Consider the following 40797-nt stretch of genomic DNA (forward strand, 5'->3'; position numbering starts at 1 on the left):
AACGTCTGCCCTTCCGATCGCGGCGCGGCGGACGGCGCCCGTGCCGAGCAGGGCGGCCGCCGTGAGCGCAGCGATGCCGGCGCAGGCTGCGCCGGCCGTGCCGTACGCCGGCACGAGGGCGGCGTTGAACGCCGCCTTCAGCGCGGCCGCGGTCAGCATGTACAGCGCGGGGGCACGGACGGCCCCCAGCCCCTGCAGCGTTGCAGCCGCGATTGCGCTAACGGTGCCCGCGAGCGCCGTGCACCCGACAAGGGCAAACGTGCGCGATCCGGCATCGTCCGCGTACAGCATGACATTGACGGGCTCGGCCAGCAGCGCGAGCCCTAAAGCCGCGGCGGCGCCGATGCCCCACGCAGCCCGCAGCACGAGAGCCGCTTGCTGACGCACGGCGGCTTCGTCACCGCGTACGCGTGCGGCCGCTAGCGCGGGAACCAGCGCGGCGCCCATCGCGCCCGCAACCATGACGACCAGCTGCACAAGCGGCTGGCCCCGGCTGTACAGGCCGAAGAGCGACATCGCTTCGGCCTGCGAAACGCCCGTTCCGCGAAGCAGCCGCGGAACCGTGAACGCATCCACAACGCCAAGCGCCGGCACAGCAAGCGCCCCGAGCGTGACGGGAACCGCGAGCAGCGCCAGCTTGCGCATAAGCGCCGCCATACTTTCCCTGCCGGTGGCCGCCGATGCATGGCGAAGCTTTGCTGCGCCGCCCCGCTCCCGCAGCCAGAATGCCGCGATGACCGCAAGGCCCGCCGCGCCGCCAATGGCCGAACCGGCGGTTGCACCGGCAGCAAGCTTCGCATCAGACCAGTCAGAATGCCAGCCGATGGCAAGCAGAATCAACATCCCCGCCACGCGGACGGTCTGTTCGGACAGCTGGGACACAGCCGATGGCAGCATCCGTCCCCGTCCTTGATAGTAGCCGCGCAGCGCCGCCATCACGGGCGCGAACCATAGCGCCAGCGAAACGGTCCGCACCGCGGATGCCGTTGCTTCATCGCCCAGCCAGAAGGCGATTCGGTCAGCCCCCAGCCACAGCAGCACGAACCCCACCGCGCCGCTCGCAAGCAATAACCCGGCGCTTGCGCCAAGCACACGCCTTGCGCCTCCCGTATCCCCTTGAGCTTCTCGCTCGGCTACGAGCAGCGAAACCGCGACGGGAAACCCCGCCGTTACCATCACAAGCAGCAATTGATACAGCGGATAAACCGCGTTGTAGATCCCAAATACGCGATCGCCGGCAATATTTTGCAGCGGAATTTTCTGCAGCGTGCCAAGCGTTTTGCTGATAAGCATGGCAACGCCCATGAGAGCCGCGCCGCGAAGCAGCAAAGGTCTATTCCCTAAGACTTTATCATCACTATTCCCCAAGCCATCGCCTTTTCCCGAGCGATTGCCCTCACTCGTCTTTCCTTCAATCCCCACACCGAGCTCCGCACGCTGCTCATCCGCATCCGTAGTCCCAGCATGCTCCTCTTGCCCTCTTTTCAAAACCTGTGCACCTGCCCTACTCTCTTCTCCTGCTCCCATTATACCCCAAACCGCGGCCCGGAATGGACCTCTACAGAAAAAAGCTCCCATGAAGACATGCTCTTCAAGGAAGCTTCTACGCTGCTATTGCTCCATTTGCTTGGCGAGAAACCCTGCTGCGGTTTCGGCCATTTTGGTTTCCATTTGCGCCATTTTGGCGTTCTCGTCTTTACTGAGCAGCACAACGGTACCGATTGGATCGCCGCCGGCTACGATTGGAGCGGCCACGAAAGCACTGAAGGTCTCTCCGATATCTTTGACGATCTCGTAAGAGCCGCCGGATTCGATGATCGCTTTGCGGTTCTCCATACAACTCTCCAGCATGGAGCCGATCTGCTTCTCCAAATAATCTTTCTTGGATGCTCCCGCGACCGCAATAATATTATCCCGATCCGTGATTAATGCAATATGGCCTGTGCTTTCGGATAAAGACTCCGCATATTCTTTGGCAAAATCGCCAAGCTCTCCAATAGGGGAATACTTCTTCAAAATAACCTCGCCATCGCGATCAACGAATATTTCCAGCGGGTCGCCCTCGCGTATGCGCAGTGTTCGGCGGATTTCCTTAGGGATGACGACCCGGCCGAGATCATCGATACGACGGACAATTCCAGTTGCTTTCATGTTCTAGTTGCCCCACTTTCCTTGAAGGTTTTGAATTGGACTGGACGCAAACTGCAAAATGCTAAATTTCTATCGTTCAAGAGGAGAGGATCCTTGAATAAGGTGATTTTCGATCTGACCATAGTATTCATCCGCTCCCATTTTCTTATTCACGTGGAAAAGGGACAAAAGCCTTGAATCACCGCTGTTGGAGGTATCTTCCACTTAACGCTTTCCAACAGAAAAAAAAGCACCCCGCAGCTCTAACGAAGAGCTTCAGGATGCCGAAAGAACATCATTCTCACGATAAAACCAAGTGCGGCCAGCAGTCTCCTGCTGAAGCGATTCGGGTCGCCGCCGCTTGCACCTTCCACCTTGCCGCGTTTCGCGGTAGGTTCTTTCGAATCGCGCGTCACCATGCCGGATCACTCCTCGCCTCATGATTGCCTTGCTTCTAGTGCTTCAGCAGCTGTCCAAGCTCCCGCTTGAGTGCCAGAAATTCGGGCAGCTCGCGTATTTCGGATGTCCGTTTGTCGGGCAGCTCCACATCGAAGGTTTTCAGGATGCGTCCCGGACCGGCGCCCATCACAACAATGCGCTGCGACAGGAAAATCGCTTCATCGATATCATGCGTGATGAAGAGAACGGTCGTTTTCTCCTTCTCCCACACCTCGAGCAGCATCTCCTGCATCTCCAGTTTGGTCTGCGCATCGAGAGCGCCGAACGGTTCATCCATAAGCAGCACCTTCGGCCGGTTCGCAAGTGCCCTTGCAATCGCCACCCGCTGCTTCATCCCGCCGGAGAGCTGCTTCGGATAGGCGCTTGCGAAGGCTTCGAGCTTGATGACTTTCAGAAAATGATTGCTGATCGCGCGGCGCTCTAACGTCGAAATCCCTTTCAGCTTCGGGCCGTATTCAATATTCTCACGTACTGTGAGCCACGGAAACAGCGTATATCCTTGGAAGACCATACCCCGCTCCGCGCCGGGCCCGATAACCTCGTCGCCATCCAGCGTGACTGATCCGTCTGTCAGCTCATCAAGTCCCGCAACGATGCGGAGCAGCGTTGATTTCCCGCAGCCGGACGGACCGACGATGGTGACGAACTCATTGGTACCGATGCTCAGATCGATATTCTTCAGCGCTTCGAATTGGCTTTTCTTCGTTTCATACACCTTGTGCAAGCCGCGAATCACGATTTCACCGCGCGGCACTACCGCCAGCTCCTTGGCACGAGTACTCCCTTTCGCGTTTGCCGATTGCTCATCATAGTTAGCTTCACGTTTAACGGCTTCCATCCGCGATCAACTCCCTGTACTGATTTCATTGCACCTGCCTGCCTCAGGAGGCTCCTCGAGCCGATTTCATTAAGCCCAAGGGAACAACCTGCGGTTTAAGAAAGCGAAAATCCGGTCGCTAATGAGTCCAAGAAGACCGATGACGATAATTCCGACAAATATTTGATCCGTATTCAGGAACCGCTGCGCCTTCATAATCGCGTAACCGAGACCGCTGTTGACCGCTACGAGTTCGGCAACAACGAGATAGGTCCACGCCCATCCCAGAATGAGGCGAAGCGTATGCATCAACTGCGGCTGAATGGCCGGGATCAGCACCGTCTCAATCGCCTTCCAGCGGCCTGCCCCGAGCGTGAAGGACGCTTGAAGCAGGTCTTGGGAGACGCGGCGCGTATTGTCAGCCACCATTAAGACGAGCTGGAAGAAGCAGCCGATGAAGATGAGCAGAATTTTCGCCCATTCCCCGATACCGGCCCACACCATAATGAGTGGAATGAAAGCTACAGCCGGCATGTAGCGGATAAACTCCATCGGCGGTTCTACGAAAGCCTCGCCGTACTTGAATGTACCTGCGAAGATACCGATCGGAATACCGATGATGCATGCAAGGAGGAAACCTGCCGATACGCGGAACACGCTAATTCCGATATGATGCCAGTACTCGCCGGTACCCAGCATCTTGAACATCTCGACAAATACTTTATCCGGCGTCGGCAGGAAGACCGGGTTAACCGATTCCGTATAACTCAGCGCCGACCACACGATGAACAAGAGCGCGAACGAGAATCCTGCGGTGAAGGCAAACGGCCTCCCGCCGATATCCTTGAAGATTTGAAACCGATTCGGCCGACGCTTATGCCCGGGTTTAAGCTCATTTGCCTTCATCGCGATCACTCCTTAGCTGCTTTTTCTACAAACCGTGAGTCGAAGAGGACATCGAAGTCTTTGATCTCATCCACCATATCCAGCTTCTTCAAGAAATCCGCTGTCTTCTGAGCCGTATAAGGCAATGACGTGTAATCATCGCGCTTGCCGAATGCTTCTACGTTATCCGATGGCGAGAACAGTTTAATGCTGTCGAGACCAAGCTTAAAGTCCTCCGGCGTCGTTTCCGCTTTCTCCGCCATAAGCTTGATGGCTTCATCCTGATGGGATTTGAAATAATTCAGTGCTTCGAACCAAGCGTCTACGATCTTCTGAATATCATCCGGACGGTTCTTTACGACCTCATCGCGGAAGACGAGCAGATCGGGAATGAGACCCGGTGTATCTTTGGAGGAGAAGAGCACCTTGCCCTTGCCTTCTTTAACGGCTTTCGTTTGGAACGGCTCCCAAAGCACGGAAGCATCTGTTTTGCCGGATATAAATGCAGGACCTGCATCGTTGACCGTCATGTTGACGTAATTGACATCATTCTCGGACATTCCGTTCTGATCAAGCGCGGTCAGCAGCAGCAGGTGATCGACGGTGCCTAGCTCGGTTGCTACGGTTTTGCCTTTCAACTCGGCAATGGAGCCGATGTTCGACTTGCTGACGATTGCATCGCCGCCGTAGGAGTTGTCGTTCACAAGCACGGCCTTCAGGCCAATTCCTTTGGATGCGGGAGCGAGTGTATCGCTGAGCGTTTGGCTGTTGGCATCCACTTTGCCCGTAGAGAGTGCTTGAAGGGAATCGCTGTAAACCGGGAACCATTTCAGATCGACTTTCACGTCATGTTTCTCGAAGAAACCCTTCTCGTCGACGAGGTACCAGAAGAACCAACCCGGCCAAGGACTAAGCGCAATCGTAATCGGTGAGTCATCCGCACCGGATGAAGCTTCCTTGGAACCTCCGCAGCCGGTCAGTGCCGTGAGCATTGCAGCAAGTAAAAGCAGTGTAACCGTCGTCCGTTTCGTTCTCTTCATTTCTCCCCACTCCCATCAAGTTCTCTATAAATTAGAAAAAGCCTCAGGAGAGATCTCCCAGGCTTTTGTCCTTCCGTGTTATACGGAGATCGCGGCCCAAAAGTGATGTGAGCCATTCTCCATACGCCCCCTCTTGGACCAGCCTGGTTATGACACCACGGAACCCTAGACAGCTTTGTCGTTCCCGAGAAACGCCGAGAACTGATATTCAATTGTTAGCCAACCTTACATTTATTTGTATTGTAAGAGCGAAATAGCCTATGTGTCAATGTTTATGTTAGGTTTTATTACATGAATGCTAAACGGTTAGATAATGGCGGATGACTTCATCGTTCAAATCGGACAAGCCGCCCTCCCATGCAATCGAGCCTTTCTCGAGGATGTAGAAGTAGTCCCCGACACTCTTCACAAACTCCAGACTCTGCTCCGCCAGCAGAATAGCCGTCTCGCCTCCAGCCTTGATCGACCGGATAACATCGCGGATATCATCGACAATGGACGGCTGAATGCCTTCACACGGTTCGTCGAGCAGCAGCAGCTCCGGCTCGGAGGCAAGCGCTCTGGCGAATGCCAACTGCTGCTGCTGTCCGCCGCTCAAGTCGCCGCCTCTGCGATCATACATCGAGGGCAACACGGGAAACTTGGCAATGGCCGACTCCGGAATGGCGCGTTTTTTCTCTTTGCACGCTTCCAATCCAAGCAGCACATTCTCGAATACGGTAAGCTGCGGGAAGATTTCGCGCCCTTGCGGCACGTATCCGATCCCCTTCTTCGCACGCTCGCCGGGTGCCCGCTTCGTCAGATCGGCTCCTTTGTAGGTCACCGTCCCCTTTCGCGCCTTCAGCACTCCCATAATGCTCTTCATCAGCGTTGTCTTGCCGACTCCGTTACGCCCAAGCAAGCATACGACCTGCCCCGGCCGCACTTGAAGCGTAACCTGCCGCAATATAACGCTCTCTCCATACCCTGCTTCAAGCTGTTGAACGGCTAGCATCGACATCCCGCCTTTTCCCCAGATACACTTCCGCTACGCGGTCATCGCGCTGCACCTCTTCCATGGATCCTTCCTTGAGCAGTTTCCCCTCATGCATAACCGTCACCTTGCTCGCGAAGCTGCGCACAAACTCCATATCATGCTCTACAACCACAATCGACTGCGTCTTGCGAATATGCTGCAGCAGTTCTCCGGTTTTCTCGGTCTCGCCATCGGTCATCCCGGCAACAGGCTCATCCAGCAGCAAAATCTCCGGCTCCTGCAGCAGCATCATTCCGATTTCGAGCCATTGTTTCTCCCCGTGCGAGAGATCGCCTGCTCGCCACCCCGCTTTTCCCGATAGCCCCACCAGCTCCAGCTGAGCCTGGATCCGCTCCCGATCTTCGGCTCGCATCTTCGCCCTCATCGCTGCAAACACGCCTCGATTCTGCTTCATCGCAATCTCAAAGTTCTCCATCACCGTAAGGGAGGGGAAGATGGACGGCGTTTGAAATTTGCGCCCGATGCCGAGTTCCGCGATCTGGTGCTCCTTCTTCCGCGTAATATCCACACTTCCGCTGAAGAGCACCTTTCCGTCGGCCGGCTTTACCTTGCCGCAGATGACATCAAGCATCGTCGTTTTACCCGCTCCGTTGGGCCCGATCAGAAATCGCAGCTCCCCGCGGGTAAGGGAGAAATTCATCCCCTGTACCGCTTTAAACCCGTCGAAGTCGACGGTCACCTCGTCACACTGCAGGACTACTGGGGATTCCTTTTGCTCCTTCATCGGCTGTCTTCCTCCTTCTAAACCACTTGAGTTGACCAAACAGGCCCGCCGCTCCCTTCGGTAAGAAGACCACGACCACGACGAACAAGGCACCCATGAACAGAATCCATATATCCGGATAGGACTCGCTGAAAGCACTCTTGGCGGAATTGAGCAGAATCGCGCCAAGCACCGCGCCTGCCAGCGTTCCCCGGCCTCCGATGGCCACCCAAAGCACCATCTCAATGGACGGCACGATGCCCATCATAGAAGGCGATATGATGCCGACATGCAGCACGAACAGCATACCTGCGAGTCCGGCAAGCCCAGCCGAGATGCTAAAAGCGACCATCTGATAGACAGCCGGATTATAACCGATGAACCGTACCCGATTCTCGCCATCCCTTATCGCTCGCAATACCTTGCCGAAGCGGCTCTTGACGATGAACCGGCAGAGCAGATAGGCCCCGATAAGCAGCGCCACCGTCACCCAGTACAGGTACCGCTTCGTGTCCGGCGATGCCAGCGCTAAGCCGAACAGCTTACTGTAACCGGTCACGCCGTTCGTGCCGCCCGTATATGCCTGCTGTCCAATGAACAGCGTAACGGTAATGATGACGAGCGCTTGCGTCAGAATCGTAAAATACACGCCGCGAATCCGGTTGCGGAACGTAAAGTAACCGAGTATCAACGCCAGCAGAGCCGGAATTAATATCCCCGCCAGCAAGGCAAAGGTCAGCGATCCGAACGGTTTCCAGAACCATGGCAGCGCCGTAAGGCCGCTCCAATCCATAAAATCGGGGAGCTTGCCGCCACCAGCATCCAGCTTCAGGTACATCGCCATCGCATAACCGCCTAAGCCGAAGAACACACCGTGCCCAAGGCTGAGAATGCCGGTATAGCCCCATATTAGATCAAGCCCCAGCGCCACAATGGCATAGGCCAGAAACTTCGCCAGCAAATTTAACCGAAAATCGCTTAATACAAGCGGTGCACAAAATAACGCAGCAGCGGCAACCGCATATCCCGCCAACAGCCATATTCGCTCAGGCGTCATCGTTCGAAGCTGCATCATGGTTCCACCTTTCAAGGGCGACTTTTTTCCCATCTAGTTATCAAGCGAACGCGAGCGCATCGCCACAAGGCCCATCGGCTTCCATTGAAGGAAAGCAACGATACACAGGAACACCAGCACTTTGCCGAGCGAAGCCGTCGTCCAATATTCGAAGATCGTATTCGACAGCCCGATGCCAAGGGCACCGAACACCGTGCCTACGAGCTTCCCTACACCACCGAGCACAACAACCATAAACGCATCCACGATGTAGTACGTCCCAATCGAAGGACCGATCGGTCCGATAAGCGTTAGCGCACAGCCAGCGATGCCTGCAATACCGGATCCAATCGCGAAGGTCATGGCATCTACTCGGCGCGTTGAAATGCCAAGGCAAGCAGCCATTTCACGATTTTGCATAACCGCCCGCATTCTGCGTCCGGAATGACTTCGATAGATATACAGGTACATCACGAACAGACAGACCAGCACCAGACCGATGATGAATAATCGCTTGTACGGGAATACAACACCGCCAAGTGCCGTCACGCCGCCATTGAGCCATTCGGGACTCGTTACGCCGACATTCGGCGCACCGAAGATGCTCCGAGCGATCTGCTGCAGCATAAGTCCGACACCCCAGGTGGCAAGCAAGCTGTCGAGCGGACGTCCATAGAGAAAACGGATGAGCGTCATTTCCAGTACCATGCCAAATGCAAAAGCAACGCAGAAACTTACCGGTATGGCAAGCGCAAAGTACCAGCCGAATGCCGATTCAGGCATATAGGAGGTAAAAAGATTTTGCACGACGTATGCGGTGTAGGCGCCGATCATAATGAGCTCGCCATGCGCCATATTTATGACTTTCATCAGGCCGAATGTAATTGCCAGCCCAAGCGCGATAAGCAGCAGAATCGAGCTTACGCTGATCCCATTAAACAACTGCAGTATGATGACATCCATCGATTGCGTTCACCCCTTATGCAAACTGCGCCGTCCTAAACACACCAAGCTCTTCCCGATTGCCGGGCCTTGTTGTGTCTGGCGGCGGCGCAGTTCGCGTTAAATACCGGACTATTGAATTGTTATTTGCTTTCGCTCAAGCTGGCAGCCCATGAGTAGCCTTTGAGATAAGGGTCTGGCTTAACCGGCTCGCCGGAGTTCCACACTTCCTTGAACTGTCCGTCCGTTTGAACTTCACCGATCCGCACCGTTTTGTACAGATGCTGTGTTTCGCCGTCGATTTTCACTTTGCCCTCCGGCGCATCCCACTCCAGCTCTTTGGCAGCTTCTTTCACTTTCTCTACATCCGTGGAGCCTGCTTTCTCAACAGCTGCCGCCCAGAGGTAAACCGCATCATAGCCTGCTTCGATTGGATCGGCCGTAACTCGGTCTTCGCCGTATTTTTTCTTATAGTTTTCAACGAAGGTTTTGTTCGCCGGGGTGTCTGTTGTTTGATAGTAGTTCCAAGCGGCATATGTACCGGCCAGTACATCGACGCCAATACCGCGAATTTCTTCTTCAGCTACGGATACCGATAAGGTCGTCAGGTCTTTCGAGGAGATGCCTGCATCCTTCAATTGTTTGAAGAACGCTACGTTACTGTCGCCGTTAAGTGTATTGAACACCACATCCGGCTTCGCTTCTTTGATTTTCGCAATTACGGTTGCATAGTCGGTATGTCCAAGAGGGGTGTATTCTTCGCCGGCGAGCTCGCCGCCTTCAACTTTCAGCTGTTCTTTGATGATTTTGTTAGCGGTGCGCGGGAATACGTAGTCAGAGCCAAGGAGGAAGAATTTCTTGCCGTGGTTTTCAAGCAGCCAAGTAACGGCCGGAACGATTTGTTGGTTTGTCGTTGCGCCGGTGTACATGATGTTCGGGGATTGTTCCAAGCCTTCATATTGAACCGGATACCAGAGTAAGCCTTTCAGCTCTTCGAACACCGGAAGCATCGCTTTACGGCTGGAAGACGTCCATCCGCCAAATACAGTCGCAACCTCATCCTCCGAAATCAGCTTCCGCGCTTTCTCCGCGAATGTCGGCCAGTCGGACGCGCCGTCTTCGACGACCGGAACGATTTTCTTCCCTAATACACCGCCTTTAGCGTTGATTTCGTCAATCGCCATCATTTCCGAATCTTTAACCGATACTTCGCTGATGGCCATGGTGCCGCTAAGAGAATGAAGAATGCCGACTTTGATTTCGCTTGCACTGTCGCCAGACCCGGCTGCAATCGTCGATGCGGCCTTATTGTCGTTCTTACTGCAGCCTGCCAGCACCAAGCAACAGGCAAACAGGATGAAAACCCCACTTTTCCATACGTTCTTCCTCATTCTCCCACTCCCTATCCAATTTTTATCTCTATTCCGAACGTTCTACTGGATTAAGTTACCATCGTTCGTGGTTTCATTATAAGATTAGCCCAAGTTTGATGTCAACAAAGATTACATAAATGATGGAAATATTAATATGGTACCGTATACATAATGGAAACGATCGACTTTATGTTATATTTACTCACTTATATGATTGAAAAATTCAAAATAGGTAGTTTATATCGCCAAATACGTTACATATAGGTAACATATTGATGCCGACTTGTCCACAATCAAAAACGGCACAGGGTTTGCCCTGCTATTACCGATCACCTCTCACGCAGCTAACCGTTCGCATATCGTATGTCGCATCCTCATGCCTAGTTTTCGAGTGATACTCCCACGTGCATCGAATTCACGCCCGCTCCCCGCCCCTTCAACCTTCTGCGAATTCACGCGACGCTCCCGCCCTGATTCAATCTACTAACCATCTACGGCGATTTAGCACCTCGTTCCTCCCCTTCCACCTGGCTTGCCACTTGGGACGAGCACGCCCGTTGCTCCCGCTCCTTGTCAACCTACCATTCCACCTGCTGCGATATAGCGCTCCGCCCACCTCTTCAACCCACTTGCCACATGCAGCTAACACGCACCGCTCCTGCTCGCTCCCGCGCCTTCAACCTTCTACGATCTCACGCTCTCTACCCTTCAATCCGCATGCCACGTTTGGCGATTTCACGCCCCACTCCCTTCAACACGCTTACCACCACCTTCCGCGAAATTCTAACGAATCGTAGGAGTCTTATTTGGGCCAATTTCGCGGCTTAGTAATTCTAACGAATCGTAGGAGTCTTATTTGAGCGAAATGAGCTCTCTACTCCCTCAAAACCATCAAATAAGACCTCCACGATTCGTTAGAATTTTTCAGGTGCTATTTTCGCACAAATAAGCCCTGTACGATTCGTTAGCGCATTTCGCAACTCGCATCCCGCGTGTACGGTTCGTTTGCGCGCCTTCTGCTACCCGCATCCCGCGTGCGGATTCAGTCATACCCGATGTCCGCAACATCGGCTGGTTAGCAAAGGTTACAGTAGCAACCCGTGCCCGCCCGCGTTTCCCGTCCTCCCTACTCCCGAGTCATCCGCAAACAAAAAAAGCCGGACGGGCACCATGTGCCCATCCGACTTTACGCCGCCACTATCTATGCAAAAGAAATACAAACCGGCTTGCTCGTCGCAATGACGTTACCCGTAGGCGTCAGCCCGCCCGTCGCTTCATCGATTCGGAAGGTCACGATGTTATCCGAATCTTGGTTAGCCGCCAGCAGGTACTGTCCGTCCGGCGAAATCGCAAAGTTTCGCGGTGTTCTGCCGCCGCTCGGCGTAATCTCGACAAGTTCCAGCTTCCCATCGGCAACGATGCGATATACGGCAATACTATCATGCCCTCTGTTGGAGGCATACAGGAAACGGCCATCAGCCGTTACATGAATGTCGGCACATGTCGTCGCTCCGTCGTATCCTTCCGGCAGCGTGGATATGATTTGCTTCAACGTCAATTGAGACTGCTCCGCCTCATAGTTGTACACGCCTACTGTACTGTCCAGTTCATTGATAACATACAGTACCGGTGACTGCGGGTGGAATGCCATATGACGAGGACCCGCGCCGGCCGGCATCGCCGTTTCGTTTCGTATAATCAGCTTCTGCGCCGCATGGTCGATTTCATAATGGACGATTTGATCAATACCGAGGTCGGCAATCAGCACATAACGGTTGGCCGGATCAATAATGGAGGAATGCGGATGCGGCGCCTCTTGGCGATCCTTCCGCGGCCCGCTTCCCTCATGAGCAGCGAAATCCGCCTGAACGAGAGCCCCGTCCTCACTTTCGATGCCGTAGACAGCCAAATTGCCTCCCGTATAGTTCGTCACCACAAGCAGCTTTCCCGTGGCATCGAATTCAATATGGCAAGGTGAACCGCCTTGCGTGGTTACTTCATTAATAGCTTTCAGTTCCCCGTTATCGGCATGGATTGCAAAGCTGTGAATGCTGCCCGGCTCTGCCCCCGTCTCACTGACCACATAAAGTCTTGTGCCTGCTTCATTGCTTCTAAGAAAAGATGGATTATAAATGCCCGCTTGACCGGAAAGCCGAGTAATTGCGCCGTCCTCCGTATGCAAGACCATGCCCGTGATGCCTTCTTGCTCTTTCGCTGAATAAGATCCCACAAAAAATAGCTGCTGTCCCATTGAAACGCCTCCCATTTTTCGCTGATATGTTCAAAACAAGCCCAGCCATGGGGCTGAGCTTGTTGTGTTGCTTCTTACTTCTTATCGTTAGTTGCTTTATCGTCAGTCGCTTTATCGTTATTTGCTTTATCCGCGTTGTCCGTTTTGGAATCATCCGCTTTGGAATCATCTGCAGCAGGCGTTTCCGCTTTAGGCAGGTCGATCTTCGTAATCATCTTCGGAAGCTCGTCCGTCATGAATTTATTCAGGTTTGCCGAGGCAACCGCTTGCTTCAGCAGTGTTTTGTCTTCCGCGGTTAATTTATCGAATGCCGTAGGCGTGCGTTTCTCAACCTTCATGACGTGGTAACCGAATTGGGATTTAACCGGTTCGCCGACTTTGCCGATTTCTTGCTTGTTGGCAGCGTCTTTAAATTCCGCAACCCAACCTTTTGCTTGCTGATCTTCGTACAGACCGCCGTTATCCTTGGAGCCCGTATCGTCGGAGTATTGTTTCGCAAGTGCTTTCCAGTCGCCGCCTGCATCCAACTTCGCTTTTACTTCTTTAGCGATTTTTAGCGCTTCTTCGTCTTTACGCTTCTCGGCACCTGTTGTAGGATCTACCGTGCCGATCAGAATGTGGCGAACGCTGATCATATTGTAATCGTCTTTTGTCGTATCGTATTCTTTCTTCACTTGATCGTCAGTCACTTTCTTCTCTTGATCCTTCATGATGGAAGAGATCATGGAGTAGAAGTATTTAATATCGTTCTCAGTCAAACCGGCGTCATCGGCTTTCTTCTTGATTTCCGGCGTGCCGTCGATTTGCTGCTTCATTTGCGTATAGAAATTGTCGACTTCTTTCTTCGTTGCATCATCTTGCTTAACGTCGCCTAAACGCTTGTACAACACTTTGTAGCCGATATATTCACGCAGAAATTGTTCCTGCAGCTGTGGAATGCTGAGATACATCTCCGTTTGAGGCTGTACGATGCCAAAGAATGTCGAGTACTTCTTGAATTCCTTATCGGTTACCGTGCCGTCTGTGTACGTAGCGATCGTCTTGCCTTCGCCCGTCCCCGGAGCCGCGCCCTCCTCTTTCTTCTTGCCGCAGCCTGCTGCCAATACAACAACCAGCACAGCAGCCAGCGCGAGCAGAGTCGCTTTTCTCCAATAGTTAGTGCGTAACATTCTGTAGTTCCCCTTTCGATTGAATGGTGTCTTTATAGTGCATCAAAAAACGTTCCAGCAGCTCAAGCTTCTGCTCCACCGACAACCCTTTGCCCCTTAATTGCATAAGCGGATAAGGCTCTTGTCCGGTCGAACGCTTGAACCGGTTTTCCAGCTGCAGGCATAACATGTCAACCTTCTTCGTGTCGAACCGCTGCTTCTCACGTTCCGCGAAACGCAAGGCGATATCCTCGCCTTTTCCGCCGATTTGCTCAATGCCGCAGACCGCGCCGTACACCTTCAAACGAGCTACAGAAAGCAGGTTGTCGACCGCTTGAGGCAGATCGCCAAACCGGTCAATCAGCTCCTCGCGCAAATCTTCCACTTCCTCGAAGGCACGAACCGAGGCCACTTTCTTATAAATCTCTATCTTCTGTATGCTATCGTAAATATAGGAAGACGGCAAGTAGGCATCGATGCTCATATCAATGATCGTGCTGACTTCTTTGACAGGCTCTTCGACTTCGCCTCCGCCCATGTCCGCTTTGCGCTTCTTAATCTCATCGGCCAGCATTTGCGAATACAGATCAAACCCAACAGAGGCAATGAATCCGTGCTGCTCCGCGCCAAGCAGGTTCCCCGCTCCGCGTATCGACAAGTCGCGCATCGCAATCTTGAATCCGGAGCCGAGCTCCGTAAATTCTTTGATCGACTGCAGACGCTTCTCAGCCACCTCTGTCAGTACCTTATCACGCTGGTAAGTGAAGTATGCATACGCAATCCGGTTGGAACGACCAACCCTGCCGCGCAGCTGATAAAGCTGGGACAGCCCCATCTTGTCCGCGTCGTGGACGATGAGTGTATTCACGTTCGGAATGTCAACGCCTGTCTCGATGATGCTGGTACTGACAAGCACGTCGGATTCCCCATCCAGGAAGTCCAGAATCGTCTTCTCCAGCTCCTGCTCCGACATTTGGCCATGACCGACCGCCACCCGCGCATCCGGCACAAGCGCATGGATCTGCTCGGCCATCTGGTGGATCCCTTGTACGCGATTATATAAGTAATACACTTGGCCGCCGCGCGCAAGCTCCCTCTCGATGGACTCCCGTACCAGCGACGGACTGTATTCCACCACGTAGGTTTGAACCGGGAAACGGTTCTCCGGCGGCGTCTCAATGACGGACAAGTCCCGCACACCGAGCATCGACATATGAAGCGTGCGCGGAATCGGCGTTGCCGTCAGCGTCAACACGTCGACGTTTGTTTTCAGCCGCTTCAGCTTTTCTTTATGCGATACACCGAAACGCTGCTCCTCATCCACGATAAGCAGTCCCAGGTCTTTGAAAATAATATCTTGCGAAAGCAGACGGTGCGTGCCGATAACCACATCGACCGTGCCCGCCTTCAACCCTTTCATCGTCGCCGTCTGGTCCTTCTTCGAACGGAATCGGCTCAGCACCTGCACATTGAATGGGAATCCCGAGAAACGCTCGCGGAAGGTCTCATAATGCTGCTGGGCCAGAATCGTTGTAGGGACGAGAATTGCAACCTGCTTGCCCTCAATGGCAGCCTTGAAGGCCGCCCTTACCGCTACCTCGGTTTTGCCGTAGCCGACATCACCGCAAAGCAGGCGATCCATCGGACGAGCGGTTTGCATATCCTTCTTGATTTCGGAAATGGCGCGCAGCTGGTCAACCGTCTCATCATACGGGAACATGGCCTCGAAATCCTGTTGATACGAGGTGTCCGTACCGAATGCGAAACCGGTCGTAGCCTGGCGCTCGGCGTACAGCTTAATGAGCTCGTCGGCAATGTCTTTGACCGACGATTGCGCTTTGCTCTTCACCCGCGTCCACTCGCTGCCGCCAAGTTTATAGACCTTCGGCTCTTTCTCTTCGGAGCCGACATATTTCTGAATCAAGTCAATCTGTTCAATCGGAACAGACAGCTTGTCGCCGCCTGCATACAAAATATGCATGTAGTCCTTATGGATACCGGCAATTTCAAGCGTACCGATCCCCATGTACTTGCCAATACCATGATTCTGATGGACGACGTAATCGCCGACCTTCAGCTCCGTATAGCTCTTAATCCGCTCCGCATTGTCCATCTTCTTATCGAGGCGGCGCGCCTTACGCTGTTTCTGCGAGAACATCTCGCCTTCGGTGATCACAATCAAATGAATCGAAGGCAGCTCGAAGCCCGTTTGCAGATTGCCTTCCATGATGACAGGCGGTTCGATGCCATAGTCATGCAGCACCCGGCGCATGCGGTCCATCCGCTCCGCGTTCCCGGCCAGCATCATAACCGTGGCGCCTGTTTTGCGCCAACGCTCCATCTCGGCCTTCAGCACGTTCATTTGACCGTGGAAGTTCTGCATGGAGCGGCATACCACGTTCAAAATATTTTGCGGCTGCGTATGAGGAATTTGCCTTAAGAAGAGCGAGAGAAACAGCGTTGGAAACGGACGATGGAACAGCACATCGTCCGAAGGACGCGCAAGGGCAAGCGAAGGCAGCGCTTTGCCATTCGTCAAGAGATGCAGCGCCCACTCCGATTCATCCCGCTCCAGCTGGCGACCGGTTTCGATCAGCCTTGTCGGCTCGTCATAAATAAGCAGCGTATCCTTAGGTACATAGTCAAATAGCGTATGCCGCTCCGGATAGAGCAGCGAAATATATTTATAAATTTCCGGAAAATATACATGCTCCCGCAGCTTCTCAAGCTCGGAACCGATCTCCGAACGCAGACGATCCTTCGCTGTGCGGTCGGTCATCTTCTGCAGCTGCTGCTCCAGCAGCTCCGCGGCATGCTGAGCCGCGTTCTCAAACCTTCTCGCATCGGCCAGAATTTCCTGACATGGCGGTACGGTATACGTCTCCAGCTTCTCAATAGAGCGTTGGTCGGTCGGATCAAAGGAACGGATCGAATCGATTTCGTCGTCGAACCACTCCACCCGGTAGGGATGCGCAGATGTAAGCGGGAAGAAGTCGACAATTCCGCCCCTCACGCTCATTTCGCCTTTGCCCTCTACCTTATCGACGCGCACATAGCCAAGCTCTACCATTTGGCGTAAAAACGCTTCCAACGATAGTGTCTCACCAACACGCAGCTCGATCCGAGCACCGGCCATCACACTGCTTATCGGCAGGAAACGACGAACGCCGGAGAACGGCACGACAACAATCCCGCGAAACCCTTGCGACAGTCGGATAAGCACATCCATCCGTTGCGCCAGCGTTTCCGGGCTCGATATCGCCGCTTCTGCAGCGACTAATTCATTGGCGGGATACAGCAGGACTTCGTTCTCGGACAGGCACTCCACCAGATCCTCCGCGATCTTCTGCGCGGCGAACATGTTGTGAGTGACCACGAGCATCGGCCTGTCAAACTCCTGCTTCAGTGCAGCGATCATGACCTGCCTCGATGAACCGGCGAGCCCTGATACCAGCTGCTCCTGCATCCCTTTCTTGATTCCGGATACGATAGATTGAAAATCCGTATCCGCAGCGTAAGCTTCCAGTAATGCTTTCAACGTTAGCGGCACCTCGTTTCTTTCCACACCAGACAACACTCTAATCTATAAGAAACGGCACCTGCCGTCCTCTAGCAAAGGAGCTTTTCCCATTTTCCATTCGTAATCACTACAAAAAGAAGCCTCAGCCGTACGCCAAGGCTCTTCATTCATTTCCTGCTGCCGACTTACTGCAGCGGGTTCGATACAAGCAGCAGCTCCGGGTTGCTGTCGATCGCCTCGCGGCAATAGTCGCAAACCACGTTAACCGTTACGTCGCCGTTCGGATTATACGCTATTATATCGCTGCGCTCTTCGGGGGTCAAGAAATGGAAACCAAGCTGTGTTTCTGAAATTTGGGCGTTGTCGATCGACCCAATCTGCGATTTGCAATGCCGGCAAATATAATTTACAGCCATATGTATGCCTCCTGAGTAGTCGTTATACCCTCAGTATGCCCGCATCGACTGAAATTTAACGGTTATATTTGGCCATCGTGCGTTCAAATGGATTCGTCAACGCGAATTCGACCGCATCGCAGCTCTCTTCCACCATCACCTTCAGCAGGTCCTGCTCGCTCTTCGGAAAATTCGAAAGCACGTAGTCCGAAATGCTCATGCCCGGCTGCGGCCGAGAGATGCCGATTCGGATCCGATCGAACGTTTGGGTACCCGTATGCTGGATGATGGATTTAATCCCGTTGTGGCCGCCGGCGCTGCCTTGATAACGCAGACGGATTTTGCCCGTTTCCGTATCCAAATCATCATAGACGATGATGGCATCTTCCAAGTTGGCTTTAAAATAATCCATGAAGCCTCTTACCGTTTCACCGGATAAGTTCATAAAGGTCATCGGTTTAATGAGTGCAACTTTCGTTCCCGCCACATTGCCTTCGCCAATAAGCCCTTTGCATTTGCTCTGCGTTACGCTAATTCCCCAACGCTTAGCCAGCGCATCCACGACCATGAATCCTACATTATGCCGCGTCCCTTGATACGCGGTGCCGGGGTTGCCTAATCCGACTATCCATTTCATGCTGAATCCTCAACTCCTGCTACAACAAAATTTCTTTTTTCTTTATGCAACGAATCTTCGCCCTCAATTGTCATACATATAGATTCGGCAGAAAAGCCGAACTTCGTACATAAAGGAGCGTATTTTTCGATGTATGTAAATGGTCAGCATATCTTCGACGATTATCATTTCCAGGATCACCATGAGCATCAAGTTCCTGTCCAAATCTATTGGGGCAAAGAACATCATGATATTGGCTACGTCGAATATTTCAGCCCTTCGTACATCAAGATGAATAATATTTTCTACAGCCGCAAGCAGTTTACCTTTGTTTCCAGACCCGGTTATTGAAAAAAAGTAAAGGGCTGCCTCTTACGCGCAGCCCTGATCGTACGTTTATTCAAACTTCACCGCATGCATCTCCGCTTCATGTGCACGCTGCTCCGCTTCCTTCGTTTCTACCGCCGCATCCTCTGCTTCTTCCGCCGTCAGATCTTTCTGAGGCGCCAAAATGGTCACGATGACTTGGTCTGCATCCACTTTAGTCGTTACACCGGATGGCAGCTGCAGATCGCTGACCAGCAGATTCTCTCCAATACCGAGTGAGGATACGTTAACCTCAATGACCTCCGGTATACGATCCGGTAAACAATGCACTTCAAGCTCATGCAGCATCGCCTGCAGAATTCCGCCTTCGCGTACGCCGGCAGAATCGCCGACCATCTCCAGCCGAACCGGCGTTTTGATGGATTCGTTCATGTTCACCTGGTGGAAATCAATATGGAGCAGCTCGCGCGTCAGCGGCTCGCGCTGCACTTGGGTCAGCATAACCGGCTGCTTGCCTTCTCCCGGAATATCAAGTTCAAGCAAGGCATGGGGGTGGGAGCGCAGCAGATGCGCCAGCTCCTTCTCATTGACCGAGATCGAAATCGATTTGCTTAGCTTCGTGCCGTATACGACGCCGGGGATGTTGCCCTGCTGTCTCATTTGTCTCAATTGGCCTTGCGTGGCTGTCGTCCGTGCTTCTGCTCGAAATGGTATCGCCATAGTCGGAAACCTCCTGAGAGTGTAGTGATTTCCATATATTCATACCCATTCCGGCCCGGAAATAAACGAACAACTTCTCACACTCAGCCTTTCGCCTTGCTATCCTTCTTCGCTTTCGCACGTCCGCGCAGCTTCTCCGCATACCCCGGTTTGTTAACCTGACGCTCGCGGGCAATGGCTACATCATTGTCCGGTACATCCTGCGTAATCGTGGAACCCGCTACCACATAAGCGCCTTCGCCGATCTTAACCGGCGCGACCAAATTGACGTTACTGCCTACAAATGCACGGTCGCCAATTTCGGTCAACGACTTGTTATAACCATCGTAATTGACGGTAATCGCGCCGCAGCCGATATTCACGTCTTTGCCGACTTTCGCGTCGCCCACATAGCTAAGATGGGAAACCTTCGTACCTTCGCCGAGCTCGGCGTTCTTAATCTCAACGAAATCACCGATTTTGCAGCCTGCACCAAGCTTAGCGCCCGGACGCAAATAGGCATATGGACCCACTGCGCATTCGTCGCCAATAACCGACTCCACCGCGTTGGAATGCTTCACCGTTACCCCATTGCCGATCTCCGTGTCCGTAATATCCGCATGAGGACCAATCACGCAATCTTCTCCGATTACAGTGCGCCCCCGCAATACTGTGCCTGGGTAAACAATCGTGTCCGAACCGATAACTACGTCCGCTTCAATGTAGGTAGCAGTAGGATCAATAATCGTTACGCCGTTAATTTGATGCTTGCGGTTAATCCGAGCACGCATAAGCGCCTCCGCTTCGCCAAGGCCGACACGGTCGTTTACGCCAATGCCTTCCGCATAATCCGGTGTGCAATACGCGCCAACGGTCTCGCCCGCATTTTTCAAAATTTCCATCACGTCGGTGAGGTAGAACTCCCCTTGTGCATTGTTGTTCGTAACCTTCTTAAGCGCCTGGAACAGCTTCTTATTGTCGAAGCAATACATGCCGGTATTGATCTCCGTAATTGCCGCTTGTTCAGGGGTGCAGTCCTTCTGCTCCACGATCCGCAGAACATGGCCGGCCTCATCGCGGATGATGCGTCCGAGTCCTTGCGGATTAGGCACAATCGCCGTCAATACGGTTGCTGCCGATTCGGTCTTCGTATGAAGCGCAAGCAGCGCTGCAATCGTTTCTGAAGTCACGAGCGGCGTATCGCCGTATAGAATAACCGTCGTGCCCGCTTCTTCGCCGAGCAACGGTTCTGCTTGCTGGACGGCATGGCCCGTACCAAGCTGCTGCTCCTGCAGCACAAATTCCACGCCATCTCCAAGATACGTGCGAACCGTCTCCGCGCCATGGCCAAGAACGACGACCGTGCGCTCGCAAGCCGCATCCTGTACCGTCTGCAGCACATGCGCCACCATTGGCTTCCCGCAGACCGGATGCAACACTTTATATAGTTTGGACTTCATTCGTTTCCCTTGTCCCGCTGCCAATACGATTGCCATTACTTTCTTCAAAGGATGTCCCTCCCCAGCTTCTATACCCTATGTTATTCAAAATATAAACCTTAACCACGGCTCATATTTCTCCGAAATGAACCTCGCCGGCGACACCATATCGGATAGCCTCGGCCGATTCACCTTGCTTGAATGCTCTACTGAATATAGCGTATCTGTAGGCAAAAGAAAAGAGAGCCCGCTGGGGCTCTCTTCACTAGACGTCTTAATACCTTGATTTAGGCGCCTTCTTCGATTACTACATCTTCTTCCGTCGCTGCACGTTCGTATTCTGCTAGGACGGCAGCTTGGATTTTCTCCCGTGTCGTCGAAGAAATAGGGTGTGCGATATCGCGGAATTCTCCATCAGGAGTACGCTTGCTTGGCATTGCCACAAACATTCCATTGTTACCGTCAATCACGCGAATATCGTGAACGACAAACTCATTGTCAATGGTAATTGAGGCGATTGCCTTCATCCGGCCTTCGGAATTTACTCGGCGGAGTCTAACATCGGTAATTTGCATCTGTGTTCACCACCTTTGCCTATCAAGGACTTGGTGTATACTTCCACGTTTCAATGCGAATTCCTTCATGATTCTGGAAAATATCTGTATAGTTTGAAAATATTTTTTCGTTCTGAATATTATCCTATTTTATTCGACTTCAATCGCCACGATCAGTTCTATTTCGACAAGGACGTCCTTCGGCAGGCGCGCAACCTCAACGGTAGAGCGAGCCGGCTTATGGTCGCCGAAGTAAGAAGCGTAAATCGTGTTGAGCGCAGCGAACTGATTCATATCTTTTATGAACACAGTCGCCTTCGCCACGTCTGCGAATGTTGCCCCGGCTTCAGCTAATACAGCCTGAAGATTGCGGAATACTTGATGCGTTTGCTCTTCAATGCCGCCTTCAACGAGAACGCCTTCCGCTGTCAGCGGAATCTGTCCGGAGGTAAACAATAGGTTGCCGAGCTTAATGGCTTGTGAGTAAGGTCCAATTGCTGCAGGCGCTTGAGTAGTCGCCACGATTTGAGGTTCTGCTTTCATGAACGAGTAATCCTCCTCGGTTGGTTGCTAAATAGTAGCCCGGGTTGTGAAATAATTGCCCGGTACAACGGTTGTGTGTTTGGTCTTCATATCTACAGCCGTCAGCTTCGCTAACGACACATAATCCTCCAGCAGTCGATCCTCGGTATCCAATTCACCGGATTCCACGAATACGCCGACTCCGGCTACCTTTGCGTTAAATTCAAACAGCAGATCCATCATGCCTTGAATCGTTCCGCCGGCTTTCATAAAATCATCGATGATCAGTACGCGTGCATGTTCCTTCAAAGCACGGCGTGCAAGCGACATCGTTTGAATACGCTTATTGGAGCCCGATACGTAATTGATGCTCACAGCAGAGCCTTCCGTCACTTTATTATCGCGACGCACAATGACAACGGGCAGATTCATACAAGCCGCCGTTGCATAAGCAAGAGGGATCCCCTTCGTCTCGACCGTCATGATGACATCGATATCCGAAGCTGCGAATGCGGTTGCAAACATTCGTCCAACATCTGCGAGCAGCCCTGGCTGTCCCAGCATATCCGTCATGTATAAGTAGCCGCCGGCCAGTACCCGCTCCGATTGCTCCAACTGACGACAAATGCCGTTCATGATGCCAAGCGCCTCAGCCTGACCCATCTTCGGCGTATATTTCACGCCTCCGGCAGCTCCTGCCAGCGTATGCAGCTCACCGAGCCCTTCTTCTTCGAAAACCTCTTTAATAATCGCCAGATCCTCGCTAATAGATGACTTGGCAGATTGGTAGCGATCAGCGAATGCTGTCAGAGAAATTAACGTATGGGGGCGTGTAAGTAAGTACTGCGTCATTTCTACTAACCTTGCACTCCGTTTTAACTTCTTCAACGTGTACTCCCCCCAGCCAAATCCGAATATTATAATGACATAATACCATTTTCATACGGATTTAATCAAGACGCACGTAGGCTTCATGTCAGCATTCTTACCACATAGACTTCTTTGCAAAATCCGCGGAGTCCATTGTAGATGCGCGAGACCTTCGCTTCCTTGCTTACAAGGCCGAAAACCGTCGGTCCGCTGCCTGACATTAACACGCCATCTGCGCCCAGACGCTGCATAATTTCTTTAAGCTGCAGCACCTCGGGGTGAAGCTGTAGCGTTACGGTTTCCAGCACGTTGCCCAGATACGTGCATACGCCGCCAAATGAGCCGCTTGAGATCGCGGACAGCATGTCCGCTGTTGATGGATGCTGCTTCAGCTCAGAGGCGCGCAGCTTTCCGTACACGTCTGCCGTCGAAACATTGATCGGCGGCTTCGCCAGAATGACCCAGCATTGCGGCGGATTGTTGATCCGCTCCAGCTTCTCTCCGCGGCCGCGGGCGATTGCAGTTCCGCCCGTTACACAGAACGGTACATCGGAGCCCAGCTCCGCACCGAGCGTGCACAGCTCTTCTTCGGAGATGCCGAGCTCCCACAGCCGATTGAGCCCGCGCAGCGTAGCGGCAGCATCGCTGCTTCCGCCGGCAAGCCCTGCGGCTACGGGTATCTTCTTATCCAGATGAATATAGACGCCTTTACGGACATTGTAGCGATCCTTAATCAGCCTTGCCGCCTGAAAGGCTAAATTCTTCTCATCGAGCGGAATATACCCCGCCTGACTCGAGATAATGATCGTGTCCCGCGGAAGCTCTTCCATCTCAAGCCGATCCGCTAAATCCACCATGGTCATAATCATTTCAACCTCATGGAATCCATCTTCACGCTTACGCATGACGTCCAGCAGCAGGTTGATTTTTGCCGGCGCTTTTTCATAAATCTTCATATGTAGGCTCACCCGTCCGTTATCGTTAAACTTCACATATTATAACAAAAGGTCATAAGAAAAGCTAAGATGCTTTGAGCAGTCTGCGGGTCTGCTCAACACCTTAGCTTTTGAATAACCCTTTAGTGTGGTTGATAGTGGGACGCTTGCTGCTGCGCGGCCTGCATGGCTTGATGCATATAAGCCGGAACCGTGCCGGATGCCTGCTGCCGCTGTGGCGCATAATTGGGCTGCGCTTGAGGCTGCATGAATGGGCTGCGGGCAGGCTGCGGCCTATAAGTCGATTGCGATGACTGATAGGTCTGCTGCTGGTACGGCGACTGGGATTGAGCTTGCTGCGCGGCATACTGTTTAGCTGCAGCCTGCTCGGCGATTTGAATCGCGCGTTTCACCATATTTCCGGCATCCTTTGCTTTAATGCCTCCCCAGCCTTCCTTCTGTACAGTATCATAGAAGCCCAAGTCCTTCGCCAGCTCTTTCTTCAGCTCTTCACTCATCGTACCGCGGCGTCTGCGTGACATAAACACTCTCCTCCTTTGAAACGGGTAGTACCGTTAGTATGGTTGTTTTTGTCGTTCTCATACGGGGGAAAGGGTAAGGCCCGTCCGGCGCAAAAAAAAGTGCAGATCCTGCCTACGCTGCTCTCGCCGCGCCTGCAAACCTGCACATGTTCGTATCTTATTTATCTCATTGTATATACGTAATGCGTACTTGACCATCATCGCTGTCCACCGTAACTTCAACGGACTCCGTTAATATATCGGCGTAGCTGTAAGAGACGCGCTTAAATGCATGCTGCTCCTGGTCGAGCCTGACAATAAATACAGAAGGGTAGATTTCTTCTAACACACCGGTCCGTTCAATCGTCTTTCGACGACCACCGTTAGCACGAAGACGGATTTTGGAGCCGACATGGGTTTCCAAACTGCGTTTGATTTCCAATAGCGCATTTTTTGCCATTGTGCACTACCACCTCTTTCCTTGTCCATTATAACCAAAAGGAGGTGGTTTGTCAAAAAATTATAATTATAACAGTGGAGTCACTTTGGTGTCAATATAAAAAAGGGTACTTTTTTCTCCGGTACGTATATTTTAGCCCGAAGCAGCCATATTATACAGTTGGCTTTACGCCGGTCAGTGTTTTCGGTTTAGGCAGACCCACCCGGAACTTCCCTAACGTCTCAATGCCCCCTACCCCATCTATTCCGCTGATTGTGCCATGAATGACATCCGATAAGTTGATCGTTTCGCGAATGGAGGTATAGCTGGCTTTTATGGCGACGTATACGGGATCCAAGGCATGGATGAGTACCCGGCCCGGAGAACTGGCGAAGTTCGATCCATTTTGCAGCAGCGCTTCGTAATGCGATTGGCATGCGCCCGCTACGACTATTAAGCTGTCTTTGCTTTTCTCATACTGACGCGCGATCCGCACCGCATTGACGAAATTTTGCGAGTTTTTGTAGCTGGCCAGGTTATGCAAGTCGTCCTGGTTGCGCGTCTTCAACACGCCGTCATGGCCGGTGATAACGATAATATCCGGTTTGATTTGGGGAAGCAGCCGGTACACCACGTCAGCCATTTGGGATTCATGCACATATACCCCGTGGGCAGGGACGCGCATTTGCGTATACAGCTGCATGCTTTTTCTCATATAGTTGCTGTCCCCGTCCAAATGAAGTACTTTTCCGGGCACCTCGAAGTACGGCTGGGACTGACTTTGCGCGCGCTGCAGTTCACGTTCAATTATCTGCTGCTCGCGTTGTTCCTGCATCCTTAGCGTGGACTCACTGGCCTTAATGCGTGCCTGCCTCGCAGCGCCGGAGGATTCCGGATCACTCATTACGGACAAATCGACAATTGGCGCGTCTGCAAGCAGACGATAGTCGGTGCCCTTCAGGATGGCTGTCTGTTCTAGAATTGTCGCAACACGAAAAAGGACGTCCCCGCCATAGGATTTGCGGACGACCAGGTCCCCTTGCTTCATGGGCAAATCACCTCTTCGTCTATCCTATGGGGAGACGCCCCTGATGGTGCGCTCACTTTTATTTTTTCGTTAGCTGCTGTGTAAGTCCGCTGCCAGCAGTGCGCGGCTTAACGCGGCAAACTCCTCCAGCGATAAGGTTTCCCCGCGCCGGGATGGATCGATGCCGATGCCTTCAAGCAGCGGTCCGAGCTTCTCTCGATTCACTTTGCCTACATAAGCGGTTAAATTGTTCGCAATGGTTTTGCGGCGCTGCGCGAAACAAGCCTGCACCGTTTGGAAGAAATGCGCTTCATCCTCGACTTCAACAGCGGGCTTGTCCCTCAGCGACAGCTTAATAACCGCGGAATCGACATTCGGCTGCGGGATGAATACGGTGTGCGGGACGATGCAAACAAGCTCAGGCACGCAATAGTACTGCACGGCCACGCTAAGGCTGCCGTACTCCTTGCCGCCGGGTTTAGCTGCCATCCGCTGCGCGACTTCCTTCTGGATCATGACGACGATGTGCTCAAGCGGCAGCTTCTCTTCCAGCAGCTTCATCAGAATCGGTGTCGTCACGTAATAAGGCAGGTTCGCCACGACGCTAACGCCTGAAAGCCCGGCAAACTGCTCCCTCAGCAGCTTAGCGAGGTCGAGCTTCAGCACGTCGCCATGCACAACGTGCACATTCGGCGTATCCGCCAGTACATCCGTTAGAATCGGAATCAGCCGATTGTCGATCTCAACTGCGGCTACGCGCCCTGCGGCCTCTGCCAGCTTCTGCGTTAATGCGCCGATACCCGGTCCGATCTCCAGCGCGCCTTTCGTCTCATCCAGCTCAGCGGCACTGACGATGTTGCGTAAAATATTTTGATCGATCAGAAAGTTCTGACCGAGGCTCTTCTTAAATGTGAAACCATATCTCGCGATGATGTCTTTCGTCCGCTTCGGTGAAGCAACATCGACACCCGCTTTAATTCCCTCTGCCATCACTGATCTCCTTCGCTCGCCTGCTCCATCGTGGTTAGAGCCCGCATAAATTCCTCACGCGTGATTCGAAACATCGAACAGCGTTTATAGAACTGCTTACCATTCGCATAGCCGATTCCGAGCAAATTGCCCATCTTCAGCCGTCTGTCCGAAGCTTGCGGATGTACGAGCAAGCCTGCTTGCATTAAATCTTCCATCGTGACCTCGGCAAGACCCGCAGTGTCCGACGTCGCTTCGGTACGCAAATTAGCGAGTGCTCGCTTGATTGCTTCCGGTGATGCGTTCTCGACACCGATATCTCCCTTGTAGAGCGCCTCCTCCTGAGGGAGAAAAGCATGCTTGCAGCCTGGTACACGCTGCGCCACGATTTTGCGGATTCGCTCGCCTGCATGATCAGGGTCGGTGAAAATAATAACGCCTCTGCGCTCCTGGGCCAGCATGACGCGGCGGATAACCGCTTCGCCAATCGCCGAACCGCCTGTCTCGATGGTTTCCGCTTCTACGGCACGCTTGATGGCAACCGTATCGTCTTTACCTTCTACTACAATGATTTCTTTAATCATGGGACTCCATTCCTTCCCTTCCGTACAACATGCAAAAAGAAGAGGCATCGCCTCTTCTTATGATGGCATATTTACGCGCGAAATACGATACGCATGTTCATACCGCGGAAATACGTCTACAGTGCTTCCGGTTTCTTCGGACCCAGCACATACACGGTATAGCCCCGCTTCCGCCCAAATTTATCGGCATACGACTCGCTGTCAAAATAAACATCGATCTTGTTGCCTTTGACTGCACTGCCCGTATCCTCAGCTCGGCGGAAACCGATTCCTTCGATATACACCCACCAGCCGATCGGAATCACTTTCGGGTCGACCGCAATGGTACGGCCTTCCTGAACACGTGCTCCCGATGCGGTTATGCCGTACTGCGGATGGTTCTTGCCTTTACCCGTCGAAGCTAAGCCGGCTGAATAAGCCGTAAGAGTTACGTTCTTTATTACTTTCTTTGCACTGAAAGTAACGCCCCGTTTCGTCATGGTCGAGACGCTCGGCGAATTCGCCCGCAGCATCGTTACCTTCGGTTCAGGCTTCTTCGTCCCGATCGAAACAATCTGATCGACAGAAGGTGACTTGGTCAGCTTCTCGACCAGTGTCTGCGAGACTAGGACACCGTCTTCGAAAGTCTTTTCATAACGTTTAACGACAGTGCCTTGTTTACCCGTTTGGACAAGCTGTTCTTTCCCTTGCGCTAGCTTGGGATCATCCTTCTTCACAATGGAGAAAGGAACGGGGTGGGTACTCTCCGAGATCTTCGTATCAATCCGAGTGATTGAAATAATCATATTCGGTTTAAGGGACGAGGATAACGAAGGTACTACCTTATCTTGACTGCGTATCGATATATGAGCCTGATCGATCGCCGCCTGTACGGTTCTTTCTGTCGTGTACAACGTTCTTGCTTTGCCGTCAGCTTTTACAATAAGAGGCACCGCTTGATTGATTACGATACGGTCACCGTCTTTAATACCGCCATCCAGCGGCATCGACACTTTATCATAAGTGCCAATTGCAATAGCTTGTTCATCCAGTAGGCGTTGAAGGACCCATTGCTTCGTAGAGACAATGGTTTCTCGTCCATTCACTACTACGGACACGCGCTTGTCAGCCGTTCCGTACAACAACACCAGAAACATGAAAGTCATAGCGATTGAGATCATGGCGCTTAGTACAATTAAACGCATGTTCTCATGCTTCCATCGCAATGCGAAAGACATGCTGGATGATCGTTTCCCATGGGTGTCCTTAAGCTGGAGTGCTCCCATTTCTTCGGTCCTCCTTACATAGCCCCGCCGCCTTTGTTACGCATGATTACATAGACGCGACTATAGAGATTTTCTTTCCAAATTCAGCCCCGGACCACTTCCATAATACAGCTTTTGTCGTCAGTTTATGCTTCTTTCAAACAAAAAGAAGCCCGACGACAGAGGATCTGTTTCGTGGCTTCCCATTAGACAATGGTAGCATGGAGTTGCATTCACGAGGTTGATCTCTCTTATTGACGCTTACGAGGTTAGCTGTCGGATTCGGGCGTGAGAGTCGCCCTATTCGCTAATGGCACGATATAACAATTGCTGCGCCGGTCGCAAAATTCACCCCAAGAAGAATTTCATGTCTATCACTGTCTGCCTTTGTACCAAACCGTGTCGCCCTTTAGTCGACGAACACGTTTTTAAGGGGAAGAAACGAACGAGCTGTTCCTTCTTGATACAAACAGTTTCAACAATTGGTTCCCCCGCTCTCCGAACTCCGGAGATTAAGCGTTTTATTGGAAAAGGAATACAAGTTTTGTTGCTCTGAAATGAATCATACCGTCTACCGCGCCACATTGTAAAGAACTGATTAATGACGATTTTAACGAATTTCAAGGAAAAATAGGCGAAAAGTAAGCAATTTCTTCAATCAAAATCAGTTTTATCACGAGAATAGTCCCAAATCCTTGCTTTCAAACCCGTTTTCATCAGATTCCAAAACATTTCATTGCATTTTCCGTGGTTATTTTGCCGACTTCCTCCACACTTTTACCCGTTATCTCCGAGATTGTGTTTGCTACAAGACGGACGAATGAAGACTCATTTCGTTTCCCGCGATGGGGATGAGGGGCCAAATAAGGAGCATCCGTTTCGATCAAAATTCGGTCCAGAGGCACTTGTGAAAGCACTTCCTTTGGCACCCTCGCATTGGTGAATGTAAGCGGTCCACCGAACGAAATATAGAAGTTCATATCGAGACATTGTTTCGCCGTTTCCCAGCTGCCGGAGAAGCAGTGCATGACGCCGCCAACGTCCTTGGCATCCTCTTCCCGGAGCAATCGTACGACATCCTCATGGGCATCGCGGTTATGAATCACGATTGGCATCCTTTTCTGCTTGGCTAATTGGATTTGTTCGCGGAATACACGCTGCTGAACATCCTTAGGCGAGGTATCCCAGTGGTAATCAAGACCAATTTCGCCGATCGCCACAACCTTCGGATGGTCACACAGGGATGCAATCCAGTCCAGATCCTCCGGACGCATGCCAATGCTGTCAACCGGATGCCAGCCAACGGCGGCGTAAATAAAGGAATACTGCTCGGCAAGTGCCATCGTAGTTGGAATTGTTTCACGGTTGAAACCGATATTGATGAGCTTATGTACGCCGGCAGCCTGCGCTCTTTCGATAACTTCTGCTCGGTCTTCGTCGAATTTATGCGAGTCTAAATGCGTATGCGTGTCGATTAACATGGTGTCTTTAGTAACCCCTTTCTACATTAAAGCAAATAATTCGCGGAGTTTCGCAGGCAGCCTGTGGGCTGATTCGCGCAGCGGTTCCTCCGGGTAATAGAGGTGGTACTTACCTTGATGGATACCCGTTATAGAACGGATGATATCCGAGCGGCTTGAGATTTCCGACAATCGTTCATCACTGCTCAGCAGCAGAATCGGAGGTTTTTCCTCCTTGCCCGCGGCAGATGTTGAACCGGGACGATAAACATCGTAGGGCATGTCGTAAGGAAAGTCAATTTCCAGGTGATAGTCCGGATGCAGGCCAATTTTTTGCAGCTGTTCACGAATTTCTTGCCATAGCTTCTCGTCAGGATGATCCATCGTCACATATTTGTACAGCTTGCGATTGAGAAATCGGCGGCATAGATCCGATAACACGGGATCAGGTTCATGGGCCCATTGCGCGAAAGCCGTTTGAACAAGAGCCTCATCTAAATTCAAATACCCTTCAATGTCCATTGTGCCCTCAAGCAGCATCCGTATCGGCTTCATTAAGGATTGAAACTGGTAATCGCTTCCGAAGAGCTCCTTTGCCCTTCGAAAGATTTGCCTTAATATAATTTCCGAGCTTCTCGTGACCGGGTGAAAATAAACCTGCCAGTACATCTGATAGCGAGACATGAGATAATCCTCAACCGCGTGCATGCCGCTTTCCTTTACCACGATTCTGCCTTGATGAGGCCGCAGCACTCGCAATATCCGCTCCAGATCGAAGGTACCGTAATTCACCCCCGTAAAATACGCATCTCTAAGCAAATAATCCATGCGGTCGGCATCCATTTGACTGGAGACCAGACTAACTACAATTGGCTGATGATAGGTTTTGCAAATAACGGCGGCAATGCGCTCCGGATAGCTCGGATCAAATTCACGCAAGACTGCATTAATTTCCGTATTTCCAAGCAAAATGCGGCAGGTCCATTCTTCATGGTGACTGTCGAACACATCTTCAATGGAATGAGAGAAGGGGCCGTGTCCAACGTCATGGAGCAAAGCCGCACATAGCGCAACGAGCTTCTCTTCCTTGGGCCAGTCGGTATAGCCGCCGCGCTCGAACTGGGATATGATTTTGCGAGTAATTTCGTAAACGCCAAGGGAATGCGAGAACCGACTGTGTTCTGCTCCATGAAAGGTCAAATAGGATGTGCCGAGCTGGCGTATTCGACGGAGCCTTTGAAACTCCCGCGTATTAATGAGCTGCCAGATCAGTTGATCCTGGACGTAAATGTACTTATGTACAGGGTCCTTAAATACTTTCTCTTCCGCGAGTTTATCCTCTCGATGGGCAGCACTCATGTCGAATCACGCTCCTTAAAGTTCAATCATTCGACACAATTGTCGAACTAATGTCGAATAATGTCGCAATATCATTTCCAACCGCACTGCGTTTGCAGTACTATATATAGGTAGAACAAATGCCTATTTACAACGGCAAACGGCGATAACTGGTCACAATTACCGCTAAAACCAGGTTGACTATTATGGGAAACGTTGGTATTATTAAGGCATTATATGATAGAATTTTGTCGAATGATGACGAGTTAATTCATTGTGAAGGGGAATAATAGATATGATGAAATCTACAGGTATTGTGCGTAAAGTAGATGAACTGGGACGTGTAGTAATTCCGATTGAATTGCGCCGTACGCTCGGAATCGGCGAGAAGGATGCTCTTGAGATCTATGTAGATGGCGAGCGCATCATGCTGAAGAAATATGAGCCGGCTTGTATCTTCTGTGGCAACGCAGAGAATGTCGCTTATTTCAAAGGCAAAATCGTTTGTAACGTTTGTTTAACAGAAATGCCGACTCCTGTTACAAAATAAGAGACAAATCTAGTTTTATAGGTTATAATACATTTATCAAACCTGTTAATTCTAACCTTTTTATACTCCTTGATGCCTTCCTGAGCCATAATGGTCAGGAAGGTCTTTTTTTTCTCTTCCTGCATGCTGCTATTTCTTCATTACTTCATTATATACATCCCGTTTTTGTAAACCTCGATCAAGTGCTGTTCGTTTGATGGCTTCCTTCCGATCCTCGCCTTGCTCTTCGTATCGGCTCACATGCTCCTCCAGCTCCAGCCCGCTCCACCATACCGGATCATCCTGCTGCAATTGAGCGGCTTCTTCTTTGCTCACCCCTGCAATAACCAAACAATACTCGCCAAGCGGCGGATTCTCTTCCAGCCACGCCATGCATTCCGATATTGTTCCTCGGGCAGCTTCCTCATGACGTTTCGTTAATTCACGCACCATCGCCATCTTTCGATCGCCCAGCTGCTCCAGCATCACCGCAAGTGTCTTGATAATCCGATGCGGTGATTCGTAACATATTAATGTTGCGTCTTGCCTATGTAAGTGCTGAAGCCAAGCGGTAAGTGACTTGCGTTCCCGCGGGGGGAAACCCGTAAACAGAAACTTCTCTGTCGGCAGACCGGAGATGATTAGTGCAGATAACGCTGCATTGGCTCCCGGTATCGGTACAACTGCAATTCCATTTTCAGCGGCGGCGGCCACAAGATCTGCGCCTGGATCGGATATAGCCGGAAGTCCAGCATCGCTTACCAGTGCAATGGATTGGCCGCTTGCCAGTAACCGGACAAGCTCTGGACCGCTCGCCTCCTTATTATGCTCATGGTAACTGACAATCCTGGTCGAAATTTCAAAATGATTCAGCAGCTTGCGTGTTTGACGCGTATCCTCCGCTGCGATCATATCGACTTCCTTTAGAATTCGAATCGCCCGGAAGGTCATGTCCTCTAAATTGCCGATAGGCGTTCCAACCAGATACAATGTTCCGGCTCCGCTATTACTGCCGGCATCTGTTGCATTAAAACTTCGCTGTACGATCATTTGTCTGAATCCCTCGTTCCCGCTTCCGGCGCTTGATCTCCGTAATAGATCCGCATTAACTCTTCATTATATTGTCGCTGTTCATTATATACGATCATAGGCGGCAGAAGCTTCACATCCGGTTTGCCATCTCTGGCCGCTTCGATAAGGACCATATTCGCTTCAGCACCCGCATGCGGATGCACGAATCGAATTCGTTTCGGTTCAAGCTTCCATTTACGGAACGTTTCCAATATTTCCACTAACCGGTTGGGGCGGTGTACCATTGCAACCCGACCACCCGTTCGTACGAGTCGCGCACAGGCTGCCACGATGTCATCCAGCGTCCCATTACGTTCATGTCTGGCCGCAGCAAAATGCTCATTCTCGTTCTGGTCACCCGTACCTGCCGGCATATAAGGGGGATTTACCGTAATGGCATCGTAATTTCCATGGCCGCTCTGTTTATAGAAGTCACGCAGATCCCCTTCATAAATATGAATGCGATCGTCCAGCCCATTTGCCTTCACACTCCGCCTTGCCATATCAGCAAGCCGAGGTTGTATTTCAACGGCATCAATCTGGGCTTTTGTCCTTGTCGTTAAGAGCAGTGGTATCACGCCGTTGCCCGTGCACAGATCCAAGATTTTACCGCGTGGCGGCACTGCCGCGAAACGAGCCAACAAGACAGCATCCATGGAGAAGCTGAACACTTCCCGGCTCTGGATAATATGTAGCTGATGCGTTAGTAAATCATCCAGCCTTTCATTCGGCTCCAGTGTTACTTCTTTATTCATCATTCATTGCCCCTTACGTTTGCCAAATTCGAACCGCTTGAATATGCAAACAAGACCCTATGGAAGGGTCTTGTCTTTTATTCCTTATTGAGAAACGAAAGGCAGAACAAACAATCGCCTTCCGTTCGCAAATGTCCATAATACAAATTACAAATATGAAAACCTTCATGATACAATCTCGCCAAATTGTCATATCCTTGCCCAACGCCAATCGCGTCGCTTGCCAGCGCCGGTTCATCGTTTGGCATGGCATGAGAATCATCTTCCACGGCAGCGGCCGGTACCGGCTTCGGTGTTTGACTGGCCGTTTCCCGCTTTAATACTTTGCGCAACTGCTGATTTTCTATGCTAAGCCGGTTGTTTTCTTCCAAGAGCGACTTAATTTTCTGTTTCATCGCTCCCAGTTCCAGATGCAGGCTTCCCATGTGGGATTCCAATTCGCTAATTTGACTAAATATGTCTTTTTTCAAGTCTCCACCCCAAGGCTATACAGCTTCGGATTTGCTTACTTATTTCACTACAACATCGTCAAGCGGTAGTTCCTTCGGTTTGCCGCCATCAAAGAGCTGGACATAAACCGATTTAGAGCCCGCATTAATTCCGGTTACTTTACCTTCACCATATGAAGTAACAACAATCTTACCAACTGCCGGCAATTCTTCGCGAACGCTCTCATAATTGTCATGTTCATACTTTAAGCAGCACATGAGACGTCCGCACAAGCCGGAAATTTTGGTCGGATTAAGCGATAAGTTCTGATCCTTCGCCATCTTAATGGACACCGGTTCAAAATCGCCGAGCCAAGTTGAACAGCATAGTACACGTCCGCAAGGTCCGATACCGCCAAGCATCTTCGCTTCATCCCGCACACCGATTTGTCTAAGTTCGATACGAGTACGGAACACGCTGGCCAAATCCTTAACGAGCTCACGGAAATCGACGCGGCCTTCAGCTGTGAAGTAAAAAATAATTTTGTTGCGATCGAATGTAAATTCGACATCAACGAGCTTCATCTTAAGTTGATGATCTCTTATTTTTTCAAGACAGGTCGCAAACGCATTGCGTGCGGCTGCCTTGTTTTCTTCGACAATTTTGGCGTCGTTGTCACCGGCGATCCGAATGACTTTCTTAAGAGGCAGGACAACATCTGATTCTCCCACTTGCTTCTGTCCAACCACTACTTTACCGTATTCAATCCCTCTTGCCGTCTCAACAATAACATGCTGATCCTTATCAATTGGGAAATCGACCGGGTCAAAATAATAGATTTTGCCCGCCTTCTTGAAGCGGACACCAACGACGTTATACAACGTTTCACCCCTCCTGTACACGGATTAGCAGCTGCTCAAGCGCTAATTGCGGCGATACATGCGCGCGCATGCGTTTGCCTGCCTCAAGCGTATACTCCATACATTTCACCCAGCCCTCAGCCGAACGTGAGAATGCATGCTTACCAATCCAATCAAGCTGATCTATAAAAACAAGAGCCTCGTGTCTTCCTGCTTGAAAATGAATCATATCTTTATACCATAATACGAGTAATGACAACAGAAGCTGAGGCTGCTCACCAAGCTCTGTTTTAAAAATATGCTGTTGCGCGGACATCATCGCCGCGGTAAACCGCGTGAGACTGTCCTTTCCTAATTGTATCACTACGTTTCTCATTTCTGCAAACCCATTCTGCTGGATAAGCGCCCTGCACGCATCTAATCCCGATGCGAGATGAACGGCAGCGCGGGCAGGCAGCTGAGGAACACCTTCATTCGCCAATGATTGCAGCATGTCATGAGGTGCAAGCGGCATAAACGGAACCCACTGCGTACGGGAGCGGATCGTTGGCAGTACGGCTTGTCCATTCTCCGTCAGAAGAATCGCGACTACCGGCGACTGCGGCTCCTCCAGAAACTTAAGCAGGCTGTTCGCGGCTTGCAGCGTCATGGTTTCAACGCGCTGCACGATATAGATTTTGCGTGACGTGCTTATATTTCGATAGGCAAGCTCCCTTTGAAGCTCGCGAATTTGGTCGATTTTAATGGAATTGCCGTCTGGTTCTACCAGATGCAGATCCGGTTGATTGCCATGCTCGAACTTCCGGCACTCCAAGCATTCGCCGCAAGCGTCATCGCCTTCGCCTGTACAGAACAACGCTTTGGCAAATGCCATCGCCATGTTCATCCGCCCGCTTCCGGGCGGCCCGCTAAATAAATAGGCATGCGAAACTTTGCCGCTTGTCAGCGCATAAAACAAAATGCGTTTCGCCTTCGGTTGCCCGGCAAGCTGTGCAATGCTCATGGTAAAGATCTCCTCTATGCTAGAAAAACAAATTAATGAGAATGCCGCGAATATCGCCGACCTTTTGCAGTAGATCAAGCCGTCCTTCTTCGCTTTCAAGCAGCTCTTCGCCCATCGAGATGAGGGAAGAATCAATTTCTTCCAATAACTTATATCGTTTCGTACGGCCGCGACGGTCAAATCCGCGCGTTTCTTTCATGCCGATACCCCGTCTGACGGTATCCTCGAGGAATTGCTTCACCATCTGGCGATAAAGCCGCAGCTCTCTGACGGTCATCGATCTTGCGAGCCGTTCGCCTTGATTATGAATATTTTGCAGTTTCTCCTGCAGCTGTTCGATCGTACGCTGTTCATCCTGAAAGTTCATCACATCTGCAAAGTTCTTAGGCGCAATCGGTTTGGAGCCGAGATCCGGCCGCGCTCGGTCTTGCCCTAAAGGACGCCAGCCCGGATTAATCTTCATTGAAGTTCACGTCCAATCAGAAATGTTCGAACCGCTCTACCGGTACGACAAATACGGCAGCGCCGCCAACTTGCACTTCAACTGGGAACGGGATATAGGCATCTGTAGTACTGCCCATAGGAGATACGGGTGAAACAAGCTGATCGCGGACTTTACAGTTCGAACGAATAACCGTCATAACCTCATGAACCCTTTCATCTTCAATACCGATCATGAAGGTTGTGTTGCCTGCACGCAGAAACCCGCCGGTACTGGCCAGCTTCGTTGCCCGGAATCCCTCTCTTACAAGCGCGTTCGACAACCGGTTGCTATCTTTATCCTGTACAATCGCAATAACTAATTTCATCAATATCCCTCCTAAAATTTTCGAAAGACATCGTTACATGATTATTAATTTGACATCACTTGTAATTAATCCTTTAAAATCGTCTATTTATTATAGCGATTACATCATTCAACACGTTCTCTTGCGTTTGTTCGGCATCAACTCGCACAATTCGATCCGGATCGGCAGCCATCAGCTTGCGATATCCTTCTCGCACCTTCTCATGAAAGGCCATACTCTCAAGGTCGAGTCGATTAATCTCTCGTCCGGAAGTAGCATTAATCCGTGCTATCCCCGCTTCCGCAGATATATCCATCCATATCGTCAACTGCGGCATAAAGCCCTCTATTGCAAATTGGTTGATGGACCAAACTTCCTCGATCCCAAGTCCCCGCGCATAACCTTGATAGGCAAGACTGCTGTCGACAAAACGGTCGCATATGACTACATCGCCTTGAGCTAGTGCCGGCAGTACCTTTTCCACAAGATGCTGACGTCTGGCCGCTGCGTAGAGAAGCGCTTCTGTTCGCGCATCCATTGAAGTATTCGCTGTATCCAAAATCACATTTCGAATCTGCTCGGCGATCGGGATGCCTCCTGGTTCTCTTGTCATCATGACATTTCTGCCTTGGGCCCGAAGTGCAAGCACAACACCCTCAATAAGGGTCGTTTTACCTGCTCCTTCGCCGCCTTCTATCGTCAAAAACAACCCTTTTTTCACTTCAGTACTCCTCTGTCTGTTAATACCCTTATCATATCAAAGCCAATCATAGGCGTAAACGACTAGCCCGTCCGCAGTACGGTTATTGTCTGCATCGTCGGATCAGTCGCTCCCTGGCATCTTGCGCCATGCTGCATTAATTGTTGAATGTAATGTATGGTTTCCTCTGTAATGCGCTCACCTTCATATAGCAGTGGAATGCCGGGGGGATAAGGGATAACCGCTTCTACGGTGTAACGTCCGGCCGAATTCGACAACGGAATGGTTTCGGTCCCATTCGAAGCCTGTTTTACGCCCGATCTCGTAAACGCAACCGGTTCCGACATTGTTCGATGATGATCGATAGCCATGTGAAGGTTTGCCTTAGCTTCCAACCCTTCACGTTCAATTTCTTCTGCTATGGCAAGTAGAGCTTGTTGAAGTCTGGATACATCTGAATCGGATGCCGCGAGCCCAAATAACAAAACAACATAACGAAGGTCAGCCATCTCGGCATAACAGCCGTACTGTTCTAACCGTTGCTGCAGGTCAAACCCCGACAACCGCCCTTGAGCTTCCCGCAAAACAACGCGGATCGGATCCACCTTGATTGCAGCAGCTGACGATGGATGCCCTTGCTCATCATCCAGCATTATTGTTTCATATGCTGATTGGCCTTTGATCCAACCTCTAAACACACGGGCAGCCTGTATGCCTTGTTCAAAAAGATCGCAGCCATACGTTTGAAGCATGGCTCGCGTCATATCAAGCGAAGCCATTATCGGATACGAAGGGCTTGAGCTCTGCACCATTCGCAGTGCATCCGCAAGTGCCATTGTATTGATTCGGGGACCCTGAACATGCAGCATAGCCCCCATCGTCAGTGCCGGCAACGTTTTATGCGTCGATTGCACGACAGCATCCGCACCTGCTTGTATAGCTGATCTCGGGAATGCCGGATGCAGTCCATAATGAGCACCATGCGCTTCGTCCACAAGCAGCAGCATCCCGTTTGCATGAATCTGATTAGCATAGGGCTCCAAATCTATACTCAACCCATAGTAGCTGGGGTTCGTTAAAAACACAGCTTTCGCTTCCGGGTATTTAGTCATAGCCTCTTCGATTTGCAAGATATCCGGGAGAACGTCCAAATTGCTCCCTGCGTCCTTCCGAGGCATGATAAACACTGCATTTGCCCCTGCAAGCTTTAAACCGTTTAAAACCGATTTATGCGCGTTACGCTGTACAATGACTAGGTCTCCAGGCCCACATGCAGCTAACAGCATCGCTAGGTTGCCAACTGTGCTCCCTCCAACGAGGAAGAAGGTCTGCTCCGCTCCAAACACCTCAGCCGCTAATGTCTGTGCTTCCTGAATGATACCTGATGGTGCATGGAGATCGTCGGTCCCCGATATTTCCGTTACATCAATCTTCATTATGGATTGAAATGCTCGTAATGCATCGTCGTTCATACCGGCCATATGTCCAAGAGACTGACCATATTTATGGCCAGGCACATGAAAGCTTACAGGATTAGACTGCTGCAAGGCTGTTAATGTATCGAATAGCGGCGCATGCCACTGTCTGCTCTTAGTATCTGCCAAGCAACTTTCCTCCTGCTTCAACTTCTTCTTTCTCTCATCATAATCCATTATGAAGCTAACATAAACCTGCTGATTCCATGCATCGCCAATAAACAAAATAACCCCTAACCATTCTCGCGTATTTCTACAACTCGAGACGATATAGGGATTACTTGATCCTTACACTGATGCTGTACGTCCGTCTAGGCATTATTTTGCATCCAGATCCGCTTTAGTTGGTGTATGAAGAAAGGGTATTTAGCATCCTGTACTTCCGTACGTACCATCTCAACCTCGCAAGTTTCGCAAATAAACTCATCAATGATTCGAATGCCTTGTTCTTTCTCGTGCCCGCAAATAATGCATGAGTTTCCCGTAGTCTCTTCCATCATTTCGTTTCACCTCATCCAAGTGAAAATATGTCATTGCTTCTAGTATGCCACAAAGTCTAGCAAACTATACGACTTTCATAGCCCATTTCAAATAGTAATACAGTCTATGTTGAAGCGCCCAGATTGGTGACGAAGGGCTTGCACTTCTTTCGGGAAGGAAGTCTACAAATTAACCACCCATTTACCGATACATCGTGTAGAAGGCAGAAAGGCGTGACACATCATGCGCGGTAAACTTGCTGAACAAGAGAAAGCAACAATCTATCAATACCAACTCATCCAAAAGGTGCTCGTACGAGATGAGCTGCGCCGTAGTCATCTCAGTATACTAGCCGTTCTCGCTATTTTCCTCTGGCTGATGTATCAAATGGACGGGATGAGAGCGCTCGGAATCGGCTTCATGAGCGCCTTCGTTATCCAGTTCATCATTACTCGGTTAACACTCATCCGGGTTGACGAGCCGGACGATCGCAGATGGGGCTGGCGCATTATGCCACCATGGATCGGTTACATCCCGACAGCTCACATCGAGCTCGCCTTGTACCGTAGATTGCATCGACACTTATTATGGCTTGGTCTATGCGCCATTGGCGTCTTCTATCCGTGGGCCAACGAAGCTACAATGATCAGCCTTATTATGTGTCATGTTTGGATACTTGCACCTCGGCTTGTCATCATGCGCAAGCTGCGCAAAGCCAAACGCAATGGCGTGCTTCGCATCGCTGTATCTGAAGTCAGCTACTACCATCGGTAATCCGTTTCGACAGAAACGGAATGATGAGGGCAGCTGACTTTTTGATATTGAAACCACAAAAAACCGTCCACTGTTAAAGGTACCTTGTTTATGCTTACGGTGATGCTAACTTAGACAAAAGTTGATCGTTCGCTGTAGCTGCGCATCGACGTCTTTCCCGCCAGCAGCCTGAATATGATTGTAACGGTTGATAAAAAGGCTGTAATGGTCATTTTTGACCGATACAGGTTTTTATCGCTACTAGTTTGACTGTAACGGTCATTATTGTCCATTAGAGCTTATTCATCAGTGTTTTGAGCAGGTTTTGGGTTCTAACGGACATTCCTGACAGTTAGAATTCTTGTTTTGGATTTTCTGGCTTGTAACGGACATTCTTGGCCGTCAGGAGGCTTTAATCCAGAATCAACATTACAGTAGGAGATAACGGCACTCACCGGTTGTGTTCGTGCCAAGCGCATTAGGTCCACCCTTCCTCCTTCTCCGCCAATCGATGTTATAGCTTGTTAACAACAAAAAACCGACCGTATAAATACGGTCGGTTCATCGTGCTTGGCAACGTCCTACTCTCCCAGGACCCTGCGGTCCAAGTACCATCGGCGCTGGAGGGCTTAACGGTCGTGTTCGGGATGGGTACGC

The 40797-nt window shown here is 51.2% G+C and carries 42 protein-coding genes, 1 rRNA gene, 1 pseudogene and 2 riboswitches; of the genes and pseudogenes, 3 read left to right on the forward strand and 41 right to left on the reverse strand.

Going from position 1 to position 40797, the window contains the following annotated elements:
- From I8J30_RS30465 to pth, 16 genes are all read right to left on the reverse strand, one after another.
- The coding region (locus I8J30_RS30465; RefSeq protein ID WP_210664177.1) for a polysaccharide biosynthesis protein at positions 1-1578 on the reverse strand (1578 nt) is incomplete at its 3' end.
- A gap of 33 nt (positions 1579-1611) precedes the next feature.
- Positions 1612-2151, reverse strand: coding sequence for a stage V sporulation protein T (gene spoVT, locus I8J30_RS30470; protein ID WP_091225500.1), 540 nt, complete (start codon positions 2149-2151; stop codon positions 1612-1614).
- A 242-nt stretch (positions 2152-2393) separates the two neighbouring features.
- On the reverse strand, positions 2394-2549 hold the full coding sequence (locus tag I8J30_RS30475; RefSeq protein WP_210664178.1) for a hypothetical protein: 156 nt from the start codon (positions 2547-2549) through the stop codon (positions 2394-2396).
- 35 nt (positions 2550-2584) lie between these two features.
- Positions 2585-3427, reverse strand: a complete 843-nt coding sequence (locus I8J30_RS30480) for an ABC transporter ATP-binding protein (protein WP_210664179.1) — start codon at positions 3425-3427, stop codon at positions 2585-2587.
- 69 nt (positions 3428-3496) lie between these two features.
- On the reverse strand, positions 3497-4312 hold the full coding sequence (locus tag I8J30_RS30485; RefSeq protein WP_210664180.1) for an ABC transporter permease: 816 nt from the start codon (positions 4310-4312) through the stop codon (positions 3497-3499).
- A gap of 5 nt (positions 4313-4317) precedes the next feature.
- Complete coding sequence (locus I8J30_RS30490) at positions 4318-5331, reverse strand: ABC transporter substrate-binding protein (RefSeq protein WP_210664181.1); 1014 nt, start codon at positions 5329-5331, stop codon at positions 4318-4320.
- 52 nt (positions 5332-5383) lie between these two features.
- Positions 5384-5511, reverse strand: a riboswitch (guanidine-I (ykkC/yxkD leader).
- Positions 5512-5629: 118 nt separating this feature from the next.
- Positions 5630-6325 (reverse strand): urea ABC transporter ATP-binding subunit UrtE, encoded by a 696-nt coding sequence (gene urtE, locus I8J30_RS30495; RefSeq protein WP_091225533.1) that lies wholly within the window; start codon positions 6323-6325, stop codon positions 5630-5632.
- Positions 6303-7091 (reverse strand): urea ABC transporter ATP-binding protein UrtD, encoded by a 789-nt coding sequence (gene urtD / locus I8J30_RS30500; protein ID WP_210664182.1) that lies wholly within the window; start codon positions 7089-7091, stop codon positions 6303-6305. Before urtD ends, urtE begins: the two co-directional genes overlap by 23 nt.
- The gene (urtC, locus tag I8J30_RS30505) at positions 7051-8142 is read right to left on the reverse strand and encodes an urea ABC transporter permease subunit UrtC (RefSeq protein ID WP_420831264.1); all 1092 of its coding nucleotides are present in this window, start codon (positions 8140-8142) and stop codon (positions 7051-7053) included. Before urtC ends, urtD begins: the two co-directional genes overlap by 41 nt.
- A gap of 36 nt (positions 8143-8178) precedes the next feature.
- Entirely contained in the window at positions 8179-9087 is a 909-nt protein-coding gene (urtB, locus tag I8J30_RS30510; protein ID WP_210664184.1) for an urea ABC transporter permease subunit UrtB, read from the reverse strand.
- A 122-nt stretch (positions 9088-9209) separates the two neighbouring features.
- On the reverse strand, positions 9210-10457 hold the full coding sequence (gene urtA, locus I8J30_RS30515) for an urea ABC transporter substrate-binding protein (protein WP_210664185.1): 1248 nt from the start codon (positions 10455-10457) through the stop codon (positions 9210-9212).
- A 1183-nt stretch (positions 10458-11640) separates the two neighbouring features.
- Complete coding sequence (locus I8J30_RS30520) at positions 11641-12690, reverse strand: lactonase family protein (protein ID WP_210664186.1); 1050 nt, start codon at positions 12688-12690, stop codon at positions 11641-11643.
- Positions 12691-12764: 74 nt separating this feature from the next.
- A complete protein-coding gene (locus I8J30_RS30525; protein WP_210664187.1) occupies positions 12765-13859 on the reverse strand; it encodes a peptidylprolyl isomerase in 1095 nt (364 codons plus the stop codon).
- Entirely contained in the window at positions 13846-17376 is a 3531-nt protein-coding gene (gene mfd / locus I8J30_RS30530; protein WP_210664188.1) for a transcription-repair coupling factor, read from the reverse strand. The genes I8J30_RS30525 and mfd overlap by 14 nt, the downstream gene beginning before the upstream one ends.
- A 167-nt stretch (positions 17377-17543) precedes the next feature.
- The gene (locus tag I8J30_RS30535; RefSeq protein ID WP_090985905.1) at positions 17544-17774 is read right to left on the reverse strand and encodes an anti-sigma-F factor Fin; all 231 of its coding nucleotides are present in this window, start codon (positions 17772-17774) and stop codon (positions 17544-17546) included.
- Between the two features lie 55 nt (positions 17775-17829).
- On the reverse strand, positions 17830-18390 hold the full coding sequence (gene pth, locus I8J30_RS30540; RefSeq protein WP_210664189.1) for an aminoacyl-tRNA hydrolase: 561 nt from the start codon (positions 18388-18390) through the stop codon (positions 17830-17832).
- Between the two features lie 129 nt (positions 18391-18519).
- On the opposite strand from pth, the gene I8J30_RS30545 reads away from it, so the two are divergent.
- Positions 18520-18720 (forward strand): hypothetical protein, encoded by a 201-nt coding sequence (locus tag I8J30_RS30545; RefSeq protein WP_091225513.1) that lies wholly within the window; start codon positions 18520-18522, stop codon positions 18718-18720.
- Between the two features lie 45 nt (positions 18721-18765).
- Here I8J30_RS30545 and I8J30_RS30550 read toward each other — a convergent pair whose 3' ends face one another.
- The 14 genes and pseudogenes from I8J30_RS30550 to I8J30_RS30615 form a co-directional block, all read right to left on the reverse strand.
- Positions 18766-19416 carry a 50S ribosomal protein L25 gene (locus I8J30_RS30550; RefSeq protein WP_210664190.1) on the reverse strand — a complete coding sequence of 217 codons (651 nt, stop codon included), beginning with the start codon at positions 19414-19416 and terminating at the stop codon, positions 18766-18768.
- 83 nt (positions 19417-19499) lie between these two features.
- Positions 19500-20891 (reverse strand): bifunctional UDP-N-acetylglucosamine diphosphorylase/glucosamine-1-phosphate N-acetyltransferase GlmU, encoded by a 1392-nt coding sequence (gene glmU, locus I8J30_RS30555; protein WP_210664202.1) that lies wholly within the window; start codon positions 20889-20891, stop codon positions 19500-19502.
- A 230-nt stretch (positions 20892-21121) separates the two neighbouring features.
- Positions 21122-21409, reverse strand: a complete 288-nt coding sequence (gene spoVG / locus I8J30_RS30560; RefSeq protein WP_091225515.1) for a septation regulator SpoVG — start codon at positions 21407-21409, stop codon at positions 21122-21124.
- Between the two features lie 129 nt (positions 21410-21538).
- Complete coding sequence (locus I8J30_RS30565; RefSeq protein ID WP_210664191.1) at positions 21539-21931, reverse strand: RidA family protein; 393 nt, start codon at positions 21929-21931, stop codon at positions 21539-21541.
- Positions 21932-21958: 27 nt separating this feature from the next.
- Positions 21959-22798 carry a pur operon repressor gene (purR, locus tag I8J30_RS30570; protein ID WP_210664192.1) on the reverse strand — a complete coding sequence of 280 codons (840 nt, stop codon included), beginning with the start codon at positions 22796-22798 and terminating at the stop codon, positions 21959-21961.
- An 83-nt stretch (positions 22799-22881) separates the two neighbouring features.
- Positions 22882-23736, reverse strand: coding sequence for a 4-(cytidine 5'-diphospho)-2-C-methyl-D-erythritol kinase (gene ispE / locus I8J30_RS30575; RefSeq protein ID WP_091225517.1), 855 nt, complete (start codon positions 23734-23736; stop codon positions 22882-22884).
- Between the two features lie 347 nt (positions 23737-24083).
- Positions 24084-24257 (reverse strand): annotated as a pseudogene (locus I8J30_RS30580) (small, acid-soluble spore protein, alpha/beta type); the annotation flags it as partial.
- A 166-nt stretch (positions 24258-24423) separates the two neighbouring features.
- A complete protein-coding gene (gene veg, locus I8J30_RS30585) occupies positions 24424-24696 on the reverse strand; it encodes a biofilm formation stimulator Veg (protein ID WP_090985921.1) in 273 nt (90 codons plus the stop codon).
- 151 nt (positions 24697-24847) lie between these two features.
- The gene (yabG, locus tag I8J30_RS30590) at positions 24848-25723 is read right to left on the reverse strand and encodes a sporulation peptidase YabG (protein WP_210664193.1); all 876 of its coding nucleotides are present in this window, start codon (positions 25721-25723) and stop codon (positions 24848-24850) included.
- Positions 25724-25792: 69 nt separating this feature from the next.
- Complete coding sequence (gene rsmA / locus I8J30_RS30595; protein ID WP_210664194.1) at positions 25793-26692, reverse strand: 16S rRNA (adenine(1518)-N(6)/adenine(1519)-N(6))-dimethyltransferase RsmA; 900 nt, start codon at positions 26690-26692, stop codon at positions 25793-25795.
- A complete protein-coding gene (gene rnmV, locus I8J30_RS30600; RefSeq protein WP_090985927.1) occupies positions 26692-27255 on the reverse strand; it encodes a ribonuclease M5 in 564 nt (187 codons plus the stop codon). Before rnmV ends, rsmA begins: the two co-directional genes overlap by 1 nt.
- A 116-nt stretch (positions 27256-27371) precedes the next feature.
- Positions 27372-28520: a 3D domain-containing protein gene (locus I8J30_RS30605; RefSeq protein ID WP_091225521.1), complete on the reverse strand. Its 1149-nt coding sequence runs from the start codon at positions 28518-28520 to the stop codon at positions 27372-27374.
- Between the two features lie 222 nt (positions 28521-28742).
- Positions 28743-29028: riboswitch (cyclic di-AMP (ydaO/yuaA leader) on the reverse strand.
- Positions 29029-29215: 187 nt separating this feature from the next.
- Entirely contained in the window at positions 29216-29980 is a 765-nt protein-coding gene (locus tag I8J30_RS30610) for a TatD family hydrolase (RefSeq protein WP_210664195.1), read from the reverse strand.
- A gap of 21 nt (positions 29981-30001) precedes the next feature.
- Positions 30002-31318, reverse strand: a complete 1317-nt coding sequence (locus I8J30_RS30615; protein WP_210664196.1) for an HD domain-containing protein — start codon at positions 31316-31318, stop codon at positions 30002-30004.
- Between the two features lie 274 nt (positions 31319-31592).
- On the opposite strand from I8J30_RS30615, the gene I8J30_RS30620 reads away from it, so the two are divergent.
- Positions 31593-31847, forward strand: a complete 255-nt coding sequence (locus tag I8J30_RS30620) for an AbrB/MazE/SpoVT family DNA-binding domain-containing protein (RefSeq protein WP_090648939.1) — start codon at positions 31593-31595, stop codon at positions 31845-31847.
- A gap of 129 nt (positions 31848-31976) precedes the next feature.
- On the opposite strand, the gene rsmI is transcribed toward I8J30_RS30620, so the two are convergent.
- From rsmI to I8J30_RS30670, 10 genes are all read right to left on the reverse strand, one after another.
- Positions 31977-32876: a 16S rRNA (cytidine(1402)-2'-O)-methyltransferase gene (gene rsmI / locus I8J30_RS30625; RefSeq protein ID WP_210664197.1), complete on the reverse strand. Its 900-nt coding sequence runs from the start codon at positions 32874-32876 to the stop codon at positions 31977-31979.
- Positions 32873-33655, reverse strand: a complete 783-nt coding sequence (locus I8J30_RS30630; protein ID WP_210664198.1) for a tRNA1(Val) (adenine(37)-N6)-methyltransferase — start codon at positions 33653-33655, stop codon at positions 32873-32875. Before I8J30_RS30630 ends, rsmI begins: the two co-directional genes overlap by 4 nt.
- A 74-nt stretch (positions 33656-33729) precedes the next feature.
- Positions 33730-34077: an initiation-control protein YabA gene (locus I8J30_RS30635; RefSeq protein WP_091225526.1), complete on the reverse strand. Its 348-nt coding sequence runs from the start codon at positions 34075-34077 to the stop codon at positions 33730-33732.
- 84 nt (positions 34078-34161) lie between these two features.
- The gene (locus tag I8J30_RS30640; protein ID WP_091225527.1) at positions 34162-34962 is read right to left on the reverse strand and encodes a PSP1 domain-containing protein; all 801 of its coding nucleotides are present in this window, start codon (positions 34960-34962) and stop codon (positions 34162-34164) included.
- 4 nt (positions 34963-34966) lie between these two features.
- Entirely contained in the window at positions 34967-35944 is a 978-nt protein-coding gene (holB, locus tag I8J30_RS30645) for a DNA polymerase III subunit delta' (protein WP_210664199.1), read from the reverse strand.
- 19 nt (positions 35945-35963) lie between these two features.
- Positions 35964-36407, reverse strand: a complete 444-nt coding sequence (locus I8J30_RS30650) for a YaaR family protein (RefSeq protein ID WP_210664200.1) — start codon at positions 36405-36407, stop codon at positions 35964-35966.
- Between the two features lie 16 nt (positions 36408-36423).
- A complete protein-coding gene (locus I8J30_RS30655) occupies positions 36424-36753 on the reverse strand; it encodes a cyclic-di-AMP receptor (protein WP_090985945.1) in 330 nt (109 codons plus the stop codon).
- A gap of 73 nt (positions 36754-36826) precedes the next feature.
- A complete protein-coding gene (gene tmk / locus I8J30_RS30660; protein WP_091225530.1) occupies positions 36827-37453 on the reverse strand; it encodes a dTMP kinase in 627 nt (208 codons plus the stop codon).
- A 62-nt stretch (positions 37454-37515) separates the two neighbouring features.
- On the reverse strand, positions 37516-39036 hold the full coding sequence (locus I8J30_RS30665) for an aminotransferase class I/II-fold pyridoxal phosphate-dependent enzyme (protein WP_240548499.1): 1521 nt from the start codon (positions 39034-39036) through the stop codon (positions 37516-37518).
- A 182-nt stretch (positions 39037-39218) separates the two neighbouring features.
- Entirely contained in the window at positions 39219-39407 is a 189-nt protein-coding gene (locus I8J30_RS30670; RefSeq protein ID WP_371264886.1) for a sigma factor G inhibitor Gin, read from the reverse strand.
- Positions 39408-39630: 223 nt separating this feature from the next.
- On the opposite strand from I8J30_RS30670, the gene I8J30_RS30675 reads away from it, so the two are divergent.
- The gene (locus I8J30_RS30675) at positions 39631-40161 is read left to right on the forward strand and encodes a transposase (RefSeq protein WP_210664201.1); all 531 of its coding nucleotides are present in this window, start codon (positions 39631-39633) and stop codon (positions 40159-40161) included.
- Between the two features lie 547 nt (positions 40162-40708).
- Here I8J30_RS30675 and rrf read toward each other — a convergent pair.
- Positions 40709-40797 (reverse strand): 5S ribosomal RNA (rrf, locus tag I8J30_RS30680); the annotation flags it as partial.

The sequence above is a fragment of the Paenibacillus lignilyticus genome, assembly GCF_017942085.1.
GTDB lineage: Bacteria > Bacillota > Bacilli > Paenibacillales > Paenibacillaceae > Paenibacillus_Z > Paenibacillus_Z lignilyticus.

Excerpts from the sequence above, each read along its gene's own strand:
- rsmA (WP_210664194.1), bottom strand. The coding sequence starts at position 26,692 with ATGGCAGAGGGAATTAAAGCGGGTGTCGATGTTGCTTCACCGAAGCGG.
- I8J30_RS30630 (WP_210664198.1), bottom strand. The coding sequence starts at position 33,655 with ATGATGAATAAAGAAGTAACACTGGAGCCGAATGAAAGGCTGGATGAT.
- I8J30_RS30615 (WP_210664196.1), bottom strand. The coding sequence starts at position 31,318 with ATGAGTGCTGCCCATCGAGAGGATAAACTCGCGGAAGAGAAAGTATTT.
- I8J30_RS30635 (WP_091225526.1), bottom strand. The coding sequence starts at position 34,077 with ATGGGAAGCCTGCATCTGGAACTGGGAGCGATGAAACAGAAAATTAAG.
- urtD (WP_210664182.1), bottom strand. The coding sequence starts at position 7,091 with ATGAAGGAGCAAAAGGAATCCCCAGTAGTCCTGCAGTGTGACGAGGTG.
- I8J30_RS30520 (WP_210664186.1), bottom strand. The coding sequence starts at position 12,690 with ATGGGACAGCAGCTATTTTTTGTGGGATCTTATTCAGCGAAAGAGCAA.
- yabG (WP_210664193.1), bottom strand. The coding sequence starts at position 25,723 with ATGAAGCAAGGGGACCTGGTCGTCCGCAAATCCTATGGCGGGGACGTC.
- glmU (WP_210664202.1), bottom strand. The coding sequence starts at position 20,891 with ATGGCAATCGTATTGGCAGCGGGACAAGGGAAACGAATGAAGTCCAAA.
- I8J30_RS30525 (WP_210664187.1), bottom strand. The coding sequence starts at position 13,859 with ATGTTACGCACTAACTATTGGAGAAAAGCGACTCTGCTCGCGCTGGCT.
- urtB (WP_210664184.1), bottom strand. The coding sequence starts at position 9,087 with ATGGATGTCATCATACTGCAGTTGTTTAATGGGATCAGCGTAAGCTCG.
- holB (WP_210664199.1), bottom strand. The coding sequence starts at position 35,944 with ATGAGCATTGCACAGCTTGCCGGGCAACCGAAGGCGAAACGCATTTTG.
- I8J30_RS30650 (WP_210664200.1), bottom strand. The coding sequence starts at position 36,407 with ATGAAGATTAATCCGGGCTGGCGTCCTTTAGGGCAAGACCGAGCGCGG.
- I8J30_RS30485 (WP_210664180.1), bottom strand. The coding sequence starts at position 4,312 with ATGAAGGCAAATGAGCTTAAACCCGGGCATAAGCGTCGGCCGAATCGG.
- spoVG (WP_091225515.1), bottom strand. The coding sequence starts at position 21,409 with ATGCAAATTACCGATGTTAGACTCCGCCGAGTAAATTCCGAAGGCCGG.
- pth (WP_210664189.1), bottom strand. The coding sequence starts at position 18,390 with ATGAAATGGATAGTCGGATTAGGCAACCCCGGCACCGCGTATCAAGGG.
- I8J30_RS30655 (WP_090985945.1), bottom strand. The coding sequence starts at position 36,753 with ATGAAATTAGTTATTGCGATTGTACAGGATAAAGATAGCAACCGGTTG.
- I8J30_RS30565 (WP_210664191.1), bottom strand. The coding sequence starts at position 21,931 with ATGAAAGCAGAACCTCAAATCGTGGCGACTACTCAAGCGCCTGCAGCA.
- I8J30_RS30605 (WP_091225521.1), bottom strand. The coding sequence starts at position 28,520 with ATGGGAGCACTCCAGCTTAAGGACACCCATGGGAAACGATCATCCAGC.
- I8J30_RS30545 (WP_091225513.1), top strand. The coding sequence starts at position 18,520 with ATGTATGTAAATGGTCAGCATATCTTCGACGATTATCATTTCCAGGAT.
- I8J30_RS30610 (WP_210664195.1), bottom strand. The coding sequence starts at position 29,980 with ATGTTAATCGACACGCATACGCATTTAGACTCGCATAAATTCGACGAA.
- urtE (WP_091225533.1), bottom strand. The coding sequence starts at position 6,325 with ATGCTAGCCGTTCAACAGCTTGAAGCAGGGTATGGAGAGAGCGTTATA.
- I8J30_RS30475 (WP_210664178.1), bottom strand. The coding sequence starts at position 2,549 with ATGGTGACGCGCGATTCGAAAGAACCTACCGCGAAACGCGGCAAGGTG.
- I8J30_RS30490 (WP_210664181.1), bottom strand. The coding sequence starts at position 5,331 with ATGAAGAGAACGAAACGGACGACGGTTACACTGCTTTTACTTGCTGCA.
- I8J30_RS30670 (WP_371264886.1), bottom strand. The coding sequence starts at position 39,407 with ATGATGGAAGAGACTACGGGAAACTCATGCATTATTTGCGGGCACGAG.
- I8J30_RS30480 (WP_210664179.1), bottom strand. The coding sequence starts at position 3,427 with ATGGAAGCCGTTAAACGTGAAGCTAACTATGATGAGCAATCGGCAAAC.
- rnmV (WP_090985927.1), bottom strand. The coding sequence starts at position 27,255 with ATGATTAAAGAAATCATTGTAGTAGAAGGTAAAGACGATACGGTTGCC.
- I8J30_RS30550 (WP_210664190.1), bottom strand. The coding sequence starts at position 19,416 with ATGGCGATACCATTTCGAGCAGAAGCACGGACGACAGCCACGCAAGGC.
- urtA (WP_210664185.1), bottom strand. The coding sequence starts at position 10,457 with ATGAGGAAGAACGTATGGAAAAGTGGGGTTTTCATCCTGTTTGCCTGT.
- veg (WP_090985921.1), bottom strand. The coding sequence starts at position 24,696 with ATGGCAAAAAATGCGCTATTGGAAATCAAACGCAGTTTGGAAACCCAT.
- spoVT (WP_091225500.1), bottom strand. The coding sequence starts at position 2,151 with ATGAAAGCAACTGGAATTGTCCGTCGTATCGATGATCTCGGCCGGGTC.
- urtC (WP_420831264.1), bottom strand. The coding sequence starts at position 8,142 with ATGCAGCTTCGAACGATGACGCCTGAGCGAATATGGCTGTTGGCGGGA.
- I8J30_RS30675 (WP_210664201.1), top strand. The coding sequence starts at position 39,631 with ATGCGCGGTAAACTTGCTGAACAAGAGAAAGCAACAATCTATCAATAC.
- I8J30_RS30620 (WP_090648939.1), top strand. The coding sequence starts at position 31,593 with ATGATGAAATCTACAGGTATTGTGCGTAAAGTAGATGAACTGGGACGT.
- I8J30_RS30535 (WP_090985905.1), bottom strand. The coding sequence starts at position 17,774 with ATGGCTGTAAATTATATTTGCCGGCATTGCAAATCGCAGATTGGGTCG.
- rsmI (WP_210664197.1), bottom strand. The coding sequence starts at position 32,876 with ATGATCGTACAGCGAAGTTTTAATGCAACAGATGCCGGCAGTAATAGC.
- ispE (WP_091225517.1), bottom strand. The coding sequence starts at position 23,736 with ATGAAGATTTATGAAAAAGCGCCGGCAAAAATCAACCTGCTGCTGGAC.